We start from the raw sequence: 54,531 nt of genomic DNA on the forward strand, positions 1-54,531 counted from the left end.
CGAAAGTTCGGCGAACAGCCAGGGCCGGCCCAGGCAGCCACGGCCGATGACGACGCCGTCGCAACCGGTCTCGGCCATCATGCGCAGCGCGTCGTCGGCGTCGAAGATGTCGCCGTTACCGAGCACCGGGATGCCGGTGACGTGCGCTTTCAACGCGGCGATCTGGTCCCAGTCGGCGGTGCCGGAGTAACGCTGAGCGGCGGTGCGCGCATGCAGCGCGACGGCTGCCGCACCTTCCTCGGCGGCGATCCGGCCGGCATCGAGATGGGTGTGGTGGGCGTCGTCGATCCCGACCCGGAACTTCACGGTGACGGGGATGTCGGTGCCTTCGGTCGCGCGCACGGCGGCTGCCACGATCTGGCCGAACAGCTTGCGTTTGTAGGGCAGGGCCGAACCGCCGCCGCGGCGCGTGACCTTGGGCACCGGGCAGCCGAAGTTCATGTCGATGTGGTCGGCCATGTTCTCGTCGACGATCATCTTGGCCGCAGCGTACGTGGTGGCCGGGTCGACGGTATAGAGCTGCAGCGAGCGGGGCGATTCCTCGGGCGCGAAAGTCGTCATGTGCATCGTGGCGGCGTTGCGCTCGACGAGGGCCCGCGCGGTGACCATCTCGCAGACGTACAGGCCACTCACGGTGCCCACGCGGGCCAGCTCCTGCTCGCGGCAGAGAGTCCGGAACGCGACGTTCGTCACACCCGCCATGGGAGCGAGCACGACCGGGGAGCGCAACGAGATCGGCCCGATCTGGAGAGATCGGGCCGTCTGCGTGGCGTCTCGTTCCGGAGTTACGACGCTGATGTCGACACCAAAAGGTTCTTCATCGCCTTCTTCTCGGCGACCTTGCGCTCGCGCTCCTGGCGGCGTTGCTTGGCCACCTCGAACTTCTCGCAGGCGTCCTCGAGCTCGCCGATCAGGCGGCCCAGGTCGTCGCGCAGGCGTGCGCCCTCGCCGGTGAAGTCCTCGCGCTCGAAGATGCGCCACTTCTTCAGCACCGGCATGACCACGTCGTCGAGGTGGATGCGCGGGTCGTAGACGCCACCGACGGCGATGACGACGGCCTTGCGGCGGAAGTCGGGCACGGTGTAGCCGGGCATCCGGAAGTTCTCGAGCACGCGGTGCAGCGACGCCATCGCCTGGTTGGGATTGATGTCCAGGCCGGCGGCGGAGACGTCGCGGTAGAAGATCATGTGCAGGTTCTCGTCACCCGAGATGCGCTGCAGCAGCTGGTCGGCGACGGGGTCGTTGCAGGCCTTGCCGGTGTTGCGGTGCGAGACGCGGGTCGCGAGCTCCTGGAACGACACGTAGATGACCGAATCGAACAGGCTCTCGGCGAACAGGTCGCCCTGCATGTTCTGGCCGGGCGAGAAGCCGCGGGTGACCTGCTCGACGCGCAGTTCCTCGAGCTGGACCGGATCGCAGTTACGGGTGACGACGAGGTAGTCGCGCAGGGCGATGCCGTGGCGGTTCTCTTCGGCGGTCCACCGGTTCACCCAGTAGCCCCAGGCGCCGTCCATGCCCATGTTCATCGCGATCTCGCGGTGGTAGGACGGCAGGTTGTCCTCGGTCAGCAGGTTCTGGACCATGGCGGTCTGGGCGACCTCGGAGAGCTTGGCCTGATCCGGATCCCAGTCCTGGCCACCGAGGGCGTAGTAGTTCTTGCCCTCTTTCCAGGGGATGTAGTCGTGCGGGTTCCAGTCTTTCCGCATGCTCATGTGGCGGTCGACGAGCGTCTCGACGACCGGCTCCAGCTCGTGGAGGAGCTGCAGGTCGGTGTAGTCGGCTGTCATGGCGCCTCCCGGTGCGATCTATCTGTACCTCTTGGTAGCAGTCAGAGTATCTGTGTCGGGTAGTGACATCAAGTTGCTGTGACGCATGTCTGATTGGTGATTCTGAACTGTGATGTCGCGGCTTTGTACGTGTTACCGGGGTGACGGCACCCGGCTCATCAGCATGTCGACGCAGTAATCGACGAACTGCTCGCGGGTGACGGGCAGCTTGCCGCCCAGATATGCGGTGAACAGCGCCGTGAGGCCGCCGATCAGGCTGGTCGCCTCGAGGGCCCGCCGGGCGGGGTCGCCGCCGGGGAACATCTTGTGCTGCAGCAATTCGATGAAGCTCGGCATCCAGTCGGCGCCCGACCGGGTGAGTACCGGTTCCTGGGCCGGGGCGATCAGCAGGACGCGGCCGCGCGTCGGGTCGTCGACCATCATGGTGACGAACCGTTCGACGGCGTCCCGAGGGCTCTGCGATGTGGTCAGCGCCGCCATGGCCGTCGTGCACACCTCGTCGTACACGGCGCGGACGAAATCCTCACGGTCGGTGAAGCTTTCGTAGAAATACCGTTCGGTCAGGCCGGCGGTGCGGCACACCGTCCGGACGGTCGCCGCCGGACCGTCGGAATGTCCGAGGGCGGCGATGCCGGCCTCGATGAGCGCCTCGCGGCGCCGCGTCGGACGGTCCGCCAGTGGGACGCTGGACCAGCGGCCCTGTCGTTGACCGGAAGGCACGTGACTCCTAAGCTGTGGCTGACAACGCGTGTAGTCAGGATACCCGCTGACATCCAGGAAAGAATGCCGGTGACTCAAAATACTTCCGACACATGCCCCATGACCAGCGACTCTGCGCCGGTGGCCGCCGGCTGTCCGGTCGCTCCCGGTGGCTATGACGCGGTGCCGCTGGGCCCTGACTCGCTGACGTGGAAGTACTTCGGCCAATGGACCGGGCTGTTCCAGGGCACCTGGGCCGGCTCGATGCAGAACATGCATCCGCAGCTGGGGGCAGCGGTGGAGGAGCACTCCATCTTCTTCATGGAGCGCATTCCGCGCCTGCTCCGATCGATCTACCCGATCGGCGGTGTGGTCTTCGACGGAGATCGCGCTCCCCAAACCGGCGCCGAGGTGCGTGACTACCACATCGGGATCAAGGGCGTCGACAAGCAGGGACGCCGTTACAGCGCGTTGAACCCCGACGTCTTCTACTGGGCGCACTCGACTTTCTTCAAATCCACCCTGTTGGCCGCCGAGAAATTCGGTGGCGGTATCTCCGAGGCCGACAAGCGACAGCTGTTCGACGAGCATGTCGCCTGGTATCGCATGTACGGCATGAGCATGCGGCCCGTGCCGAAGAGCTGGGAGGACTTCGAGGTCTACTGGGATCACATGTGCCGCAACGTGCTGGAGAACAACTACGCTGCGCGCGAGGTCATGGATTTGTCCACCATGCCCAAACATCCCTCGCTGCAATGGATTCCGGATTGGTTGTGGGCCCAGAACCTCAAGGTGATGCAGCGCTTCCTGACCTTCATGACGGTGGCCCTCTACGACCCGCCGGTGCGGGAACTGATGGGGTACTCGTGGTCGGCCCGGCAGCAATGGGTGCATGACCGGCTGTGCCAGGTGATCACGCTGGTCTCGAAATACGGCCCGAAGCGCAGGCTGATGCATCCGCGCAAGCGCTCGGCGATGGACCGGGCGTCCGGTCGGCTGCCCATCGATTCGCCGCTGGTGGAGACGCCCGCGCGCAACCTGCCACCGGTCGAGTACCGGGGCCAGCCGCAGTTCTACTGCCCAAAGGTGGACTGAGCCAGGCATTTTGCGGTACTCGCAGCATTCGAGGGGTCTGTGAGATCGATTTAGTCGCCGGGTCACCGTCGAGCAATGGATAGGCAACACGGCCGGTGTTGGCTCGGTACATGACGAGCATCTATGAGCAGATCGGAGGAGCCGAAGCGCTCGAACAGGTGGTGGCGGACTTCTACGAGCGCGTGCTGGCCGATGCCGAACTCGCCGGCTTTTTCGCCGGTGCCAACATGTCACGGCTCAAAGGCCGGCAGGTGGAGTTCTTCGCCGCTGCACTGGGCGGGCCGGATCCGTATACCGGCGCATCGATGTGGGACATCCACCGCGGGCGCGGAATCACGAAACGGCACTTCAATCTGGTTGCCGGGTATCTGAGCGAAAGCCTGGCTGCGGCAGGCGTTCCGGCGCGGACGGTGCAGCGGATCATGGCCGCGATCGCGCCACTTGCCGACGACATCGCCACGGCAAAGAGCGCCTGAGCGCCGACGGCACCGACGATCCCTGGGCCCGCGGGGTGGCATCAGGACTAGCGTTGGGTACATGCCAGTCCCGGGTGTCCTCGCCGACCGCTATCAGTTGCGGGGGACGCTGGGGCATGGAGGCATGGCCGAGGTCCGGGATGCCTGGGACACCCAGTTGCAGCGTCCGGTGGCCATCAAGCTGCTGCACCCGCAGCTCAGCGGCCAACCTGATTTCCGGCGCCGCTTCGAGGTCGAGGCCCGTGCCGCCGCTGGGCTGAACCATCCGCATGTCGTCGCGGTACACGACTACGGCGAACAGGACGGCACGCCCTACATCGTCATGGAGCGGCTGCCGGGCCGTACGTTGGCGGACGCGATGGCCACCGGTCCGCTGTCACTGGAGCAGGTTCGGTCCGTGCTCGACGACGTGCTCTCGGCGCTGGCGGTGGCGCATGCGGCCGGCATCCTGCACCGGGACATCAAGCCCGGGAACATCCTGTTGGCTGATTCGGGATCGGCGAAGCTCGCCGACTTTGGTATCGCCAAGAGCGCCGAATCGAACCACACCATCGCCGGTCAGATCGTGGGGACGATGGGTTATCTGAGCGCCGAGCGGTTGTCCGGGCGGCCGGCGACCGTCGCGGACGATCTCTACGCCGTCGGCGTCGTCGCGTACCAGGCGCTCACCGGCCGCCCGCCCTTTCCTCAGGACAACCTGGTCGCCCTGGCCCGCGCGGTCAGCGAGGAACATCCCGTGCCTGTTGACGTGCTTCGGCCCGATACTGACCCGGCCCTGGTGGGTGTCGTCGAACGTGCGATGGCTCGCGATCAGCGCTGGCGGTTCACCAGCGCTGACGAGATGCGTGCGGCGCTGTCCGGAGCTGTTCTCGCGCGTCGGCCGCCGACGATGGTGCTCAACCAGCCGCTACCTGATCCGGTGACGACGCCGTTGCTGGTGGCCGCTCCGCGGCGCAGGTCGCGAGTCCTGCTGTGGGTGGGGGCGGCCCTGGTGGCCGCGGTGACGGTCATCGCCGTCATCGTCGACGCCGCATCCGGGCCGTCGACGCCGGCCCCGGTCGGGACCAGCACGCCCGAGTCGACCCCGACCTCCACGTCGGCCCCGCCACCGACCTCCACACCCACGCCCATCGACGACCGTCCCGCGCCCAACGGTCCGGGCAACGGACACGGTAAGGGCCCCAAGAACAAGCATCACGACTGAGCCGCAATCACGAACAGTCTGTACATCATTTTCTGGATACAGAATCTAATGTATCGTTAGCCCATGACCACGGCCCAGCACACCGATGCCCTGGCGCGGTTCGGTCATGCGCTGTCGGACCCGACGCGTACACGAATCCTGTTGAGCCTGAACCGGACTCCCGGCTATCCATCGGAGCTCGCCGACCAGCTCGGCGTCTCCCGGCAGATCCTCTCCAATCACCTGACCTGCCTGCGGGGCTGTGGTCTGGTAGTGGCGGTGCCGGAAGGCCGTCGGATGCGATATGAACTGGCGGACGGTCGCATCGGTCGGGCACTGGACGACCTCATGGGGCTGGTCCTCGCCGTCGATCCCGACTGCGTATGCGTCGGCGCCGACGGCGAGCCGTGCGGGTGCGCCTGATGACACTCACGGACGTGCGCCGCGGCCAGTTGGCGCGACGCATCAGGTGGCTGGTGGCGGCGACCATCTCCTACAACGTGATCGAGGCCGTCGTGGCGCTGTCGGAAGGGACGCGGGTGTCGTCGGCGGCGTTGGTCGGCTTCGGCCTGGATTCGGTGATCGAGGTGTCCTCGGCGGCCGCGGTGGCTTGGCAGTTCGCCGGTGCCGACCCGGAAGCGCGGGAGAAGACCGCACTGCGGATCATCGCGATCTCCTTCTTCGCGCTGGCCGCGTACGTGACGGTCGACGCGGTCCGTGTCCTGCTCGGTTTGGGTGAGGCCCAGCACTCGACCATCGGGATCGGGCTTGCCGCGCTGAGCCTGCTCGTCATGCCGGTGCTGTCGTACGCGCAGCGCCGGGCCGGCCGGGAGCTCGGATCACGCTCGGCGGTCGCCGATTCCAGGCAGACCCTGCTGTGCACCTACCTATCGGCCGTGCTGTTGGTCGGCCTGCTGGTGAACGCCGTCCTCGGCTGGTCCTGGGCTGATCCGATCGCCGCACTGGTGATCGCCGGCGTCGCGGTGAAAGAAGGCGTCGAGGCGTGGCGGGGCGACGCCTGTTGCGCGTCGTGCGGGTGACGCTCAGTCCGTCGGGTTGGTGAGGTCCCGCTTGAGCACCTTGCCGGTGGGGTTGCGTGGCAGCTCGTCGAGGAACACCACCTCGCGCGGCACCTTGTAGCGGGCCAGGTTGTCCTTGACGAACTGCTTGACCTCCGCCTCTGACACCTCGGTTCCCGAGGCGGTAACCACGAAGGCGCGCAGGCGTTTTCCGAACTCCTCGTCGTCGACGCCGACGGCGGAGGCCTCCACGATGGCGGGGTGCGTCACGAGAAGTTCCTCGACCTCGACGGGGAACACGTTCTCGCCGCCGGAGACGATCATGTCGTCGTCCCGGCCGTCGACGTACAGCCGCCCCTTGTCGTCGAAGTGCCCGACGTCGCCGCTGGCCATCATGTCGTCGATGAACTCCTTGGTGCCGCCACCGGTGTAGCCTTCGAATTGCGTTGCCGCGCCGACGAATATCCGTCCGATACCGGGAGCGGGCACCTCGTGACCGTTGTCGTCGAAGATCTTGATCCGGCAGCCGAGCATCGGCTTGCCGACCGAGGTCGGTGCCTCGCGGACGTCGGTCGGTGTGGCCATGGTCGCCAGTGCGACTTCCGTTGAGCCGTAGAGGTTGTAGACCACCTCGCCGAGCAGGTCCTGCGCCGCGGTCGCGACGGCGGCCGGCAACTGCGAGCCGGCGCAGAAGAGGGCGCGCAGGCTCGAGGTGTCGTAGCTCCGGACGGTGTTGTCGCCGAGCCCAAGCACCCGCTGCAGCATGACCGGCACGACGCACACCGTGGTCGCGCTGTGCTTCTCGATGTCCGCCACGAGCTGTTCTGCTTCAAACTTGCGGCGCAGCACCAACTTCGAACCCAGGGCGATCGTCATGATGGCGATCAGCAGCCCGGTGCCGTGGAAGAGTGGCGGCCCGATGATGGTGGCTTCCCGGGCGCGCATCGGCAGCCGCTCCAACAGACCGCCCGGCAGGATGAAGCTGCGCGGCTCGGCGCGCGGCGCGCCCTTGGGGGTGCCCGTTGTCCCACTCGTCAGCAGGATGATCTTTCCCGGCTTGGCCGGTGCCGGCGGCGCCTTTGGCGACGCGTCGGCCGCAAGAGCGTCGAGCTCGTCACTGGCACTGTCGATGTCGGTGACGAACGTGCCGTGCCGGGCCTCGATGTCGGCGACCAGGTCGGCGAATTCGACGTCGTGCACCAGCAGATCGACACCTTCGCGGTTGGCGACCTCCGCCGCCTGCCGGGCCGAGAACGCCGTGTTGAGCCAGACCGCGTTGACCCCGGCACGCGACGCGGCGAACGCCACGATCAACGGCCCGCGGTGGTTGCGACAGAGGATGCCGACGGTGTCGCCGGGGGCCAGCCGAGCGCGGAATGCGTTGGCAATCCGGTCAACTGCCTCGTCGAATTCGGTGTAGGTCAGTTCGCCGCGTTCGTCGGCGATCGCCGGATACGAGCTGTGCCGGATCGCCGCGATACGGGGCGCGGCGCCGAACGGACCGTACGTGGCAAGCGCCTGCAGGACCTGCACCAACCGGTGCGGCAGGTCGACGCCGATGGCGCCGGCCCGCAGCAGTGCCACGAGGGCGCGGGTTTCGAGGCCGGCCCGCCGGGCCGGCTCGGCAACCAGTGTGTTCAGGTCCATGGCGACGTTCCTTTTCTATTCGGCCGCAACGGGTTCGGCTGCCTCTTCGGTTGCTGCGTGCGCAGCGGTCGAATCGCCGAACATCGAGTAGACCTTGTTCCGCACCAGGTCGAACGGGCGCGGGCTGAGTGCGTCGGTGAGCGCCGTCAGCTGTCCGGACGGCGGGCTCAGGCGGCGCGGCCGGTGCATGATCGCGTCGCACAGTGTGGCCGCGGCCTGCTCGGGCGTCAGGGTGGGGAAGCGGTCGTACATCTTGGTCGGGGCGATCATCGCGGTCCGCACCAACGGCATGTGCACCGTGGTGAAGGTGACGTTGTTCGACACCGTCTCACCTTGCAACGTGTCGCACAGTCCGTCCAGTGCCGACTTGCTGGCGATGTAGGCGCCGAAGCGCGGCAGCTTGGTCTGCACGCCGATCGAGGACACGTTGATGATGTGCCCGAAGCCGCGCTCCCGCATGCCTGGCGTGAACTTGAGGATCAGCTGGACCGGGGCGAAGTAGTTCAGCTGCATGGTCCGCTGGTAGTCGTGCATCCGGTCATGCGACAGCTCCAGCGAGCGCCGGATGGAGCGGCCGGCGTTGTTGATGAGGATGTCGACGTGGCCGAGGTCGGCCAGCACCTGGTCGGCCATGGCGCCGATGGCGTCGAGGTCGCTCAGGTCGCACGGGTAGACGTGCGCGGTGCCGCCGTCGGCGCGGATGTCGTCGGCGACGCGTTCCAGGTTCTCCCGGGTGCGGGCCACCAGGACGACCTCGCCGCCGGCAGCGCCGATGCGGCGGGCAGTGGTTTCACCGATGCCCGCCGAGGCGCCGGTGATCACGACGACCTTGCCCGCGACGGCGTCTTCGAGGGTGTAGCCGGTGAGGGCGTCGATCACGGTCTGGAGGTAGATCGGGCGGGTCTTGATGGGCGTGTTCATGACGCTGGCGAAGACGGCGAGCGGCTTGGCGCTGACGGCGGCGACGGGCTTGGTCGCCAGTGCGGTGATGTCGGTGAGGTTCATGGCAGAGGTCCCTTCTTGAGTGTCGGGTGGTTTCAGCCCAGGGCCCGGCGGGCCAGGCGCAGGGCGGGCAGCAGCAGGGCGTGGGGAGTGATGGCGCCGGTGATGGCCATGAGCTTGACGACGGTGCCAGGGATCACCTGGCGGGCGCCGGCCTGCATGCCGTCGACAGCCTGGGCCGCGACGTCCGCGGGGGAGACCTGGGCCGGGCGCAGGCTGAATTCGTGGGCCGATGCGATCTCGGCCCATTCGGTGGGGACCGGTCCGGGGCACAGCGAGGTGCAGGAGACGCCGGTGCCGCGCAGCTCCTCGTGGACGGCCTCGGAGAACGAGTTGACGAACGCCTTCGACGCGCCGTATGTCGCCATGGACGGCATGGGCTGGAAGGCGACGACGGAGGCGACGTTGAGGACGGCGCCCGCGCCCCGCTTCACCATGCCGGGCAGAACGGCGTGGGTGAGTTCTTGCACCGCAACGACATTGAGCTCGACCTGCTCGCGCTCGCGGTCCATCGGCAGGGTGTGGAAGGCGCCGCTGGTGCCGAAACCCGCGTTGTTGATGAGGCCGGCGACCGGCCGGGTGCGCAGCTCTTCGATCAGGCTCTGGCGCTGGGCGGCGTCGGCCAGATCGCACGGCCGTACCGTCACGCCGACGCCGTGCTCGGCGTGCAGCTCGTCGGCCAGGGCGTCGAGCCGGTCCTGGCGGCGGGCGACCAGAAAGAGGCTGTAGCCGCGCGTGGCGAGCACCCGGGCCAGTTCGGTTCCGATTCCGGACGAGGCACCAGTGATGACGACCTCGGTGGTGCTGCCAGTGGGCTTCGGCAGGGTCATGTGGCTCTCATTTCATATCGACGTGTGACTGTGCCAGTAACACTGGCACAGTGTGAATGTTGGTGTCTATACTTCGTGGAATGACAGATGTCACAGTCGAGGAATTCACCATCGACGAACTCGCCGCGCGCACCGGCACCACGGTGCGAACCATCCGCTTCTACAATGAGAGCGGCCTACTGCCGCCGGCTGAGCGGCGCGGCCGTCTCGCGTATTACGGTGCGCCGCACCGCATTCGGCTCGAGTTGGTGCAGCAGCTGCAGCAGCACGGCTACACCCTCGCGGCGATCACCAAGGTGTTGGCGCGGCTGCCCGAAGGCGCGACGGCCCACGACCTTGCCGTGCGTGCGGCACTTCTCACACCGTGGAGCCCGGCGGAGGACGAGACCGTCGACCTACGTGAACTCGAACAACGCGCCGGGCTGTCGTTGGACGAGCGGGCGCTGCAGACACTCGAAGCGTTGGGGGCCATCCGGCGCCTAGACGACGGCACGTTCAGCGTCCGGCAGTCGGTGCTCGGCGCGGCGATGAACCTGCGCGACACCAGCGTGCCGGCGGAGGATGTCCGGCGCCTGGCCGGCGTCGTCGACAAGCACATCGATGCCCTCGCCAACGAGGTGACGGACGTCGTCTTCAGCCGGATTCGGGAGGCCGAGGACCCCAACGTGTACCTCGGGCGGATCGCCAAGGTGGTGCCGAACCTGCGGCCACTCGCGGCGCAGATGATGGCGGACCGGTTCACCGCCGCCATCAGTCAGGCGGTGCAGGAACGCGTGGCGGAACTGGAGATTCCGGCCAAGTAGGCGCGCCGGCGGTTACTTCCGGCGGAGCTGGCAGGTCGCCTTGGTGGTGGCGACGACGGTGCCGTCGGCGTCGGTCACGACTGCCTCGACGGTGTACTCCGACTTGCCGTTCTGCGCGGCCTCGGCCTCGATCCGGGCGATATCCTCGTCGCTCAGCTCGGCTTGCGCCCGCACGTCGGATTTGGCCGGCGCCTTGTACTGGATCGACATGTCCTTCACCAGCGGGAAGAACTTGCTCTGGTCGAACGCGGTGATGGCGAGAATCCCGCCGAGCACCTCGGCGACGGTGAACAGCACGCCGGCGTACATCACGCCAAAGTGATTGCCATTGCCTGCGATTGGGGCCGTCGTGGCAGCGAAGCCGGGACGGACCTCGACGACTCTGACGCCCAGGCCGTGGGCGGACGGGATGGTGGTCGCAAACATCGAGTTCATGAACTCGAGCTGGGCGTCGTTGGCGGTGTTCGTCACGTCGTTCAGGCTATCCAACGCGGTTAGTCCGGCTACTGAACTCGCGGACTTGTGGTGCCCCCACCAGGGCTCGAACCTGGAGCTTGCGGATTTGCAGGCGCGGTTCTGTCGCGCAACCGGCTATGCCTCGTCGATCGTTTGAGAACGCGTTTCGAGTAGCCCTCTACTCATGCTCGTGGGTCGGATCTGGGTGAGTCTTACGTTCAAGCCCGAGCTCCTGCAGAGAGGCGCCGACATGTCCGAGCTCCTTGATGAACTTTCGACGACGTGCCAGCTTTGTCGCCGGTTGCACATCGACTGCGATACCTGCCCTTGCGTTCAGCGCCTTGGGCATTGGGTCATCGAGGGATGCGATCACTGCAGAACCCGAGACGACACGTCAGGGGCCGACTCCGCGATGGCGACCGGTTGAGAGACGAGTGAGCGCCCGGCCGAGCGCCTCAAGGATCAGGATTCTTGAGCACCTACCGCGCAAGACGTATATAGGGGCCGCGGGATGGTGCACCCGCAGGTTGCGGCGGTGCTGGACCGCGCGATTTCCCAACGAATTAACGTCGACTTAGTTGACACTTTGGTGCCCCCACCAGGGCTCGAACCTGGGACCTGCGGATTAAAAGTCCGTAGCTCTACCGACTGAGCTATAGGGGCGTGGGACACAGGATACTGCGTCCCACGCGGCTGCTTCGCAGGGCAGGTAGTTGTGCGGCGGCCGGTGGTCTGAAGTGCCGATTTGGGCCGTGAGGCGGTCGTGCCCTAAGCTATCGAAGCTCCCAACGGAAACGTTGAGAGTGCCCCCGAAGAGATTCGGATTGGCCCCCATCGTTTAGTGGCCTAGGACGCCGCCCTTTCACGGCGGTAGCACGGGTTCGAATCCCGTTGGGGGTACGCAACGCGAAAGCGAAGCACGCAGTATGTAAGGCCCTGTGGCGCAGTTGGTTAGCGCGCCGCCCTGTCACGGCGGAGGTCGCGGGTTCGAGTCCCGTCAGGGTCGCCAGAACGGCGAGGCAACTTGCCCTTCCGGCCAGGTAGCTCAGTTGGTACGAGCGTCCGCCTGAAAAGCGGAAGGTCGCCGGTTCGATCCCGGCCCTGGCCACTTCAAGAACCACCCGATGACGGGTGGTTTTTCTCGTATCTGGGGCGGTTTAATGCCCGATCGGGGCACCTGGCGACCGACCGAAAACTCAGTCTTGTCGCGCGCGTCTGGCCGTATTCTCGTGCGCGTGGGTAACCCGGATGTCAACGCTTCCAACGAAGGCGATCCCGCTGCCGCCAGCGCTTTCCTGACACTCGGCCACGTGCTCGCAGCGGTGGGTGCCGAGCACGATCCGCCAATCAGCTTGGGCGATATCCGCGTGATCCGGCACAGCTTCAACACCCGCGAAGAGTTGGGTTTGCGGGGGCCAGAGGATTTGACCGAGGACAAGGTCCGGGAATACACACGGTTCCAAGGCATCTCGCCCCGGCAGTTCCCTGCCGAACCGGAGCGATACTGGGTGGTTCTCGTCGCCGACGGTCAACGACGGTCCCGGTTGTGGGGCGCGTTCGAGAACCGCGGCGAGATCACCGCCGAGCGCACGGCGGAAGTCCGATTCTTCGACCTGCACCGCAGCGACTTCCTGAAGCCGCTCATAAACCGACTCGTCGTGGAGTGGGACACTCCGCGGGTCTGGCACCGCCGCGCCGTCAGTGCAGCGGCCATGCCTGTCCTCGAGATCGCCGACCGCGACCAGGTGCCGTTCCCGGGTTTCGACAAGGTGCTGCTCACGTTCCATGAGCTCGGCGAGATGGTGTCGGATCGCCGCTACGCCGACTGGCAGGTCGCGCTGTCGCAGGTGCAGGGCATCTACCTGATCACCGACTCATCCAACGGAAACCAATACGTCGGGAAAGCGGATGGTGCCGAAAGGATTCTGCAGCGCTGGAGGTCGTACGCGCAGGACGGCCACGGCGGCAACCACGCGCTGAAGGAACTCGCCAAGATCAGCATCGGAGCCGGCGGCGGAAAGACCGACCACGCCCGGCATTTCAGGTTCAGCATTCTTCGGGTGTTCGGTCCCAGCACATCGCCATCGGAGGTCGACGACGCCGAGTCCCACTACAAGCGGGCGCTGATGACGCGCGAGTTCGGCCTCAACCGAAACTGAGCTCTGGCGCGGGTGCAGACTACTTCCCGCGTGCCAGATCGATATGTCGTCTACGTACGCGTCGACTTGTGATGCCTCGTAGTCGTTGAACTCTCTTCGGTCGCGTCGTCCGGTTCGAGCTCGATCTCGAGCAACACTCCCGCCTCGACTAGAACCCCCGGGATCCAGCTTGAGTCGGCATACTCCGCACTCGAACCGATGGGCAGAGCCCGCTCGCTCGATGTATGCCGTACCGGCGGGTTGCCCGTACTCCTCGCAGCCGGGGTCCGTCAGACGGCGGGAACTGGACCAGGAACCGGGTAGTGAACGGATCGAGCAGCTGCCAAAGGGGCCGACACGATGCCCAGACATGAAAAAACGCCTCCATGTGAAAACATGAAGACGCTTTCTCTGTCTTTGACCCTGGGGGCCGCTTCGTGGTTAACGGTACGCGGCAGGTTGCGGCCACGCAACCTGCCTCACCCGCTCGTGCTCGGCACAGCCGACTCCTCGACCGCCTCAGCGGTGAGCGTGTCGCACCGTATTCGAAGATCGCCGGCGGACACGGCCGCAACACACTGGCGCACTACCACTGGAACACGCAACTCGCCGCGGCGTACCTGGAACTGTTGTCAGTCGCCGAGGTCGTCCTGCGCAATGCACTCGACGAACAGTTGCGAGAGTGGTGCCGCCTCCGAACAGGTGAGGTCGTGTGGCTCACCTCCGACGAAGACCTTCCGTTCCCGTTGGACAAGCTGTTCACCTCGGTGCGGCAGGGAGCGATGGCGCGAGCCATGGACGCGAAGACAGTGCGGGACGCCACCCCGGGCCACGACCGCAAAGGCTGCACACTCACCGAGGGAGATCTGCTCGCCCAGATCACCTTCGGGCAGTGGCATGGGCTGTTCCCGTACACACACGGGCGCGCCACCGACCCCACCACCGACGGCTATCGAACCCAGATGTGGAACGAAGCTCTCCACAAGGCGTTCCCACCGGGGGTGAACCCCGACGACGTGCGGTGGCTGCTGTTCCGGTTGACGTACTTCCGCAATCGGGTCGCGCATCACGAGTGCATCATCTCGGCGCCGCTGCCGCCGAACCGTAGGCACCCGCTGCGAGCGCGTCTGCGTGACATCCACGCCCTGCTCCGCTGGCTGGACCCCGACGTACACGAGTGGGCATCGGGGTCGAACCGGGTGACCGGACTGCTCAACACTGGAGCCGCCGCCCGCTGAGTTCGGGTCCGTACCTGTCGTGGTCGGGGCCGGAGGTGGGGTCGGCGGGCCTGCTCCATGCACCGAAGCGGTCGCGGTAGGTCGGCCCCGTGTGCTGATGCGTGCCAGTCACGCGCATGCGAGTTGGCGATGAGGGTGCGGAGCTCGTCGAAGGTCATGGGTTCTCCCGTGGCGTCGAAGTGCCGCCACGATGCGGCTGAATCCACGGTAGCCAGCGGGTCCGACAGGTCTAGACGGTGAACGGGTTGGCGGCCTCGACGGACTCCCACCGCTTCCAGGCGCTGGCCGGGTACGACCGCAGCACCACGCCGAGATAGATAATCTCGACTGCGCCCTCGTTCTCTTCACCGTGGAGTCGCTCCACGTCGAGGTAGCGAGTGCCGGCGATGTGCTCCACGTCGCCCGAGCTGAGCCACACCGTGACTGCGCCCCGGTCGGCCATCAGGCACTCCCGGCAATAGCGCGAGTCGCACTCCATCACCGACGTCGCCATCGGTCCCGACGCAGCGTAGAACAGCTCGACTGCTGTCACTTCACTGCTGTTGTTCACCATGCCGGTGATGCTATGGCGGAGGGGTGCACGGTCCCCGCAACGAGATCGGCACTGTAACCGGCGCGAGTTCGTGCATGAGGGGTTGGGGGACACATCCGTGTCTCTCAAAACGTCGAGAACTAGGAGAGCCACATCATGGCGATCTGTGGATACTGCAACCATCCCGGCTACCACGCTCAGTTCATCCCGCCGGGAGCTGACCCGTCGAAGCGGTGCGGTGACTGCCCGCGCTGTCGGCAGGAACATGACCAGCGGGCAGCACGGCGCCGGTAGCCGAACGGCGGGGCCCGGGGCTGGTCGATCCGGTCCCGGGGCCCGGCCGATGGAATTCGGCTAGGTCTGCACGCCCTCCGCGTACCTTCCGCCTCATGAATAAGAACGTAAGGAACCAGACCTCTGCGCGGCCCGACCTCAAGACTGCGTTCCCTGAGGTGGACCAGGCTGCACGAACCCTGATGTACTGGCTCGCTTCAGCGCTTGTCTCCGACATCGATGAGGCAAGGCGGCTGGGCTTCACGGACCTGCTGCTGATGACCACGAATGTCGTGTCCCGCAGAGCGAGCGACTAACGCCACGCTACGAACTGAACAACTCCGTCGACCACGCCGCGATCGTCGGCTCGAACCGCTCGGGGACGTAGGAACTTTCCGGCCTGGCGCCGCCGGGCGCCCTGGATGCCGCCTCGAACAGGCACACCGCGGACTCGGCCATGTTCAGCGTTACCGCCAGGGCGTCGGCGATCAGCGGGAACACTGTTCCGCTGCGGCTGTACTCGGTCATCCACTTGTAGCCGTGGATGAAGCTGGACCCGTAGGAGTAGAACTGCCGGGCGCTGCTCTCCAGGCCGTTGTTCGCGATTTCGCCACTGTCATGCGCCGGCACGTGAGTATCGACCCACTGAGCCGACTCGCGGATCATCCTCGTGAACGACGGAGTCTTCTCGAAGGTGTAAGCCGACTTCGCCGCGTCGAGCATCGCGTTGTACTTGCGGCGGTGCTCCGCGTTCTCCACGAGCATCTGCGGCGGGAATCGGGAGGGGCGGGCGGTCTCGTCCTGCTCACCGATCACTAGGTACCGGCGCCGCTGTTCCAACTGTTCCATCTCCTCGGCCATGCACCGGTCCCTGCGCACGTCGCGGTCGAGATCGCCGAGCAACCAGATGGTCAAGGCGGCGCACTCCATCGCGACACGGCACAGTTGCAGGATCTCCGTGATGTGGGGTTGGCGGTCTGACTTGCGGCGGGCGACCAGAATCGCGACCGTGTGCAGACTCTCCGTCGCGCTCATCGCGGGGAACAGTGCGTGTTCAGTCACGGCCTGTGGGCCAGCCAGCGTCAGCGGATACGCGGCGGCGAAGGCGGCGTCGTCGCCGGCGAGCGGGCTGGTCGGTTCTGCGGTACGCGGGTGCAGACCCCACTGGAACAGTTCACCGGCGCGCTTCCCGCGCTGGTCGATCCGCGTCAGGACGCCGTTGTTCGTGAGGTTGAACAGCGCCTCGGCTTGTTCGGCGGTGACGCCACCCAGGTTCGGGATGCTCATGCAGCAACGGTAGGCGGCTGGTACGACAAACTCCGCTGCCGGTCCGGCCCGCGCGGCTAAGCTCCCGGCATGTCGCAGCTGCCTGGGCTGCCCGGACAGACAGGCTCGGCAAGTTGTGAGGCGGAGCCTGGCGGCGCACTCAGCGAACAGTCACACCTGCGGCCATGCGAACAGTGACCGGTAGAACAGCTCCCGCTCGCCAGGCTGAGGCTCGGCCTCGCCCGGCGGCGTCTGTACGCAGCCGAGGATCGCATGCGGGGCCGATGCCGCCATCGGCTTGTTTCGCAGGATCAGCTCGGTGAACGCCTCGATCAGTCCAGTACCGGCACTCAACAGTGTGACGGCTGCCGTCGCCAAATCGGCGACAGTGTGCCGGGCACCGAACACCGTCGCGGGGTCCGCGCGCCAGACGCCGAGACTGTCGTAGTGGTCCTGCGTCAGCTTCGGGTTGGCACCGGGAAGCAGCTCCGGCATCGCGTCGAGGTTCAGGGCGATGTTCTTCGCACTGCCGTAGCCGCGTCCCGGATGCTGGTCGACGGGCAAGATACCGTCGTGGATGTGGTTGCGGAGCACCTTGCACACTCCGGCGTAGGTGTGCAGCCGTTCGACCTCGGCGAGTGCATCAGCTGGGTACTCGCGCGCCAAGTGTTCGGTGACGTAACCGCCGGCGTCGAGGGAGAGCCGGTATCTCTTCGGATCTCGGGTGGGATCGATCATCAGCAGGAAGCGGCGGCCGTAGATGTCGAAGGCAGCGGCGAGGTAGAGCAGCTGCCGGTCGAAAGCCTCCGCGGCGGCTTCCACGATGTCGGCGCTCCGGTTGCCGCTGATCGGGTTCGACAGGGCGGCGAGAAGTTGGTCGAGGGCGCGGGTGGCGCGACAGAGGCGGACGCGCATCGAGTTGACTGCGGCAACGACCTCGGGGCCACCTGTCACGGGCGCGATGATCAGGTGCAGGCAGTCGAAGTAGGGCATCCGCGCTCCGACGCCCCAGTCGTAGAAATTCTCGATCGTCGCCGTGGACTCTGTCTGTTCCCATGACCCGCCGCCGGCGAGCCCGCCGCGAAGCACCTGAACGACGGGGTTGCTGGTCATCCGCAGGTGATGCCCAATCAGGGCTACCGCGTCATCGGGCGTGACGCTTGCGACGATGTCGTTGTCCGCGACGTCGCAGCGGCCGACGGTCGGCGCCGTGGTAACGATCGCGTCGATGCCGACCGATGAGGCGGCAGCCGCGTACGCCGCCGCCCGGTTCCGCTGCTCAAGGGTGACGGGTTCCTCGCCGGGGGTGGCGAGTTGCTCATCGAGCTGTTGGTACACGGGAAAGAAGTGTGCGATTGTCCAACCCCACTGCTCTTCGCTCTCGGTCGTCACTCGGAACTCCACCGTGTCCAGATGGCGAGACGCCTCTGCCACAGTCGTGAACCCAATCTGCCGGACGGCTGCCTCAGGGAGGGCCTGTACCCACGCTTTCGGTACCTCGGTGCCCTTCGGCACCAGCAGCTGGATGTCGAGCTCGTCGCGGTCGAGGAAAGTGGAGAAGGTCCTGTCCGGCGGCTCGGGGATCGCGACCACGTCGATTCCCAGACGCAGCGGGCGGGTCGCCGGCCGCAGTGGGTAGAGCGGCGGGTGGTTGTCGTCCTCCTTGATGGGAGGTCGCACGTACCGCATGAAGCGATGGTTGGGTTGCCCCTCTGGGAGGCTGATCGGGTCGGCGGCGTCGGGCATGTGCGGAAGCCTAAGAGCGCGTGCCGACAGTTCCGGGGAAGCGCATAGAGCACCGTGCACTCACCCGGAGTGGGGAGGGGCACGGTGCAGGCCGGTGTATCATCCACGCGTTTCGAAAATCAGCTTCCGCATCTCCTCGTTCTCCGTTACGCACGCCATCCAGTCCGCCACCCCCATTCCTTCCCGTGACGCGTCGGGGTGGCACGGTGGTGGTCTCGGTCTCGCTGTGCTTGGACATTTGGTTGGCCAGTCGTCGGGTGGGTTCTGCGTGGCCCACCTGAGTGAGGTTCGGCGTGACATCCGCGACGGCTACGTCATTCGGCCCGAGTCGGGCGAGGCGCCCACACCCGGCTCCAAACTTCACGAATCGCGATGCCGACAAGCACCAGCGCGAACACCATCAGCAGGTTCAACTTGAGCCCACCGCCGAATCCGGTCCCGTAGTAGAGCGCAGTGAGGATGATGGCCGCGCCGGCAATCGGCGCGAGAATCGTGGCAATGCCCGCCGGCCATCTCGCGACGGATATCGCTTCGACCACGGCGGCAATCGCGGTGATGGCCAGTGCCACGACCGCGACGCTCGCGATGACGTTCTCGATGAAGAACACATCGTTCAGCGGCGAGGGTGGGTGGTTGGTCAGCGGTTCGTACGCGGTCCAGCCGAAGTCGTTGTGTCCCAACCCGACCCCGAAGATCGACGCGTCGTAGTCGGCGTACCGCCGTGGCAGGCCGGAGTTCAATGCCGCTGAATGCATCTCCGCCATAAGACGCGCGACGACGAACACCCACCACGACGCGGCCCCGGTGACGCGAGCGATCCGCGCCGTGAAGAAGCGCCTACCGTGAAGCTCAACGCAGCTCATCCGAATACCGGCGCGCCGTTCGGACCGATCTGTGGCGCCGGCATGAAGCACGGCGGGATCCCCGGCGCGTACGGGGGCACGCAGGGCTGCGGGAAGCACGGCTGCCCGTTCCAGTACGTCGATTGGTTCGGCGGACACACCGTCATCGGTTCGGCGGTGGACTCGGGGACAGACGGCAGCGCGACAGCTCCGGCAATCGAAACAACGATCGCTGCAGCTGCGGACCAACGAGTCATGACTCGTCGTCTTCGTCTTCAAGCTGCGGGCGTGGCTTGCGCATCACCACCACGGCCCAGATCACGCCGCCGATCAGCGCCGCGACAATCGCCAAGAAGACCAGCTGTCCCGCCAGGTAGTCCATCGCATCCCCCTGCCCCCGAAATCCAAGGATAAGGGGACTGCAGGCATGGTTCCCGCGGAGATTTGCGTGTACCTCTAACAATCGGTACAGGGCTATGTTGGCCAGTGAACGGGTGAAAGCGTGGCGACGATGGCCGGTCTTCTTCGGATGGGCGCGTACCTGGCAGCATGCGGGGCGCTGGCAATTGGCCTTTCGCCGTCCGCGGCGGCTGACGCCGCGGCTTTCGATCCAACCGGCAACAGATCAGGTGGGCCGGTGCCGACCATGAACGGTGTGCCATGTGTCGGCGGCGGCCTGGGTGCTTGCCTGAGTATGAGGCAGAACGGTCCGCCCACGTCGGTGCCGCAGTCCGGCGTGGGGCACAGTCCGACGGTGCGCCGCTGAGCGGCGGGCTGCCCGAACTCACAACCCGCGGCCGATGAGTCCCGCTGGGTAAGGTGCTGGCAATGACCAATTTCCCGGAGCCGGCCGACAGCCTCGAGCCGCAGCTCGAACCGGTCGCCGCCCGGCTCCTCGATGCGCAGGTGGCATTCGCCATGCAGCAACTACGGGGCGAGAACTACCACAGCCTGGTGCTCGACGAGATCGAGCACGCGCTGTCGGAGGCGTCGGACATCACGCTGTCCGACGCGGTGACGCCCACGATGATCAAGAACGTTGCCGCGAAGTACGCCGTGCAGGTGCCGGTGGAGGGCGGCATCGCGGAACTGGTCAGTGAGATTGCCACCCGGCTGTTCCGGCTCACCGCGTCCTCGGACACCCGTTTCGGCGACGTCATCGATGGGCGGCGATTCAGTGAACTCAGCGCGATGGTGGTCGAGATGGGCGTCACCCAGCGGCTGCTGGAGCGGATCCTGAGCAGCGAGGCGTTCACCGAATTCTGCGTGACGCTGGTGCAGCACTCGCTCGCCGAATCCGTGACGCAGGGCGGCAGGTCGCTGGCCCGTGGCCGGCTGGGCCGCGTGTTCGGCGCAGTCGGTGCCCGGATGCCGCAGGGCCCGGTCGAACGGTTGGAGGTGCGGGCCGAGGACCTCGCGCGCCGCGGTGCCCGCTTTTTGTTCGCCCACACGCATGCCGACGACGATGTGCTCGCCGAGGCGCTGAACCAACTGTGGCGCAGCAACCTCAACAGCCCGCTGTCGTCGGCGATTTCAGTGATTTCGGCCGACGACGTCGAGGACGCGGTCGTGCCGATCTACGAGTTCTGGCGCACCTTTCGAGACACCGACTACTTCCGCACGCTCCTCGATGAGGGCATCGACCACGTCTTCGAAAAGTACGGCGATGTCAGCCTTTACGATCTGCTGCTCGATCTCGGCGTGGGTCGTGAGGACATGATCGAGGAAGCTCTACGGTTCGGCCCTCCGGTGATCGCCTTGCTCGACGAGCGGGGCTACCTCGAGTCGGTACTGCGGCGTCGCCTCATCCCGTTCTACGTCTCGGATCAGTTCCGGGAGGCGTTGGCGGGAGGCTGATCCGGCAGGGAGGTTCGTCGGTGCCACCGCGAGCACGATGAGCGCCATGGCGATGGCGCCGAATCCGATCCAGCCGGTCGGGGCGAGGCGCTCCCCGACGATGGCCACCGCCAGAACGGCCGCGACGGCCGGTTCGGCGAGGGTGATCGTCGTGGCCGTGCTGGCGGGCACGTGGCTGAGCCCGTAGCCGAACAAGAGGTACCCGAGAAACATCGGTATCAATGCCATGTACGCGGCGACCAGGAATGCGTCGGTCGTGGCGACCAGCGGTGCGCCCGTGAGGGCGAGTATCGGCATGAGTAGCGCTCCGCCCGCTCCGAAGACGGCGCCCATCGCCGCGGCGCGATCGATATCCCGACGCATCAGCCGTTGAGCGGTCCAGGAGTATGTCGCGTACGACGCGCCGGCCACCAGCCCGAGCAGTACCCCGATCGCGGTGTGGCCTGAATCATCCGTCGGTTCAACGATTTTGGACGAGCACAGCAGGGCGCTGCCCACGATGCCGAGCGCGGCGGCGGCCAGCCACCACCGGCTCAACGGGCGGCGTTCGACGGTCCACTCGAGCAGTCCGGAGGCGAGCGGCGCCGAGGCCAGAGAGACGACCGATCCGATCGCGACGCCCGCCAGATGCATGGCGCTGTAGAACGCGAGTGGATACACGGCAACCGCCGCGGCGCCGACAGCGACGACGCCACGGTGGATGCGCAGGCCGGCCCGCGCCCGACGTAGGGCGGGGAGGGCGATGGCGGCCTGCAGTAGACCACCGATGCCGAGTGCCGCCGCGCCGATCGCCAGTGGGCCGGCGTGGGGAGCGAAGGTCGCTGCCGTTCCGGTTGTCCCCCAGAGCACCGACGTCACCGCGATCGCCGTGATGCCGGTGGTCCGGCCCTTGGTCATGCGGCGTCCAGCACGGCGGCCGCGATCCGGCGGGCATGGAGAAGGCGGTCCGAGGATGCTTCCAATCCGGCGCGGCTCATGGCCCCTTCGAGCAAGAAGACCAGGTGCTCGGCGGTACCGGGGACGTCGTCGACCCCGGCGGCCTGCAGATGCCCGGCCACGATCTCCTCGACCTCTTCCTTGTGGCGCCGTACCGCCTCACGGCCGGGAGTTCCGACCGGAAGCTCGGCGGCAGCGTTGAGCAGCCCGCAGCCTCGGAAGCCGTGCGTGTATGCAGCCTCGGCGTGATCGAGGTAGGCATCGAAGACGGCGAGCACCGCATCACGTGGAGTGGGGGCGGCGCCCAGGCGCGCGCGATAGAGGGCCAGCCATTCCTCGTGGCGGGCCTCGATATAGGCCAGGACCAGCTCGTCTTTGGACGCGAAGTTGTTGTACAGCGTCATCTTCGCCACCCCGGCCTCTGCCGTGATGGTGTCGATGCCCGTCGCTGAAATCCCGTCAGCGTAGAAGCGTTCTGCGGCGGCGTTCAGCAGCCGCTGGCGGGCCGCGCCGCGGGCTGTCCTGGCCTTGCCGGGCTCCATACTAGGTAGACTAGTCTACCTAGTAGCGATTGGGAAAGGTTCCGTCCAGGAGCCGAACTCGGTTTTGTGCTGCAGTCGTCGGGTAATCACCCGCCATGGCTTCCGACAGACAGCCGAACCAGGCACCACCGGACCCGGATCCGACTTTGACACCGGGCCTGGCACCTGGCGGCGGCATCGAACCCGGTGACACGCCGCCTGATTCCGGGCAGGAATCGGCGACGAGCAATCCCGATCCGACCCCGCCGGCCGGCGGCCCACGCAGGGTCATCGCGCCGACGGTGGTGATCGCGCTCTACGTCATCGTCTTCCTCACCATCGCGATCCTGTTCATCCTGAAGATCGTCGGCGTCCTGAACTGACTACTTGTACGGCGGATACGGCGCCGAGTGCAGCACCCGGGCCAGGTGTGCGGCGTTGCGGGCGGCGGCGGCGGTGGCCGACGCGACGGCTTCGGGCACCTCGTCGAGGTCGTTGTAGTCCGTCGACTCCATCGCCGCGCCATTCCAGTAGGTGCATCCCTGAGCGGGGATGTTGAAGCCAATGTCGTTGAGCCCCTGGAAGATATCGGCGACGGTCTTGTGGGCGCCGTCCTCGTTGCCGACGACGCTGACGATCGCCACTTTCTGTGACACGGCCGGCCGGCCCTGATCGTCTTTGTTGGAGAGCTCCGCGTCGAGGCGCTCGAGAACCCGCTGCGCGATCGACGACGGGTGGCCCAGCCAGATGGGCGTGCTGATCAGCAGGATGTCGGAGTCGAGGACCTGGGCCCGGATCTGTGGCCACTGATCGCCTTCGCCCATGTCGGCTTCGACGCCGGGTGCGATGTTGAAGTCGACGCACCGGACTGTTTCGCACGCGACATTCTGTTCGCGCAGTACCGCCAGGACGTGTTCGGCGATCAACTCGCTGCTCGACGGTGACGGGCCCGGCTTGAGGGTGCAGATCAGTGCGGTCGCGCGGAGGGGCGGGGTCGATTCGGTCATGAGGGGCGGGTACCCGAGCCTGCCGCAGTCAAACGGGACCAGCCCTGCGGTGTCAGCGGCTCTCCAGCTCCGCCACCCGAGCCGTGAGCGCGGCGATCTCGGCCTGCAACTCGGCCTCTCGCCCGTCGAACTTGGCTTGATACGCCTCGCCGAGTTCGCGCAGGTACTCGCGGTCGAAGCGGGGAATGATGGAGCGCGAGCAGTTCCAGTCGAAGGCCTCGACGGCGATCTCGATCTCGCGCTGTGGCCCGTCCTCGATGACCGTCCCGCGGCCGAAGACCTTGAGTCGGGTGCGTCGCGGGTAGTCGACGAAGAACATCGCCAGCCGGTCGTCGGCGGCCAGATTGCCGAGGGTGACGAACTGGTTGTTGCCGGGCAGGTCGACGAATCGCAGTCGGTCGGTCTCGGGCAGGTGCCGGACGAATCCGGCTGGGCCGCTGCGGTATTGGAGGTAGGGCCAGCCGTTCGGCGTGACGGTGGCCAGGCAGAACTGATCCGCGCGCCGGATCATCAACAGCTCGCGGTCGTCCAGGCGCTGTGGGCCGTCGTCGGCGCGTTCGGTGTGCCGTCCGTAGGCCAGATAGCTGCCGTTGCGCTGCTGGCGATTCAGCGCATCCGGGCCGAATGCCAGGTGGTGATAGTGGTTGTTCGGCTCGCTCGACACAACGGTCACGCTACGCCGGCCGCGCGTCAGGGTGCGGCGGTCACCACGACCTTGACGACGCCCGTATCGGTGTCCGACGCGATCACGAGCGTCGGCGCGTTCGCGGCGGAGACCACATGCCCGCCCGTGACGGTGACGGCGTACCCGTTCGGGTACGCGACGGTGGGCACCGCGATGGCGCTCTGCGAACCGGCGGCGAAACTGCCCGAGCCGTCCGCCTTGGCCGTCGAGTAGCTGAAGGTGAAGGCGCCGTTCGTATTTGAGAGTTTGAGCGGCGTTCCGGATACCGCCTGTGGATACGGCGAGGCCAGCACCTGCAGGCTGCCGGTGTTGACGTTGTCGCCGGTCGGCGGCAGGGCCGGTTTGTAGACGACCGACTCGCCGTCGGTGCTGCCGCTGGTGGTGATGTCGCCGATACCGGAGTAGGCCCATTCCGACCAGCTCATCAGGTACTGGTCGGCGGCGTTCATCTCGGCTCTCAGATCGGATGGCAGGTTGGAGGCGCCGAACTCGTCCATGAACACCGGGATGTCATGGGCCTTCCCGTACGCGTGCGCGGTGCCGGCCTGCTGCTTGGCCAGCCATCCGCAGATGCTGCTGGTGGCCGACCCGGCACAGTAATCATGAAACGCCAGAACAACATTCGCGTCGTCGATCGTGCCCAGCTGGATAGGTAGGCCGAGGATCGCGGGTATTTCGGAAACCGCGGGATTGGCGGGCTCGACGAACAGCGCGGTATCCGGATCCACGGCGCGGATGGCAGCTGCCACCTGGTTGTACATCGGGGTCAGCTGTTGATAGGCATAGAACGGGCTGCCCAGCAGCGTCGGCAACCATGAGGTGCCCGGGAACGGCTCGTTCATGATGTCGTAGCCGATGACGCTGCTGTTGCCGGCCACCGCTGCGGCCACAGTTTCCCAGGCCTTGGCGTAGTTGTCCTCGAGCCCGATTCCGTTGGCGGCGTTGGAATTGTTCCAGAAGCCGTCCCACGCCGCGGTCTCGGCAGGGTTCAGGTAGTAGCTGCCGGGGAAGCCGAAGCTCTTGTTGGGGAGCCCTCCGGTCTTGGTGGCCCACTCCGGGGCGCCCTCACCGCCGAGCGAGGCGCTGTACAGGTCCTGGTGCATGTCGATGATCGTGTAGATGCCGTGCGCGGCAAGCATGTTCACGGTCTGCTGGATCGACTGGAGGTACGCGGCGTTGTACACCCCGGGTTGGGGCTCGACCCCGGCCCAGATGACGCCGAGCCGCACGACGTTGAAGCCGTTGGCCGCCAGGAATGCGGCATCGTCCTCGCTGAACCCGCTGGCCGACGGTTCGTACGGCGCGAGCTTGTACACCTCGTTGAACCCATGCAGCAGTACAACTTGCCCGTCGCTGTTGGTCAGCCAGACGCCGGTCGGCGTGACGGACAACATGGAATTGTTCGCGCCGGTCTGGATGAGGGTGGCGCCGGTACCGGATTTACCGACCGCGCCGTGATTGCCCAGCAGGCCGGCATTGCCGCCGGCTCCGCCGAGTGCCGGCAGTGTCGTGGATATACCGCCGACGCCGCTCTTTCCGGCATCGCCGCCGGGGCCGCCGATGCCCAGGAGGAACGCGCCGGAACCGCCGTTTCCGCCACGGCCACCGTCGGCCCCGTCGCCGCCCTGGCCACCACGACCGCCGGCCCCGAACAGCAGACCCTTGCCCGAACCACCTCGGCCGCCGGGCCCGCCGGTGCCCCCGGGGTTCGGCCCGCCGTTTCCGCCGCGTCCGCCGACACCCATCAAGAATCCGCCTGCGCCTCCCGAGCCGCCGGATGCGCCTGCGCCGCCGCGTCCACCCGGCCCTCCGTTGCCGACCATTCCCGCTCTGCCGCCGTTGCCTCCGGGGAGCCCGTCCTGGGTGCTGTCCCAACCGGCTCCGCCGTCACCGAGCAGCCATCCGCCGGCCGTGCCGTTCGGCGCGGTGGCGATGCCGGTGCGGCCGTTCCCGATCACGTAGGTACCGGCCAGCCTGTTGATGACGCCGTCGACGCCCTGCCCGAGTGGACTGTTGATCCAGCCTTCGATTCCGGTGTGCAGCGGGTTGTAGAGCAGCGCTTGGAACCACGCCGCCGGGTTGCTGGGCGTGGACGCCGCGGTGGTCGGTGCCGCCGGGGTCAGGATCGAGGGGACCGCCGCGACGGCGGCGGCCGGGCTTGTGCCGGTGGTTTGCGTGGCGACATGGTTGGCGGCCGCGGTCTGCGGCGCCGAAGCAGCTGCCGGCGCGGTGGCTGGTTTCGGTTTCGCGACAACGGGATTCGGCAGGTGGCGGTTCGGGCGGCCGGCTGCCGAACCATGGGTGGCCGCGGCTTTGGCGGCCGGCGTCGCCGGCCGGTCGGGCCGTTTGGTCGAGCTGTCGTTTCCGGCGTGCGGTGCGGCACTGGCGGTCGAACCTTTTGGAGTGCCGGCCGCATCGTGGCCGGCACCGCTGTCGGCCCAGGCGACGGCGGTTCCACTGGTCAGCGCTGCCCAGATGCCGAAGGCCCCCGCCAATCCGCCGACGCCGCACAGGCCGGCGCTTACCGTCATAGCTTGTGTATACGGCACCGCTGGGCGCGGTGCGGCCGAAATGACGTGCCTGGGTGAATGTCAGAGGGCCCGGACTAGCGGGGCGTCGAGGCCGGCCGGTCACGAATACGAGTTGGGCCCGTCAACCGGAGTTGACGGGCCCAAATCGCATATTCAGTTGGCGGGCGCCGGCGGCGGAACCGGAGCCCCGGGCGGGAGCGGTGCCGGAGCGGGCTCCGGCGGCACGTAGTACTGCCCCAGACCCGGCGGGATGTTGGTCCCGGGCGGCGGTGCGGTGCCGGGCAGCGACTCGCCCAGCTGCTGCTGCGGGTACTGGCCGAGCGCTCCACCCCGCAGGCGGCCGTCGTGGTACATGTCGATGTACCGGTTGAGCCACTCGTGCGGGCTGCTGTCTGCGCGTTCCTGGCCCGGGTCGACCCCGAACTGCTCGCACTTGCCCGGCGCCGACGGCTTGAGGCACTGCCCCACGCCGTAACTGTTGTTGAAGGCGTTCAGGCTCGGCGGGGTGCCGGCGCCCGAGCCCGGCCCGGACGGCACCGCGTTCTGGCCCAGCACGGTGTCCGCGGTCAGCCCGGGCGTGCCCAGCGGCATACCCAGCGGGCCGGCCGCGGGAGCGGGCGCCGCCGGGTCGGCGTTGGCGGGGCGCTGCCCGAGGACGTTCAATCCCTGGGCGCCCAGCGGCGCGCCCAGGACCGGCATCTGGGCATCCGCCATGGGAGCGGGACCCAGAGCCGCGGCCGCCTGTGCGGCGATCGCGTCCTGCTGGTCATCGTGACCGGGCGTCGGAATCGGCGAATTCCAGTCGGCGGAGGCTGCTCCGGCAAAGGCGATGGACGCCGCGGCGGCAATCACGCCCGCCGCCGCAGCCTTGCCCATCTTTTTGCTGCTGATCATTACACCGACTTGGTGATGCCGTAGTAGGCCACGATGTCGTCAGTGTCGGTGGTGGAGCTGGTCAGCGTCGCGTAGGAGCGGATGAAGGACTGACCGACGCAGCCGTCGACCTTGATGTGGGTGTCCTTGAGGGTGACGCGCGCCGGCGCGGACTTGAAGGACTTCTTGTCGACCGGAACCTGGGTCACGGTGCCCGGCTTCGGGTGGATTTCCAGCGTGCCCGACAGCGGGAACGTGACACCGGTCGGAATGGCGCCGGTGAAGAGGTTCGCGTTGGCGGTGGTGGCGCCGACCTGGCCGATCAGACGGATCTGGCCGAGCTCGATGCCGCAACCGATCTGGTAGCCGGCTTCCAGCGTGCCGCCGGTCAGCTTGGTCTTGCCGCTGCCGGTGACGGTGCCGGTGAACGTGCCGCCGACGAGGTACTCGCGAGAGGAGGTGGCGGTGGTCAGCGGCGCGACCGGCAACTGGGACTCGTTGGTGGCGGCGACCGTCAGGACCCAGCCATCAGGCGAGGTGACGGTGGCGGGCTCGTCCGAGGCGACGACGCCGGTGTCCACCGGCGGGCCGTCGGGGTCTGCCATCGCGACAGGTGCAGCGATTGGCGGCAGCAGCATGCACGCTGCGGCGAAAACAGCGGAGGGTTTCAACATGGTGGTGGCAAGCCCTTCATGATTTCAGATTTGGTGGGGGGGTCAGTTGGACTGCAACGAGCTACTTAGACGGACTTGGTCACGCCGAGGTAGGTGACGATGTCGTCGGTGTTGTCCGTGGAGCTCGTCAGCGTCGCGTACGAGCGGATGAAGGACTGGCCGGCGCACTGGTCGGTCTTGATGCGCACACCGGTGATGCTCACGCGGGTCGAGGTGCCCTTGAACGACTTCTTGTCGATCGCCACGGTCGTCACGGTGCCGGGCTTGAGGTACACCTTGCCCTGCAAGCTGATACCGGCCTGCCACGTCGGGCCCGCCAGGGAGATACCCGGGGTGAAGGAGGCACCGGGGTTGATCTCGGCTTCATCGGAGATGATGCCGCAACCGATCTGCTCGCCGGCCTCCAGCGTGCCGCCGGTCAGCTTGGTCTTGCCGCCACCGGTGATGGAGCCGGTGAAGGTGCCCGCGACCCAGTACTCTCGCGAGGAGATCGCGGTGGTCAGCGGGGCAACAGGAAGCTGGGTCTCGTTGGTGCCGACGACCTGCAGGTGCCAGCCGTCGGGGGTGTCCAGCACACCGGCCGGGCCGGACGGCACAGCGCCCTCGGGAGGCAGCGGTGCATTGACTGGCTGGATTGCGGGGCCATCGGCAGGATCCGCAATCGCCAGCGGCGCGGCGCCGACCGGGAGCACCACGCAAAGGGCTGCCAACATGGCAAAACGGTTCGACATGGTGATGAACGCGCCTCTCGTCATTGGGTACTACGGCGTTTTCTGTGAGTGCCGTAGTTGCTGAATTTGTGTCGCTGCGGAGCATCTAATGGGCGGGTTGCCGGACGGTTAACGGACCGCAAAAACTTGCCCCTCCGTTATCAACCAGTGGGCTACTTGGGAATACGCGTGTATTGGTGGAGTTATTTGCCGTGGTCGCTGAGCCCCGAATGCGCTGCTCGGTGAGTGTGATCTAGGTCATTCGACGAATGCCGAAATGCAACCGACGGAGATTGGAAATCGCCGGTTTGACTTGCGTTAACCAACTGGCCATCTGCACGCCCGACCGTGGGACGGTCGAACGCCGAGCGTCCGTCATAGCCAGGTGGGCACAAATGCCTCCCGGTGGACGCGGCGCGAATGACTTGGAGGAAACGGTGAAGTCTTCACAGACCTTGGTGCGATTCGTGGCAGCGTCTGCCATTGTCTTGGGCGCCGGTGTATTTGGGCAGCCCTCGGCGGAGGCTGACCCGGAAGCTCCCGCCCCTGCCCCGGTGGACGCCGGTGCCTCGGTTCAGGCGTCCGGCGTCACCTCTGCGAACGCCGACCCGGCCGCGGTCGCGGCCTGCTCACAGTTCGCGTCCGCGCTCGACACCGCTGCGGATGGATATGGTGCCTTCGCGGACGATCTCGAGAACAACGACCCGTACATCGGCCAGAGCAACGCGGCGGGCCGCTCCAGCCTGCAGGCGTCGGCCAAGGCCGCCATGGACGCCTCCAACACCCCGGGCCTGTCGCCGGAGATCGCCAGCCCCATGCGGTCCTGGTCGGTCGGCGCCGCCAAGTTGTTCGTGAAGATGGGCATCGGGATGACCGGCGGCAGCCTCGACAACACAGCCACCGAGGTCAACACCAACGCCGAAACCGTCCAGCGTGAGTGCGCTGCGGCCGGTACCCACGCCTGAGCGCGCACCGGTATATAAGGAACCCGTGAAGCGACACGCCTTCGGCGTCGCCCTGCTGTGCCTGGCCCTGGCGGCTTGCGGCGGCAAGACCGGCACGCCGACACCTGCCACCCCGACGGCCGTTGCCGAGTCGAGCATCAACGACCTGTTGCTGACCCCGGACGAGCTGAACAAGACGATGGGCACGACCGGTCTGGTGGGACAGCCGCCGAAGGACGGGATGGATGACCACCGCAACCTGTTGCCGAACCTGAACTGCCTCGGTGTCTGGCAGATCGACGAGTCCGTCGTCTACTCGAAGGACGGCAAGGATCTCAAGAGCGGGCAGGACTGGAAGGCCATGCGGCAGCAGACGCTGAAGACGCCCGACAGCGACCAGTGGAACTACCTGGCCGCGCAGTCGGTGGTCTACTACCCGACATCCGACGCGGCGCGTAACTTCTTCAACCTGTCGGCCGAGCGGTGGGCCAAGTGCACCAACCACCACGTCAACATCAGGCTCAACGACAAGCCGCTGCCCAAGTGGCTTTCGGGCGATCTCGAGCGCACCGACACCAAACTGGCGATGCCCATCACGCGTGGCACCGGACCCGAAACCCGTTGGTGCCAACACGTTCTGCAATTGGTCGCCAACCTGATCATCGACGTCGAGGCGTGCACTCCGAAGGCACCGGTGACGGCGGCCGCTGACATTGCCACGAAGATCCAGGCGGGAATCCGCTAGGCGCAGCGTCCCGCTTGTTGCACCATCCCGACTACGGCGCCCGGCCCCGTGGTCTATGGTCGCGCCATGGCAGTCAGCGCGTCGCATGAAGTGACCATCGAGGCAACCCCCGAAGAGATCATGGATGTCATCGCAGACCTTGCGCAGACACCCGTGTGGTCGCCGCAGTACACCAAGGCCGAAGTCCTGGACACCTACGACAACGGCCGGCCGAAGCAGGCCAAGATGACCATCAAGGCCGCCGGCATGGCCGACGACCAGATTCTCGAGTACACCTGGACCGACCTGACGGGCAGCTGGGTGCTGATCAGATCGTCGTCACTCAAGAAGCAGGAAGCGCGCTACACGCTGACCCCGGCCGGCAACAGAACCAAGGTGAAGTTCGAGATCACCGTCGACCCGGTGGTGCCGATCCCCGGATTCCTGTTGAAGCGCAGCGTCAGCGGCGGCGCCGAGACCGCCACCGAGGGGCTGAAGAAGTTCATGGCCAAGAACAGGAAGGCCTGACGCGCACCGGGATTCAGGCTCACCGACCCATGGGCTAACGTCGCGGGATGACGAATGCGGGGCCACTGGCCGGAGTCAAGGTAATCGAACTCGGCGGGATCGGCCCCGGGCCGCACACCGCCATGATGCTGGCCGACCTCGGCGCCGACGTGGTGCGGGTCCGTCGTCCGGGCGGCCTGACGATGCCTGCCGAGAACGTCGACCTGCTGCACCGCGGCAAGCGGATCGTCGACCTGGACGTCAAGTCCGACCCGGCCGCGTTGCTCGCGCTGGCCGCGAAAGCCGATGTGCTGCTTGACTGTTTCCGTCCCGGCACCTGCGAGCGCCTCGGTATCGGGCCGGCCGAATGCGAAGCCGTCAACCCGCGGCTGATCTTCGCCCGGATCACCGGCTGGGGACAGGACGGGCCGCTGGCGCAGACCGCGGGCCACGACATCAACTACCTGTCCCAGACCGGCGCGCTCTCGGCCATCGGCTACCGCGACCGGCCGCCGGTGGCACCCCTGAACCTGGTCGCCGATTTCGGCGGCGGCTCGATGCTGACGCTGATCGGCATCGTGACGGCGCTGTACGAACGCGAACAGTCCGGCCGCGGTCAGGTCGTCGACGCGGCGATGGTCGACGGCGTCAGCATGCTCGCCCAGATGATGTGGACCATGAAGTCCACCGGCGTGATGAAGGACCAGCGCGAATCGTTCCTCCTGGATGGCGGCGCCCCGTACTACCGCGTCTACGAGACGTCCGACGGCGGCTACATGGCGGTCGGCTCCATCGAGCCGCAGTTCTTCGCTCAGCTACTTGTGGGCCTCGGTCTCGATCCCGCCGAGGTGCCCAACCAGTTCGACCTCGCGCGTTACGACGAGATGCGTGACATCTTTGCTGCCCGGTTCGCGAGCCGAACCCGTGCCGAGTGGACCGAGGCGTTCGCCGGGACCGATGCCTGCGTCACTCCCGTGCTGAACTGGACCGAGGCCGCCGCCGGCGATCACCTCCGGGCCAGGTCGACCATCGTCACCGTCGACGGTGTCGATCAGGCCGCCCCGGCGCCGCGCTTCTCCCGCACCCCATCGGGCCCGGTCGGCGCCCCGCCGCAGCAGACCACGCCGATCGGCGACGTCGGTTGGTAACGGTTTGAGAAGTTAGCTGGCGCATTCTCTACCCGAGGCCGGTGGAGAGGACTAAATTTGCCCTTATGGCAGTTATGGCGTCCCGAGAGCTGATGATCGACGCCTCGCCCGAAGCCATCATGGATGCGCTGGCCGATATGGACGAGGCGTCGCAATGGCGCAGCTTGCACCGGGAATTACAGGTAGTAGATCGGTATCCCGACGGTCGTCCCCACCACGTCAAGGCGACCGTCAAGATCATGGGTATCACCGACAAGGAGCTCCTGGAGTACCACTGGGGTGATGACTGGATGGTGTGGGACGCGGCCGACACCTTCCAACAACGTGGGCAGCATGCCGAGTACAAATTGACCCGTGAGGGCGACCGGACGCGGGTGCGGTTCGACATCATCGTGGACCTCGTCGCCCCCATTCCCGAGTTCTTGTTGCGCCGAGCCCGCAAACTGGTGCTCGATGCTGCAGTCGACCGGCTGCGGGCCCGGGTGACTCGTCTCTACGGCTAGACGGGGAGCTCGGATGACCGACCGCCCACCTTCTCCGCTGCTGGAGAAGCTGGTGGTTGCGCGGAACGGCGGGCCGCAGCAGACCGTGGTGACGGAGCTGCGCCGGGTGATCCTGCGCGGTGACGCGCCGCCCGGGACCCCGGTGCCGCTGACCGAGGTCGCCGAGCTGTTCGGCGTGAGCCACATTCCGGTCCGGGAGGCGCTCAAGACGCTCATCGGCGAGGGCCTGGTGACCCACCGGCCCAACGGCGGGTACGCCGTCGCCCGGATGACGAAACAGGAACTGCACGAGATGTACGTGGTGCGCGCGGCGCTGGAGGGCGCGGCGCTCGCGATTGCCGCGGAATCGGCCACCGACCGCGAGCGGGCTGTTGCGGTCGAGGCCAATGAGCGCATGGCGCAAGCGATTCGGGACTCCGACGGCGCGGCGTTCCAGCGCGAGAGCCGCAACTTCCATATGGCCCTGGTGCGGCCGTCGGGCATGCATCGACTGCTGCACATTCTCGAGATGTCCTGGAACATGATCGAACCCGTGCAGGCGATGATGCACGTGACGCCGGACGACCGGGCCAAGCTCAACGGCGATCACGAGGAGATGCTCGAGGCGTTCCTGGCCCGGGATACCGGGCGGCTCAGCGCGGTGGCGCAGCGACACAACGACAGCGTCGACGCCGCGATCGCGACCCTGCCCACCGATACCGGGCTCCTTACCTGCGAGTGATTTGTGCACGATTTTCCGCGGTGAGCGCGGATTTTCGTGCACAAATCACAGGGTGCGCAGGCGGCTGATCGCCTCGTCGAGGGTGTCGTCGCGCTTGCAGAAGGCGAAGCGCACCAGGTGATTCCAGCCCGCGGAATCCGGGGAGGCCGGATCCAGGAAAGCTGACATCGGGATCGCCGCGACGCCGACCCGCTCCGGCAGCTGCGCGCAGAACGCGGTGCTGTCGTCGTAACCGAGGGGCCGGGGGTCGGCGCACAGGAAGTAGGTGCCGAAGCTGTCGTGGACGTCGAAGCCGATGTCGGTGAGAGCGCCGGCCAACCGGTCCCGCTTGCCGCGGTAGGACTTTCGCAGGGCCGCGACCCAGGCGTCCTCGTGGTCGAGTGCGTGCGCGACAGCCGGCTGGAAGGGCGCGCCGCCGACATAGGTCAGGTACTGCTTGGCGGCGCGCACCCCGGCGATGAGTTCGGCGGGCCCACAGGCCCAGCCGATCTTCCAGCCGGTGCAGTTGAACATCTTCGCGGCGCTGGAGATGGTGACGGTGCGCTCGGCCATACCGGGATAACCGGCGAGCGGCCGGTGCTGATGACCGTCGAACGTCAGCTGCTCGTAGACCTCGTCGGTGATCACCAGCAGGTCGTGCTCGACGGCGAGGGCGGCGATGGCCGTCAGCTCCTCATGGCTGGCGACCATGCCGGTCGGGTTGTGCGGTGAGTTGAGGATCAGTGCGCGCGTGGCCGGCGTGATCGCGGCGCGGAGCCGGTCGACGTCGATGGCGAAGCCGTGGTGGCGGGCCACCGATGGGCCGTGGTGGTCCGGTGCGAGGGGGACGACGACCCGCCGGCAGCCGGCCATGGCGATCACCGGGGAGTAGGAGTCGTAGAACGGCGCGATGATCAGCACTTCGCTTGGAGATGACGGGGTGCCGGGCTCAACTAATCCCAACACCGCTGCGGCGATGGCCTCGGTGCCGCCGACGGTGACCAGCACCTCGGTGTCCGGGTCGTATTTGATGCCGTAGTGCCGGTCGCGCTGGGCGGCGATGGCCTGGCGCAGCTGGGGGATGCCGGGGCCGGGCGGGTACTGGTTGACGCCATCCGCGATGGCCTGTTGCGCCACCGCGAGCATCTGCGCCGGGCCGTCTTCGTCGGGAAATCCCTGGCCGAGGTTCACGGCGCCGACCCGCGCGGCCAGTGCCGACATCTCGGCGAAGATCGTGGAGGCGTAGGGCCGCAGGCGCGCGGCCATCCCCGGTGGCGTCACCCCTGGATTGTCGCAGAACTCCTGACGTGGTCGACGGTGCGCTCGTGCCGCTGCTGCCGCGCGATGACGGCGAAGTAGAACGCGAGCGCGAATGCGCAACTGGTGAACAGACTGCTGACGAAGAACAGCCAGGGGTGCCGGATGCCGCGCCGGAGGCCGTCGGCGATGGTGAAGAGCGGCAGCAGGATGACGTTGATGATGGTGTAGTCCTGGCCGGCCGACGACGCCGCCGGGTTGACGAACATCAGGCGGATGTAGTCCGACCAGCTGCCGGGCCCGGTGATCGGATTGCCGTCGGGCGGTTGGTAATCCATGACGAACTTGGTGTTGAAGTAGTAGCCCAGCGCGATCGAGGCGATGCCGATCACGTAGTAGGCCGACTCGAGTGCCGAGAACGCGGGCCCGTCGGCAGGCTTGCGGAAGACGGCGGGATTGAGCTTGACGATGAACGCGATGGTGATCAGTCCGAGGAGGGCGTGGACGATGAGCGAGACCATGTCAGCGGAGTCTGCTCGCCCCGGAATGTTTTGTCAATCATGACAAAACATTCTGCGGTACCGTACTGGGATGCCCCGGCCGCCGCAGACCGTACGTAGTGAGCGCACGCGCGAGGCGTTGCAACAGGCCGCGTTGGTCCGTTTTCTGGCGCAAGGCGTCGAGGGCACCACGGCCGAGGAGATCGCCGCGGATGCGGGTGTCTCGCTGCGCACGTTCTACCGGCATTTCACCTCCAAGCACGAGCTGCTGTTCGCCGACTACGACGCCGGCCTGCACTGGTTTCGGACCGCACTGGCCGGCCGGCCGGCAGATGAGCCGGTGCTGGCGGCTGTACAGGCCGCGATCTTTGCCTTCCCGTACGACTTTGGTGCCGTCACCAAGATCGCCTCGCTGCGCGAACAGGAACTCGACGCCGACCGGATCGTCAGCCACATCCGGCAGGTCGAGGCCGACTTCGCCGACGCCATCGCCGAGCACCTGGCGAGGCGTGGTGGATCGCATGACCGGCTGCGTATCGCGGTGACCTCGCGGACCATTGCCGCCGCCGTCTTCGGCGCGATGGAGGTATGGATGCTCGGCGCCGATCGGTCATTGGCCGATCTGGCGCGCATGTGTCACCAGGCGTTGGATCAACTGGCGGCCGGTCCGGTCTGACTTCTTCGCCAAGTTTTGTCACTATTGACAAAACTATGTACGAGTGCGACTCTGCGGAAATGGCGCAATTCGACGCGATCGTGGTGGGAGCAGGGCACAACGGGCTGGCTTCGGCCGTGATGCTCCAAAAAGCCGGCCTGCGCACGCTCTGTCTGGAATCCAAGCTGTACTCCGGTGGCATGGCCTCGACGGTCGAGCTGTTCGACGGCTTCAAGTTCGAGATCGCCGGGTCCGAACAGTTCCCGACGTCGCTCAAGGTGAGTCAGGAGCTGGGCCTCGACGAGGTGCCGAGCGTCGAGCAGGAAGTCATGTCGGTCAACATGCGGGGGATCGGCGACGAGCCGTTCCTCTTCTACTCGGACCCCATGAAGCTCCTGACCCACATGAACGAGCTGCACGGCGCCGAGGCCGTCAACGGCATGGCCGGCCTGATGGCCTGGAGCATGGCGCCCGCCCGGGCGCTCGGCCGATTCGACGCGGGGCTGCCGCCCAAGACTTACGACGAGATGTACGCCTGCGCCACAAACGAATTCGAACGGTCGGCCATCACCGACATGCTCTTCGGCTCGGTGACCGACGTCCTCGACCGCTACCTGCCGGACAAGGACAAGCACGGTGCGATCCGCGGCATGCTGTCGGTACTGGCGTGCAACACCACCTACCGGGGCCCGGCCACGCCCGGCAGCGCCGCCGCGCTGGCCTTCGGGCTTGCGGTGCCCACCGACGGCGCGTCACTGATGCGCAAACTCAAGGGCGGTATCGGGGCGCTGGCGCGTCACCTCGAGGACACGTTCGTCGCGCGCGGCGGCGAGGTCCGGCTGCGCAGCGCGGTCGCGGCCGTCACCGTCGCCGACGGCCGGGTCACGGGCGTCCGGCTCGACGATGGCACCGAAATCACTGCACCAGTGGTGGTTTCGTCGATCGCGCCGTCGGTGACCGTGGACCGGCTGCTCGGCGGAGCCGTCCCCGACGACGTGCGGGCCCGCTACGCGCGCGTCGACCACCGCGGCAGCTACCTGCAGATGCACTTCGCGCTCGACGGCGCCCCGGAATTCACCGAGCCCTACGAAATCCTGAACAACCCCGAATTACAGGGCACCATCGGCCTTTTCAGTACTCCCGAAGAACTGCAGCAGCAGTGGGAGGCCAGCCGGCGGGGGATCGTGCCGGCCGATCCGTCCATCGCCTGGCAGATCCCGTCGGTCCTCGATCCCGAGTTGGCGCCGCCCGGCAAGCATGCGTCGTCGGCGTTCGCGCTGTGGTTCCCCATCGAGGGTGGTGGCGACTACGGATCGATGAAACGCGAGATGGGACAACGGGTTATCGACAAGATCACCCGCGTGGCACCCAACTTCGAGAAGCTGATCCTGCGGCACACGACGTTCACGCCGCGGCACATGGACCGGATGTTCGGCGCCCCCGGCGGCGACTACTGCCATGGCCTGATCCACCCCGAACAGATGGGGCCCAACCGCCCCGGTCCGCGCGGCTACCTCGACCAGGAGCTGCCGGTCGAGGGGATCTACCTGGGCGGCGCCGGCTGCCACGGCGGCCCGGCCGTCAACTTCATCCCGGGCTACAACGCCGCCCACGCCATCCTGACCAAGTGACCGCGAACGGCACGGCAATGGCTGCACCGCCGGGCCACTGTGGGTCCGGCGGGGTGCGGCCATAGCCCACCAGGTCACGTGGGTAGCTCACGCGAGTTCCCCGAACAGCCGCAATCGGGCCAGCCCGCCATCCGGATAGATGTCCAGGCGTGCCTCGGACACCACGTCGCCAGCGTCGATGAGGAAACGGTGCCGGGTATCAGGCAGCAGGTCGGTGCGGGGCAGCAGATCGATCCACTGCCCGTCGGCGCGCAGTCCGGTCAGCGCTGCGGCCCCGGGGCTGTTCCCGATGAAGTAGGACGTGTCGATCTCGGCGAGCCGCACCCGGCCCGGTCCGGCCAACCGGATGCGTACCCAGTCGTTGGCGTCGTCGCGACGGCGGGCCGTTTCCCAGCCATCGCCCATCACCTGTGCTTGCCCGGGGAAGATCAGATTCTGGGGCGAGCTGTAGAAGCGATTCGAGGCGTCGAGCACCAGACCGCCGTTCTCCAGTGCCGCCAGGTCCACGGGGCCGACACCGAGGAACCGCTTGTCCGGGCGGCCTTCGCCGTGCACCCGTAGTCGCGCCACCCCGCCGTCGGGATAGATGTTGAGCCGCACATGCGTCCAGCGCTGTTCCGAGGCGACCTCGAAGTTGTTGCGCGTGTCCCCGTACACGCGCGAACGCTCGATGAGCGGAACCCAGCCGGGGTCGACGGCCAGCTGGTCGGCTGTCGGGTACCCGTCGACCTCGATGGCATCGACGGAGACGGCCGGCGGATAGTTGCCCTTGAACCACGCGGTGTCCACGACCACACCACGGATGACACCCGGCACGCCGAGCCGCACGATTGCCGTGTCGTGGCCGGCGTCGCGGCGCCGCCGGGTCTCCCACCCGTCGTAGACCTGCCCTTTGTGCCCGAACGACGCCGGCCGATATACCGAGGGCCCGGGGGAGACGAGATTTTCCTTCTCGGCGAACAGTTCGTCGTTCGCCCAGATCACCGCCCCGCCGAGGCTGCGTAGCGCGAGATCGGGCAGCCAGGTGAAGTCCGGCAGTGATTCAGTCATGACAGCTTTCGGTTCTTGAGGTTTCGGAGCACTTCCACGGTGGCGCCGGGCGCGACCGCGAGGACGTCGTCGGCGCCGAATGCGCCGCAGTCCAGCCCGCGCAGCACTACCGCCGCCAACGCTTCGGCGGTCGCGGGCTCGTCGACGATCGGGCCGCCGGTGCGGTTCAGGTAGGCCTGCAGCCGTGGCGCCGCGGCGGCCATGGCGGCCCGGAAGAAGGTGAAGGTGGCCAGCCACCGGGTCACCAGGTGACCGGGGTGCATGTCCCAACCCTGGTAGAAACCGCGCTCGAGGGACCGGGTGACGAGCCCATGGTGGCGCCGGATCGCCTGCACCACTTGCTCTTCGGTGCCGGTCGGGGCCACCTGTGTCGAGCCGTCGGCGACCCAGACCCCGGTTTGCGCGGCGGCGGTCTGCATCACCGCTTTGGCGTGGTCGGCCACCGGGTGGTCGAGCGCCTGATGTTGCGGTGCGATCCCGCAGGCGGCGCTGTAATCGTATGTGCCGTAATGTAATCCGCTGCACCGGTGCTCGGCCAGTTGGATGGCGCGGGCGAGCGTCGCGGTCCCGTCGGGGCCGAGTACCGCCTGCGGGCTCTCGATCTGCAGCTCGAAGCGCAGCGTGTGCTCCGCCAGACCGTGGGCGGTCTCCAATGCTTCGCACAGCCAGACTGCGGCGGTGACCTGTTCGGCCGCACGCAGTTTCGGCACAGTGAAGACGAAACCGTCGACGACGCCGGCGTCGAGCACCAACTCGAGGGTGCGCAGGGCCCGACGGCGCTCTGCGGTGGTCAGCCCCTTGATGCGAATCCCGCTGTGGCGCAACCCGAGTGCGGGGAGGGTCACCGCAGCCCGTGCCGCGTCACGATCCTCCACGTCGTCTCCGCGGTGGCCGTAGCCGTCCTCGAAATCCAGCCGCAAATCGGCAATCGGCGCTTCGGCGAGCTGATCGCGCACCAGCGTCACCGTGGTCTGGTCGCAGAGTTCGGCGAAGACCTCCGCGTGCCGGTCCAGCAGTTCGAGCGCGGCCCGGCCCCACTGCGCAGGAGTATCGGGAGTCGCATCGGCCGCGCTGACATAGACGGTATGGATCGGCTGGATGGCAGCGCCCTCCCCCGGAAACCGCGCCGCTAGGTCGGCGTCGACGCGCGACAGCAGGGCGTCGATGCGCTGGAGCGCATCTGCCGGGACGCGATGGAGGGGGGCCGACACCCGCCTATCGTGCCGCGTTGCCGCGATCTCAGCACGTCGAGCCGGTGCTGGGGGAGCTGATCTAGTATCCTGAGTCGTTAATTCGTCTGCAGTAGTTGGCGATGGATTCGATGATTTGGTCGGCGGTCTTGGTCCACACGTAGGGGCGGGGGTTGTCGTTCCAGGTGTCGATCCAGGCACGGATGTCGGTGTTGAGCTGACGTACTGAGGTGTGGGTGCCGCGGCGCAGTTTCTTGGTGGTCAGTTCGGCGAACCAGCGCTCGACGAGGTTGAGCCATGAGGAGCTGGTCGGGGTGAAGTGCAGCGTGAAACGTGGATGGGCCAGCAGCCAGCGTTTGACGGCCGGGGTTTTGTGGGTCGAGGCGTTGTCGAGCACGACGTGACAATCGAGGTCTGCCGGGACATTGGCATCGATCTTTTTCAGGAACGCCAGAAACTCCTGGGACCGGTGCCGGGCATGTAAGGACCCAATGACCTTGCCCGAGGCCAGATCTAGTGCCGCATACAGGCTTGAGGTGCCGTGGCGGACGTAATCGTGGCTGGCTCGCGCTGGGGTTCCCGGCAGCATCGGGAACACCGGCTGGGTGCGGTTGAGGGCTTGGATCTGGGTTTTCTCATCCACGCACAGCACCACCGCCCGTTCGGGCGGATCCAGGTACAGGCCCACCACGTCACGGACCTTTTCCACGAACAGCGGGTCCTTGGACAGCTTCCACGAGTCCTGCTTGTGCGGCGCCAGCCCGAATGCCCGCCACACCCGCGAGACCATCGATTGCGACAGTCCGAGATGCTCGGCCATCGACCGGGTCGACCAGTGCGTGGCCTGCGGCGGAGTGGTCTCCAGGGTCGTGGTGATCAACTCCTTGATCTGCTCGTCACCGACCACCCGTGGCCGACCTGGCCGGGGCTCATCGAGCAGCCCGTCCAAGCGCAGCTCGACAAACCTGTTGCGCCACTTACGGATCGTGCCCCGATCGAGCTCTAGGCGATCAGCCAACTCCACATTGGTGCCGCCGTCGGCAGCGGCCAGCACAATCCTGGCCCGAAGCGCCAGACCCGCGGCACTGGTGCGCCGACGCGTCCAGCCCACCAACTCCGCACGCTCGTCATCGGTCAACACAATCTCGACAGCGTGGGGCGAGGGCATGACCCACCCTAACAAGAGAAGGTGAATTAACGACTCAGGACACTAGTCTCGGCACAGCAATGTCGCAAAGGAGGCCCTATGACCAGCGCCGAACGGATCGAGGATCCTGCCGAGAGTGCGGTGCCGGAACCCGCCGCATATGCGGGCCCGGAATGGATGGGCAAGGCCAACTGGCATTCCGTCGCCGAGACCTACCTGCTCAGGGCTGTGAAGCCGCTTCTCTTCGTGCTGACCAAGATCATGCTGGCCATCAACAAGCGGTTCCCGCAGGCCCTGCTGGACCGCGCCTACGACGGTTCCGAGCGGGTCACGAACTGGATGCCTGGCGTGCGAGGGTCGCGTACCGAAAAGGTCGAACTGCCGAACTGCCCGGCGGAATGGGTCTGGAACGAGACCACCCCGCCGGTCGACGGCCGCGTCATCATCTACTTCCACGGGTCGGCGTTCATCGCGCTCGGCATCAACAGCCACCGCCCGCTGGTCAGCCACATTGCGCGCGACAGCCACGCGCGTGCCTTGAGTGTGGGGTACCGGCTCTGCCCGAGGAACCTGGTCGAAGACGCGGTGGAGGACGGCGTCGACGCCTACCGATATGTGCTGGCTCAGGGCGTGAAGCCGGAGAACATCGTGCTGGCCGGTGATTCGGCCGGCGGCTTCATCGCGGCCATGACCGCCGTGGCGGTACGTGATCTGGGACTGGCGCCGCCCGCCGGCTGTGCGCTCCTCTCAGCTGCGACCGACAGCGACATGATGCCGAAATACGAAGCAGCGCAGCGTATTCCGGATGCCATGTTCCCGGTCGAATTTCTCCGGATGATCAACGAGGTTTTCCTACTGCGTAACGGAGGACGCGAAGCGACACCGTCTCCGGTCGACGCCGACCTGCGCGGCCTGGGCCCGTTCCTGCTGCAGGTGGGTTCGGAAGAGGCGCTGCGCCCGGATTCGGAGCTGCTGGCCGAGCGGCTCGCGGCGGCCGGCGTGGCCGTGCGATTGCAGATCTTCGACCGCGCCGTCCACGTCTTCCAGGCCTTCGCCTTCTCGAACCCCGACGCCCGTCGTGCCGTCGGCGAGATCGCGGAGTTCGTCAAGGCCGTCGCCTGACTCAGGCCTTGCTGCCGACGTTGACTCAGGGCGCCGTGTACTCGCAAAAGTTCGCCGTGGTTTCAGGGTGAACCGATTTGCGGTCGTGGGTGGCGTTGACCCTGCAGTGTGGGCGCGACCTTCTCACACAACTACACCGTGGTTTCAGGATGAGCTGGTGCCGCGGCCGCCGCTCGCGCAAGGGCTGGATCTGGTGCGGGCGGACCGGTCGATGCCCGCCGAAACGGACGAAATGGCCGGTGTACGCACCCTCGCGGCCCGTGAGCGTGCGCGTTCTGCACGCCGTTTGCGGCGTGTTGCCGTACAGACACGGACGCTCGCGGGTGATGGGCGGCACTCTCCCAACCACCTGGTTGGGAGGGCCTGTTACGCTTCCGGGCAGGGGACCGTCCGCCCGCGGGTAGACGCACCCACAACCCCATCTCAATAGGACCTGGAGCAAACACATGTCCGAAGAAGCCTTCATCTATGAGGCCATTCGCACGCCCCGTGGCAAGCAGCGCAACGGTGCACTGAACGAGGTCAAGCCGGTCAACCTGATCGTCGGCCTGATCGACGAGATGCGTCGCCGCAATCCTGACCTCGACGAGAACCTGATCAGCGACGTCATCATGGGCGTCGTCTCGCCCGTCGGCGACCAGGGCGGCGACATCGCCCGTACCGCCGCTCTCGTGGCCAAGCTGCCCGAGACCACCGGTGGTTTCCAGCTCAACCGCTTCTGCGCCTCCGGCCTGGAGGCCGTGAACCTGGCCGCCCAGAAGGTCCGCTCCGGCTGGGACGACCTGGTGTACGCCGGTGGTGTCGAGTCCATGAGCCGCGTCCCGATGGGTTCGGACGGCGGCGCGTGGGCCGGTGACCCCGAGACCAACTACCGCATCGGCTTCGTCCCGCAGGGCATCGGCGCCGACCTGATCGCCACCATCGAGGGCTTCTCGCGCGAAGACGTCGACGCCTACGCCGTGCGCTCGCAGGAGAAGGCCGCCGCAGCGTGGTCGGGCGGCTACTTCGCCAAGTCGGTCATCCCGGTCAAGGACCAGAACGGTCTGACCATCCTGGACCACGATGAGCACATGCGTCCGGGCACCACCCTGGAGAGCCTGGGCAAGCTCAACTCCGCGTTCGCGGGTCTGGGCGCCATGGGCGGCTTCGACGACGTGGCGCTGCAGAAGTACCACTACGTCGAGAAGATCGACCACGTCCACCACGGCGGTAACAGCTCGGGCATCGTCGACGGCGCCGCGCTGGTGCTCATCGGCTCGGAAGCTGCCGGCAAGTCGCAGGGCCTGACCCCGCGCGCCCGCATCGTGGCCACCGCCACCAGCGGTGCCGACCCCGTCATCATGCTGACCGGCCCCACCCCGGCCACCAAGAAGGTTCTGGACCGTGCCGGCCTGACCGTCGATGACATCGACCTGTTCGAGATCAACGAGGCCTTCGCCTCGGTCGTCCTGAAGTTCCAGAAGGACCTGAACATCCCGGACGAGAAGCTGAACGTCAACGGTGGCGCCATCGCGATGGGCCACCCGCTGGGCGCCACCGGCGCCATGATCACCGGAACCATGGTCGACGAGCTCGAGCGCCGCGGTGCCAAGCGTGCGCTTGTCACGCTGTGTATCGGCGGCGGCATGGGCGTGGCCACCATCATCGAGCGCGTCTAGGGAGATTGAAAAACAATGGCTGAGAAGACAATTCAGTGGGACAAGGATGCCGACGGCATCGTCACCCTGACGATGGACGACCCCACGGGTTCGGCCAACGTGATGAACGAGCACTACAAGGAGTCGATGCACTACGCGGTGCAGAGCCTGGTAGCCGAGAAGGACTCCATCACCGGTGTGGTCATCACCAGCGCGAAGAAGACCTTCTTCGCCGGCGGTGACCTCAAGGGCATGATGCAGATCGGCCCCGACGACGCCGGCGAGGCGTTCGCCATGGTCGAGGACATCAAGGCCGACCTGCGCGCCCTGGAGACCCTGGGCAAGCCCGTCGTCGCCGCCATCAACGGCGCCGCCCTCGGCGGCGGCCTGGAGATCGCCCTCGCGTGCCACCACCGCATCGCGGCGGACGTCCGCGGCAGCCAGATCGGCCTGCCCGAGGTCACCCTGGGCCTGCTGCCCGGCGGTGGCGGCGTCGCCCGCACCGTGCGCATGTTCGGTATCCAGAAGGCCTTCATGGAGGTCCTGAGCCAGGGCACCCGGTTCACCCCGGCCAAAGCGCAGGCTGTCGGCCTGGTCAACGAACTCGTCGACACCGTCGAGGAACTGATCCCCGCCGCCAAAGCATGGATCAAGGCGAACCCTGAGGGCGGCGTGCAGCCGTGGGACGTCAAGGGCTACAAGATGCCCGGTGGCACCCCCTCGAGCCCGGGCCTGGCCGGCATCCTGCCGTCGTTCCCGGCGCTGCTGAAGAAGCAGCTCAAGGGTGCTCCGATGCCCGCGCCGCGCGCCATCCTGGATGCCGCCGTCGAGGGTGCGCAGGTCGACTTCGACACCGCGTCGCGCATCGAGAGCCGCTACTTCACCACCCTGGTCACCGGCCAGACCGCGAAGAACATGATCCAGGCGTTCTTCCTGGACCTGCAGGCCATCAACGGGGGTGCCTCGCGTCCGCAGGGCATCGCCAAGCAGGACATCAAGAAGATCGGTGTGCTGGGCGCGGGCATGATGGGCGCCGGTATCGCCTACGTGTCGGCCAAGGCCGGCTACGAGGTCGTCCTCAAGGACGTCACGCAGGAAGCCGCCGACAAGGGCAAGAACTACTCCGAGAAGATCGAGGCCAAGGCTCTCGAGCGTGGCAAGACCTCGCAGGAGAAGTCCGACGCGCTGCTGGCCCGGATCACCCCGACCGCCGATCCGCAGGATCTCAAGGGCGTCGACTTCGTCATCGAGGCCGTGTTCGAGAACCAGGAACTCAAGCACAAGGTGTTCCAGGAGATCGAGGACATCGTCGAGCCCAACGCGCTGCTCGGTTCGAACACCTCCACCCTGCCGATCACCGGTCTGGCGACCGGCGTGAAGCGCCAGGAGGACTTCATCGGTATCCACTTCTTCTCGCCTGTCGACAAGATGCCGCTGGTGGAGATCATCAAGGGCGAGAAGACCTCTGACGAGGCGCTGGCCCGGGTGTTCGACTACACCCTCGCCATCAAGAAGACCCCGATCGTCGTCAACGACAGCCGCGGCTTCTTCACCTCGCGCGTGATCGGCACCTTCGTCAACGAGGCGCTGGCCATGCTGGGCGAGGGCGTCGCGCCCGCGTCCATCGAGCAGGCCGGTTCGCAGGCCGGCTACCCGGCCGCGCCGCTGCAGCTTTCGGATGAGCTCAACCTGGAGCTCATGCACAAGATCGCCGTGGCCTCCAAGGAGGGCGTCGAGGCCGAGGGCGGCACCTACGTGCAGCACCCGGCCGAGGTTGTCGTCGAGAAGATGATCGAGCTCGGTCGTCCGTCGCGTCTGAAGGGTGCCGGCTTCTACGAGTACGTCGACGGCAAGCGGACGCAGCTGTGGCCGGGTCTGAAGGACGCCTTCAACTCGGGTTCGGTCGAACTGCCGCTGCAGGACATGATCGACCGCATGCTCTTCGCCGAGGCACTGGAGACCCAGAAGTGCATCGACGAGGGCGTGCTCACCACGACCGCTGACGCGAACATCGGCTCGATCATGGGTATCGGCTTCCCGCCGTACACCGGTGGTTCGGCGCAGTTCATCGTCGGCTACCAGGGCGAGCTCGGTGTCGGCAAGGAGGCCTTCGTGGCCCGCGCCAAGCAACTGGCCGAGCGTTACGGCGACCGCTTCCTGCCGCCAGCTTCGCTGGAAAGCTAAGCAGCTCAACGTCAAAAGCCCCCCGGCGCAAGTCGGGGGGCTTTTGCGTGCCCTTAGCGTGCGGGGTTCGAGTACACCCGGGTCGGGGTGATCAGCACGGCGGCACGGCCCTCTTCGCGCATGACGCGGTCATAGGTGTCCCAGTCGTCGTGCGTCCCGCCGGCGGCTTGAAAGACGTTGCGCAGCAACACCCGCAGGGTCTCGGCGTCGGTGTCGTCGGGGCCGATTACCTCGGCGGTGCCCTCGACCGTCAGCCACTGCCAGCCCGCATGCGCGACAACCGAGGTGCGTGGGTCGGCACGCAGATTGCGCAGCTTGCGGGTCGAACCGATCGCAACGAGCGCGACGACCGGCGCGCCGGTTTTCGGATGCGGCATCACGCCGGCATTGACGACCGAGGACTGGACGCTGCCGTCCCCGCGCAGGGTGTTCAGCACAACCAGTCCGTGATCTCGGGCGGACAACTCGGCGAATGCGGGAAGGTCGCTCATGGTGTCCTCAGTCCGCCACGTCGAACGCGGCAATGACTTTGGTCGGGTTGACCCGTACCACGAGTTCGCCCGGCACAGCGTTGCGCTTGCCGAATTCCTCGGCGCGGTCGGCGCCCATGTAGCGGCCGCCGGTGCGGGTGGCGATGTCGAGCAGCTCGGCCGGCTCCTCGCTGAGTGCCGCGACCCCCTGAATTTGCACGAAGGCGTAGGGCGGGGTGGTGTCGTCGACGCACAGCACCACGCGGGGGTCCCGGGCCAGGGCCCGTCCCTTGGCGGTGTCCTTGCCGGTGTTGAACACCAGCGCGCCGTCATCGACCACGAACCACACGGGCGCGGCGAGCGGCCGGCCGTCGGCGGCAGTCCAGCCGAGCACCGCGGTGCGCGTGCCTTCGGACAGAAATGCGATCACATTGTCGGAAAGTTCGGCCATGGGGCCACGCTACGCGCGGCGGCGTGGACCTTGCCCGCCATTGACCCTGCGGCTATGCACGCGTGCACTCGGGTTTTGTGTGCGTAGCCGCACGATCAATGTGCGGCCCGCGTTGACTGTGCACCCACGCACTTGTCTACTTGCACTTTGTCTGCGTAGACGCAATGTCAACGCGCACAAGGTGATTGCTTGTCACGTGCCCAGCAGATGAGCACCGCGAGCAGGCACAGAACTGTCGCCCTCGGCCGAAAACGACAGTTTTACGTCTGCTCGGCAGGCTCAGGTGCGGCGACGGCTCAGGTGCGCCGCCGCGCGAAGAGGTAGTAGCGCGCCGGGTTTTTGCCGTTATGGTCCAGCCCTGGTTCGTCACCGCTGGCGAGCAGCGTCCAGCCGAGCGCGAAGCGTCGCTCCACTTCCGTCGGATCGATGCCGGGTACCCCGAACGAAGCATCCGGGACGAACGCGACGATCAGCAGGCGTGCGTCGGGGGCCGCTATCGCCGTCACCTCGCCCACGTACGCGTCGCGGTCGTCGGCGCTCATGCCGTGTAGGCACCCGCTGTCGACGATCAGGGTGAAATCCGCGCCGATGCCCTGGCCGGTGAGCCGGGTGGCGTCGGCCTGGTCGAACCGTACCGAGCCCGGCGCCGAGGCGTCCCGCTCGGCGGCTTTGGCGCGCGCCTTCTCGATCGCCTTCGCGACGTAGTCGATTCCGGTGACGTCCCAGCCCCGCTCGGCGAGATACAACGCGTTGTCGCCGGTGCCGCAACCGATGTCGAGTGCGGTGCCCGGCGGCAGGGCGGTTTCGCCCTCGACCAGCTCACGCAGGCTGGTCGCTAGCGGATGACCGTCCCACGGAGTGAATCCGAGTCGATAGAAGACCCGGAACAGACGCTGTCGGGACGACATGGCATCACAGCGCCCCTAGGTCGGCCGACAGCCAGTGCTTCGGGTCGACGGTGACCGTCACGCTCGGGCCGTGCTCGCGGCGGGCCATCTCGAGGTACGCCGGTGCCTTCTCCTTGCCGAGGTACCGCTCGGCCATCTCGACGAGCTGCTCGTCGGTGCCCGTCTCGATGCTGAGCACCGGGCCGTCGACGGCGACGTAGCGGACCGACGGCTCCAGACGCTCGGCCATCAGCGACAGGTGCCCGGCCGCCTCGATCAGCTTGTGCTTACGGGAGCCGAGGCCGGTGAGCAGCCAGAGCTTGCCGCCGGGGGCGTACTGGTACCAGATCGGCACCGTCAGGGGACCGCGGTCCGCGCCGGCATTGACCGACAGCGCACCGATGTGTGGTTCGGCCAGAAATTGTTCGCGTTCATCTTTGGAAAGGGCCATGAATCCAACGTAGCGAACATGGGTGACACCGCAGCGGCTTCGGCCACACGCGAACGCGTCAGTCCGGCAGCGGCATGGTGTCGTACAGGCGGACGCCCTTCGTGTTGAGCCGGGCCAGCCGCCCGGTCAGGCTGCGCGGCAATACCGAGACAGTCCGTCCGATGCCGAGGAGTAGCCGTGCGCCCCAATCAGATCCGGGCACGATGGTCTTGGCATTGACCCGCGCCATGGTGCGGCTGCCGGCCACGGGCGCGGCCATGGTCCGTTCGTAGGCGCTGAACGCGGCGGTGTGATCGCCGCGGTGCGCGGTCAAGGCATGTGCCAGGACGTACGCGCCGTACACCGCCAGGCTGGTGCTGCCGCCGACCCCCGGCCCGGGGCAGTACCCGGCGTCGCCGACCAGCGTGACCCGTCCACGCGACCACGTGCTCATTTCCAGTTGGGTGATGGCGTCGAAGTAGAACGCCGGGGTGCGATCCAGCTCCCGCAGCCAGTGGTCGATTTCGGGGACCAGGCCGGTGAACGCCGTCTGCAAGTGGCGCTGCTGAGCGGCGATATCGCGGTGGTGGTAATCCAGCGGCTGATCGGTCCGGAACATGAACACCGCTCGCGCGTCCTCGAGGTGGTCGGCGGTGTAGACCATGGCGATCTTCCGCGGGGCCAGGTAACCGCTCATCTCACCCTTGGGCGCAAGCGTTTTCGGTACCGAGACCACCGCCAGATAACCGCCGAGAAACCGTTCCCGGGCCTGATCGCCGAAGGTCAGTTGACGGACCCCGGAGTGCAGGCCGTCGGCGCCGATCACCAGGTCGTACCGCTCGGGATCGCCGTGCTCGAAGGTCACCTCACCGGCGTCGGTGATGGACGTGATCTGGTCGCCGAACCTGAACTCGGCGTCGTCGCGGACGGCGTCGTAGTAGGCCTGGCTGAGGTCGTCCCGCATGATCTCGACGTGCCGGTCGGACATCGCCGCGATGAGCTTGACGTAGTCGATGTGCGTCCACCTGGTGCTGGGTGGACGGTTGAGGGTGAGGGCGGTCGTCCCGGTGGCGCGGGCCTTGATGCGGTCCAGCACGCCCATCCGTTCGGAGATTTCCATCGCCGGCCGGAACAGGTCGACGGCGTGGCCACCACTCTTGCGCAGGGCCGGCGCGCGTTCGACCACCGTCACGTCGAATCCGTTTCGGGACAACCAGTAGGTCAGGACGGGGCCGGCGACGCTGGCACCGGAGATGAGCACTTTCATGATTCCTCCGCATTTACTTAACGGTCGGTAAGTGGATTGCGGTCAGCTTACCGCCCGTTAAGTAAGTTAGGGTGTCTACGTGGTGAGAACCCCGTCCGAGACCCGCGCGCGCATCCAGGATGTGGCGCGCGAGCTATTCAGCCAGAAGGGTGTGCAGCGGACCAGCCTGCAGGACATCGCCGATCAGCTCGGCATCAGTAAACCCGCGCTCTACTACCACTTCAGCTCGCGTGAAGACCTCGTGCGCAGCATCCTGCAGCCGCTGGTCGACGAGGGCGAGGAATTCGTGGCCGCCCACGAACGCCTGCGCGGCTCGGCCCGGGCGACCCCGCGTGAGCTGTTGCAGGGCTACTTCGACTTCCACTACCGGCACCGAGCCGACCTGTTGCTGATCGTCACCGAGCTGACCACGCTGGCCGACCTGGGGCTGATCGACAGCATGCTGGCGTGGCGCGAGCGGCTGGGCAAGCTGGTCTTCGGGCGCCGGCCCACCCTCGAACAGTCCACCCGGGCCGTCATCGCGTTCGGCGGTCTGCAGGACTGCTGCCTGCAGTTCCCGGACGTGCCGGTCGACCAGCTGAGACGGGCGACGGTCGACGGCGCGATGGCCGCGCTCGGGCTGCCGGACTGACGGGCCGCTCGGGTCGGGAACCAGCCGCGTCCGGCGCCGGCCAATCGTTCGCGTCGGTACGATTGCCCCATATCGGTCTGAGCGATCGACGCCGAACGCAACGGAGAGTGCCTGTTGGAGATCCCCTTTATCGGGCCACTGACGCTGTCCGGGTTCTCCAGCGGTTGGTTCTTCCTCTATCTGATTGCCGTTGTCGGCGCCGTCGCGATCTACCTGCTGCTGCGCAAGGCCCGACGCAAGCGCGTCCTGCGGTTCGCGAACACCGAACTCCTGGAGCAGGTCGTCGCGGCGCGTCCGAAGACGCGGTCGCGTTGGCGTCACCTGCCGGCGGTGCTGCTGGTGGTGTCGCTGGTGCTGCTCACCACCGCCATGGCCGGACCCACCCACGACATCCGGATTCCGCGTAACCGCGCCGTCGTCATGCTCGTCATCGACGTCTCCGAATCGATGATCGCCACCGACGTCAAGCCCAGCCGTATCGAGGCGGCGAAGAGTGCGGGCAAGACGTTCGTCAAGGGCCTCACCAACGGGATCAGCGTCGGCCTGGTCCAATTCTCGTCCAGCGCAACCATGCTGGTGGCGCCGACCAGCGATCACGACGTCGTGGCGCGGACCATCGACACCCTGGAACCGTCACCGCGCACCGCGACCGGTGAAGGCATCTTCACGGCGTTGCAGGCCATCGCGACCCTCGATGCCGTGATGGGTGGCGGTGACGGTCCGCCGCCGGCGCACATCGTGCTGATGTCGGACGGTAAAGAGACCGTGCCGGCGGACCCGAACGACCCCCGCGGTGCGCTGACGGCGGCACGGGCCGCCAAGGATCAGGACGTCGTGATCTCGACCATCTCGTTCGGTACGCCATCGGGCGTCATCACCTACGAGGGCCAGGAAGTGCCGGTCCCGACCGACGACCTGTCGCTGCAGAAGATCGCCAAGGTGACCGGCGGCGAGTCGTTCCGCGCCGAGACCCTCGACCAGCTGACCCGCGTTTACGCCAACCTGCAGGAGCAGATCGGCTACCAGACCATCCGGGGCGACGCGAGCGGCAGCTGGACGCGCGTCGGGTTCTTCGTGCTGGTCCTCGCGCTGTTCGCGGGCCTGAAGATCAACAACCGCCTGCCGGGTTGATCAGCGGCCCGGCATGGTCTTGCCGATGGCGCTGCCCGCCGAGCTGTCGGTGTTCGTGTAATTGGTCGCCGCGGTGCGCAGTGAATCGGCGAAGCCCGTGAGCGCCTTACCGAGGTTCTGACAGTCGGTGTTCAGCGGCGGGCCGACGCGCTGGCAGGCGGCGCCGGTAGCCAGCCCGGACATGCCCGCTGCGGCTGAATTCAGGGGTTCGCCCGGCTTGAGATCACCAATGGCGGAGCCGCACGACGTCACGGCGCTCGCCGCGGCAGTCAGGACCTGCGGGTCGACGTGCAAATCGGGTGCCATGTTCTTGAGCCTAAGACCGCGACGCGGTGGTTCCCGACGCCGTTTGGTGGAACGCCAGGGTTCGGGAGCGCGTGCGGCCAAGGCGTCCTAAAGTCGGGACCATGCGCTTCGGACTGTTCATCCCGCAAGGTTGGCGTCTCGATCTCGTGGGTATCGCCCCGCAGGACCAGTGGCAGGTGATGCGCGACCTCGCCGCATCCGCCGACGCCGGCCCCTGGGATTCGCTGTGGGTCTACGACCACTTCCACACCGTGCCGATGCCGACCGCGGAGGCCACGCACGAGGCGTGGACGCTGATGGCGGCGTATGCGGCGACGACCTCCCGGATCAAGCTGGGCCAGATGTGTACGGCGATCAGCTACCGCAACCCGGCGTATCTGGCGAAGGTCGCGGCGACCACCGACATCATCTCCGGTGGCCGGGTCCAGATGGGCATCGGCGGCGGCTGGTACGAACACGAATGGCGCGCTTACGGTTACGGCTTCCCGTCGGCCGGTGTGCGGTTGGCCCGGCTCGACGAAGGTGTGCAGATCATGCGGGCGGCCTGGCGTGACGGTGTGGTGAGTTTCGACGGCAAGCACTACCAGGTCGACGGCGCCATCGTGCAACCAAAACCGTTGCAGAAGGACGGTATTCCACTGTGGATCGCAGGCGGCGGTGAGAAGGTGACGCTCAAGATCGCGGCAAAGTATGCGCAGTACACCAACTTCACCTCCGAGCCCGACGGCTTCGCGCACAAATCAGAAGTGCTGCAACAGCATTGCCGCGACGTGGGCACCGACTACGACGGCATCGTCCGCTCCGCCAACTTCAATGTGGTGATCGGGGACTCCGACGCCGATGTCGCCGCGCGTATCGCGCGCATTCGGGACCGTCAGATCACCGTCGCGCACGAAGCCGCGGTCGACGCGATGCTGGCGAGCATGACGTCAGCCGAGTCGGACTGCGGCACAGCCGAACAGGTCGTGGAGCGGCTCCGGAAGGTGAAGGACCTCGGCTGCGAGTACGCGATCGTGTACTTCCCCGAAGCCGCGTACGACAGGTCGAGCATCGAGGCTTTCGAGCGCGAGGTCATTCCCGCGCTCAGTGACTAGCCACCATGGACGGATTTCTGGTCGACGCACCGCCGCTGCGGCAGCCGGCGTGGGTCGAGCAGTTCTGGGGTGACCTCACGTTCCTGCACTGGCCCGTCGACCCGGCGAGCGTCGCGCCCCTGTTTCCGCCGGACACCGCGCCGGACGTCTTCACCGACGGGCTGACGTATGTCGGCCTGGTGCCGTTCGTCATGCACCGGTCGGCGGTGGCCGGCCGAGTGCCGTTGCCGTACTTCGGTGCCTTCGCGGAAACGAACGTGCGGCTGTACTCGGTCGACGGCGCCGGCCGGCACGGCGTGCTGTTCCGGTCGCTGGAGACGACGCGGCTCGCGGTCGTCGGGCTGACGAGACTCGGCATGGGCGTGCCGTACACCTGGGCCAAACTGCGCGTCGCCCGCAGCGGTGACCGGATCACCTACGCGGGCACGCGCCGCTGGCCCGAGCGGGGCCTGCGGACCCTGGCCGAGGTGGCGATCGGTGAGCCCGTCGACCCGACGCCCTTGGAGGTATGGCTGACGGCCCGATGGGGCGCGCACACGCGCAAGGCCGGCCGGACATGGTGGGTGCCCAACGAACATCCGGCATGGCCGCTCCGGCAGGCCGAGCTGGTCGAGCTGACCGACGATCTGGTGCCCGCCAGCGGTGTGGTGCCGGTGGGGCCGCCGTTGCGGGCGCTGTTCTCTCCGGGGGTGCGGGCGCGATTCGGGCGGCCCACCGCGCTACGTAGCTGAGGCGAGGCGGGCTGACCAAACACCTCACGCGGCTTGTGAAGGTGTTGTGAGTAGGTCCTTACCCGGCGGATACGGCTGGGAAACGGGATCGGGCGACCGTCTTGCAATCGTCTTGCATCAATAGATCGACGTGGTCGATGCCAACGGATATACCCATACTCCACGCTCGCTGTGTAGTTGCTGAAGAACGGCAGCTGCACCGAAATGCCGGGCCATTGAATATGAAAGGCGTCTCTACTTTGTCGAACCGTTTTGCCATGTTGGCAGCCCTTTGCGTGGTGCTCCCGGTCGGCGCCGCGCCGCTGGCGATTGCGGATCCTGCCGATGGCCCCGCAATCCAGCCAGTCAATGCACCGCTGCCTCCCGAGGGCGCTGTGCCGTCCGGCCCGGCCGGTGTGCTGGACACCCCCGACGGCTGGCACCTGCAGGTCGTCGGCACCAACGAGACCCAGCTTCCTGTTGCCCCGCTGACCACCGCGATCTCCTCGCGAGAGTACTGGGTCGCGGGCACCTTCACCGGCTCCATCACCGGTGGCGGCAAGACCAAGCTGACCGGCGGCACGCTGGAGGCCGGCGAGCAGATCGGTTGCGGCATCATCTCCGATGAGGCCGAGATCAACCCCGGTGCCTCGTTCACTCCGGGTATCTCCCTGGCGGGTCCGACGTGGCAGGCCGGTATCAGCTTGCAGGGCAAGGTGTACCTCAAGCCCGGCACCGTGACGACCGTGGCGATCGACAAGAAGTCGTTCAAGGGCACCTCGACCCGCGTGAGCATCACCGGTGTGCGCATCAAGACCGACCAGTGCGCCGGCCAGTCCTTCATCCGCTCGTACGCGACGCTGACGAGCTCCACGGACAACACCGACGACATCGTCACCTACCTCGGCGTGACCAAGTCCGTGTAGGTCAGGCCTGTGTCGTATTGCGGCACAGCGTTTTTCATCACTTTCTTGTCCCGAATTCGCGAGAGGCGTTGTATCCCATGTTGAAACGCATTGTCAGCACGACTGCTGTCGCAGGCGTGCTGCTGTCGACAATCGCTGCGCCCGTTGCGATCGCAGACCCCGAGGGCCCGCCGGTCGATACCGGTGTCGTGGCGTCCGAGGAACCCGCTACGGTGACCACCCCCGACGGCTGGACGCTGACCGTGGCGGCGAAGGACGAGAGCGAACTGCCCGTCGCGCCGCTGACCACGGCTGTCAGCTCGCGTGAGTACCTGGTGGGCGGCACGTTCACGGGCACGGTGACCGGTAAGGGCAAGGGCACCCTGACCGGCGGCACGCTGGAGGCCGGCTACCAGATCGGTTGCGGCATCGAGCTCGGTCAGATCAAGTTGATCGGTTCGGTCGGTGCCACCACAAACAATGCGAACCTCTTCACCGGTGCCATCCCCACCGGTGTCACGTTC

The 54,531-nt window shown here is 66.8% G+C and carries 58 protein-coding genes, 4 tRNA genes and 1 pseudogene (2 of these 63 running past the window's edge); 30 read left to right on the plus strand and 33 right to left on the minus strand.

From position 1 onward, the window contains the following. From dusB to ACWW1C_RS02935, 3 genes are all read right to left on the minus strand, one after another. Positions 1-702, minus strand: the 5' portion of a protein-coding gene (dusB, locus tag ACWW1C_RS02925) for a tRNA dihydrouridine synthase DusB (RefSeq protein ID WP_455982043.1). 384 nt of this gene lie to the left of the window's left edge; 702 of the gene's 1,086 nt are visible here — the first part of the coding sequence; the start codon lies at positions 700-702; its stop codon lies off the left edge, out of view. 83 nt (positions 703-785) lie between these two features. Continuing rightward, a complete protein-coding gene (locus tag ACWW1C_RS02930; RefSeq protein WP_455982044.1) occupies positions 786-1,787 on the minus strand; it encodes an acyl-ACP desaturase in 1,002 nt (333 codons plus the stop codon). Positions 1,788-1,919: 132 nt separating this feature from the next. Continuing rightward, entirely contained in the window at positions 1,920-2,507 is a 588-nt protein-coding gene (locus tag ACWW1C_RS02935) for a TetR/AcrR family transcriptional regulator (protein ID WP_455982045.1), read from the minus strand. 99 nt (positions 2,508-2,606) lie between these two features. Here ACWW1C_RS02935 and ACWW1C_RS02940 point away from each other — a divergent pair, with 99 nt between their 5' ends. From ACWW1C_RS02940 to ACWW1C_RS02960, 5 genes are all read left to right on the plus strand, one after another. Continuing rightward, positions 2,607-3,581, plus strand: coding sequence for an oxygenase MpaB family protein (locus ACWW1C_RS02940; protein ID WP_455982046.1), 975 nt, complete (start codon positions 2,607-2,609; stop codon positions 3,579-3,581). A gap of 110 nt (positions 3,582-3,691) precedes the next feature. Continuing rightward, on the plus strand, positions 3,692-4,057 hold the full coding sequence (locus ACWW1C_RS02945) for a group I truncated hemoglobin (protein WP_455982047.1): 366 nt from the start codon (positions 3,692-3,694) through the stop codon (positions 4,055-4,057). A 61-nt stretch (positions 4,058-4,118) separates the two neighbouring features. Next, a complete protein-coding gene (locus ACWW1C_RS02950; protein ID WP_455982048.1) occupies positions 4,119-5,261 on the plus strand; it encodes a serine/threonine-protein kinase in 1,143 nt (380 codons plus the stop codon). 63 nt (positions 5,262-5,324) lie between these two features. Next, the gene (locus tag ACWW1C_RS02955; protein WP_455982049.1) at positions 5,325-5,663 is read left to right on the plus strand and encodes an ArsR/SmtB family transcription factor; all 339 of its coding nucleotides are present in this window, start codon (positions 5,325-5,327) and stop codon (positions 5,661-5,663) included. Beyond that, positions 5,663-6,280 (plus strand): cation transporter, encoded by a 618-nt coding sequence (locus ACWW1C_RS02960; protein ID WP_455982050.1) that lies wholly within the window; start codon positions 5,663-5,665, stop codon positions 6,278-6,280. The genes ACWW1C_RS02955 and ACWW1C_RS02960 overlap by 1 nt, the downstream gene beginning before the upstream one ends. A 3-nt stretch (positions 6,281-6,283) precedes the next feature. On the opposite strand, the gene ACWW1C_RS02965 is transcribed toward ACWW1C_RS02960, so the two are convergent. The 3 genes from ACWW1C_RS02965 to ACWW1C_RS02975 are packed head-to-tail and all read right to left on the minus strand — an operon-like array spanning position 6,284 to position 9,738. After that, positions 6,284-7,906, minus strand: a complete 1,623-nt coding sequence (locus ACWW1C_RS02965; RefSeq protein WP_455982051.1) for an AMP-binding protein — start codon at positions 7,904-7,906, stop codon at positions 6,284-6,286. A gap of 15 nt (positions 7,907-7,921) precedes the next feature. Next, complete coding sequence (locus tag ACWW1C_RS02970; protein WP_455982052.1) at positions 7,922-8,911, minus strand: SDR family NAD(P)-dependent oxidoreductase; 990 nt, start codon at positions 8,909-8,911, stop codon at positions 7,922-7,924. 32 nt (positions 8,912-8,943) lie between these two features. Further along, complete coding sequence (locus tag ACWW1C_RS02975; protein WP_455982053.1) at positions 8,944-9,738, minus strand: SDR family NAD(P)-dependent oxidoreductase; 795 nt, start codon at positions 9,736-9,738, stop codon at positions 8,944-8,946. 80 nt (positions 9,739-9,818) lie between these two features. On the opposite strand from ACWW1C_RS02975, the gene ACWW1C_RS02980 reads away from it, so the two are divergent. Beyond that, positions 9,819-10,541 carry a MerR family transcriptional regulator gene (locus ACWW1C_RS02980; RefSeq protein ID WP_455982054.1) on the plus strand — a complete coding sequence of 241 codons (723 nt, stop codon included), beginning with the start codon at positions 9,819-9,821 and terminating at the stop codon, positions 10,539-10,541. A 12-nt stretch (positions 10,542-10,553) separates the two neighbouring features. On the opposite strand, the gene ACWW1C_RS02985 is transcribed toward ACWW1C_RS02980, so the two are convergent. Beyond that, positions 10,554-11,012 (minus strand): PaaI family thioesterase, encoded by a 459-nt coding sequence (locus ACWW1C_RS02985; protein WP_455982055.1) that lies wholly within the window; start codon positions 11,010-11,012, stop codon positions 10,554-10,556. Between the two features lie 572 nt (positions 11,013-11,584). Further along, positions 11,585-11,660: transfer RNA gene (locus ACWW1C_RS02990), tRNA-Lys, on the minus strand. A gap of 164 nt (positions 11,661-11,824) precedes the next feature. Here ACWW1C_RS02990 and ACWW1C_RS02995 point away from each other — a divergent pair. From ACWW1C_RS02995 to ACWW1C_RS03015, 5 genes are all read left to right on the plus strand, one after another. Next, positions 11,825-11,897: transfer RNA gene (locus ACWW1C_RS02995), tRNA-Glu, on the plus strand. Positions 11,898-11,929: 32 nt separating this feature from the next. Next, positions 11,930-12,006, plus strand: a tRNA-Asp gene (locus ACWW1C_RS03000). Positions 12,007-12,031: 25 nt separating this feature from the next. Continuing rightward, a tRNA-Phe gene (locus ACWW1C_RS03005) sits at positions 12,032-12,105 on the plus strand. A 16-nt stretch (positions 12,106-12,121) separates the two neighbouring features. Continuing rightward, complete coding sequence (locus tag ACWW1C_RS03010) at positions 12,122-13,156, plus strand: GIY-YIG nuclease family protein (protein WP_455982056.1); 1,035 nt, start codon at positions 12,122-12,124, stop codon at positions 13,154-13,156. Positions 13,157-13,572: 416 nt separating this feature from the next. Then, on the plus strand, positions 13,573-14,373 hold the full coding sequence (locus ACWW1C_RS03015; RefSeq protein ID WP_455982057.1) for a hypothetical protein: 801 nt from the start codon (positions 13,573-13,575) through the stop codon (positions 14,371-14,373). A 229-nt stretch (positions 14,374-14,602) separates the two neighbouring features. On the opposite strand, the gene ACWW1C_RS03020 is transcribed toward ACWW1C_RS03015, so the two are convergent. Further along, entirely contained in the window at positions 14,603-14,926 is a 324-nt protein-coding gene (locus tag ACWW1C_RS03020; RefSeq protein ID WP_455982058.1) for a hypothetical protein, read from the minus strand. 368 nt (positions 14,927-15,294) lie between these two features. Between ACWW1C_RS03020 and ACWW1C_RS03025 the strand changes: the two genes are divergently transcribed. After that, complete coding sequence (locus ACWW1C_RS03025; protein WP_455982059.1) at positions 15,295-15,495, plus strand: hypothetical protein; 201 nt, start codon at positions 15,295-15,297, stop codon at positions 15,493-15,495. A 7-nt stretch (positions 15,496-15,502) separates the two neighbouring features. Here the strand turns inward: ACWW1C_RS03025 and ACWW1C_RS03030 are convergent, their stop codons facing one another. The 6 genes from ACWW1C_RS03030 to ACWW1C_RS03055 form a co-directional block, all read right to left on the minus strand. Beyond that, positions 15,503-16,465: a hypothetical protein gene (locus ACWW1C_RS03030; RefSeq protein ID WP_455982060.1), complete on the minus strand. Its 963-nt coding sequence runs from the start codon at positions 16,463-16,465 to the stop codon at positions 15,503-15,505. Between the two features lie 150 nt (positions 16,466-16,615). Further along, on the minus strand, positions 16,616-18,190 hold the full coding sequence (locus tag ACWW1C_RS03035; protein ID WP_455982061.1) for a hypothetical protein: 1,575 nt from the start codon (positions 18,188-18,190) through the stop codon (positions 16,616-16,618). 314 nt (positions 18,191-18,504) lie between these two features. Further along, positions 18,505-19,191, minus strand: a complete 687-nt coding sequence (locus ACWW1C_RS03040; RefSeq protein ID WP_455982062.1) for a hypothetical protein — start codon at positions 19,189-19,191, stop codon at positions 18,505-18,507. Positions 19,192-19,285: 94 nt separating this feature from the next. Continuing rightward, positions 19,286-19,414, minus strand: a complete 129-nt coding sequence (locus tag ACWW1C_RS03045; protein WP_455982063.1) for a hypothetical protein — start codon at positions 19,412-19,414, stop codon at positions 19,286-19,288. A 1,349-nt stretch (positions 19,415-20,763) separates the two neighbouring features. Further along, positions 20,764-21,786: a DMT family transporter gene (locus ACWW1C_RS03050; protein WP_455982064.1), complete on the minus strand. Its 1,023-nt coding sequence runs from the start codon at positions 21,784-21,786 to the stop codon at positions 20,764-20,766. Next, complete coding sequence (locus ACWW1C_RS03055; protein WP_455982065.1) at positions 21,783-22,367, minus strand: TetR/AcrR family transcriptional regulator; 585 nt, start codon at positions 22,365-22,367, stop codon at positions 21,783-21,785. The genes ACWW1C_RS03050 and ACWW1C_RS03055 overlap by 4 nt, the downstream gene beginning before the upstream one ends. A gap of 95 nt (positions 22,368-22,462) precedes the next feature. Between ACWW1C_RS03055 and ACWW1C_RS03060 the strand changes: the two genes are divergently transcribed. Further along, entirely contained in the window at positions 22,463-22,729 is a 267-nt protein-coding gene (locus ACWW1C_RS03060) for a DUF6480 family protein (protein ID WP_455982066.1), read from the plus strand. Here ACWW1C_RS03060 and ACWW1C_RS03065 read toward each other — a convergent pair whose 3' ends face one another. The 6 genes from ACWW1C_RS03065 to ACWW1C_RS03090 all read right to left on the minus strand — a co-directional run bounded on the left by ACWW1C_RS03065 (position 22,730) and on the right by ACWW1C_RS03090 (position 28,847). Further along, on the minus strand, positions 22,730-23,353 hold the full coding sequence (locus ACWW1C_RS03065) for a flavodoxin family protein (protein WP_455982067.1): 624 nt from the start codon (positions 23,351-23,353) through the stop codon (positions 22,730-22,732). It abuts the gene before it with no gap. 52 nt (positions 23,354-23,405) lie between these two features. After that, positions 23,406-24,017, minus strand: coding sequence for a pyridoxamine 5'-phosphate oxidase family protein (locus ACWW1C_RS03070; RefSeq protein ID WP_455982068.1), 612 nt, complete (start codon positions 24,015-24,017; stop codon positions 23,406-23,408). 26 nt (positions 24,018-24,043) lie between these two features. After that, positions 24,044-26,569, minus strand: coding sequence for a cellulase family glycosylhydrolase (locus tag ACWW1C_RS03075; RefSeq protein WP_455982069.1), 2,526 nt, complete (start codon positions 26,567-26,569; stop codon positions 24,044-24,046). Between the two features lie 153 nt (positions 26,570-26,722). Next, on the minus strand, positions 26,723-27,463 hold the full coding sequence (locus ACWW1C_RS03080) for a hypothetical protein (protein ID WP_455982070.1): 741 nt from the start codon (positions 27,461-27,463) through the stop codon (positions 26,723-26,725). Beyond that, complete coding sequence (locus ACWW1C_RS03085; protein ID WP_455982071.1) at positions 27,463-28,116, minus strand: MspA family porin; 654 nt, start codon at positions 28,114-28,116, stop codon at positions 27,463-27,465. The genes ACWW1C_RS03080 and ACWW1C_RS03085 overlap by 1 nt, the downstream gene beginning before the upstream one ends. A gap of 65 nt (positions 28,117-28,181) precedes the next feature. Continuing rightward, positions 28,182-28,847, minus strand: a complete 666-nt coding sequence (locus ACWW1C_RS03090; protein ID WP_455982072.1) for an MspA family porin — start codon at positions 28,845-28,847, stop codon at positions 28,182-28,184. 416 nt (positions 28,848-29,263) lie between these two features. Here ACWW1C_RS03090 and ACWW1C_RS03095 point away from each other — a divergent pair, with 416 nt between their 5' ends. The 6 genes from ACWW1C_RS03095 (at position 29,264) to ACWW1C_RS03120 (ending at position 33,373) form a co-directional block, all read left to right on the plus strand. Continuing rightward, positions 29,264-29,791: a hypothetical protein gene (locus tag ACWW1C_RS03095; RefSeq protein WP_455982073.1), complete on the plus strand. Its 528-nt coding sequence runs from the start codon at positions 29,264-29,266 to the stop codon at positions 29,789-29,791. Positions 29,792-29,816: 25 nt separating this feature from the next. Beyond that, positions 29,817-30,515 (plus strand): sensor domain-containing protein, encoded by a 699-nt coding sequence (locus tag ACWW1C_RS03100; RefSeq protein ID WP_455982074.1) that lies wholly within the window; start codon positions 29,817-29,819, stop codon positions 30,513-30,515. Between the two features lie 66 nt (positions 30,516-30,581). Then, positions 30,582-31,022, plus strand: coding sequence for an SRPBCC family protein (locus tag ACWW1C_RS03105; protein ID WP_455982075.1), 441 nt, complete (start codon positions 30,582-30,584; stop codon positions 31,020-31,022). Between the two features lie 47 nt (positions 31,023-31,069). Continuing rightward, positions 31,070-32,149 (plus strand): CaiB/BaiF CoA transferase family protein, encoded by a 1,080-nt coding sequence (locus ACWW1C_RS03110; protein WP_455982076.1) that lies wholly within the window; start codon positions 31,070-31,072, stop codon positions 32,147-32,149. A 65-nt stretch (positions 32,150-32,214) separates the two neighbouring features. After that, entirely contained in the window at positions 32,215-32,652 is a 438-nt protein-coding gene (locus tag ACWW1C_RS03115; RefSeq protein WP_455982077.1) for an SRPBCC family protein, read from the plus strand. Between the two features lie 13 nt (positions 32,653-32,665). Then, positions 32,666-33,373: a GntR family transcriptional regulator gene (locus ACWW1C_RS03120; protein WP_455982078.1), complete on the plus strand. Its 708-nt coding sequence runs from the start codon at positions 32,666-32,668 to the stop codon at positions 33,371-33,373. A 45-nt stretch (positions 33,374-33,418) separates the two neighbouring features. Here the strand turns inward: ACWW1C_RS03120 and ACWW1C_RS03125 are convergent, their stop codons facing one another. Both ACWW1C_RS03125 and ACWW1C_RS03130 read right to left on the minus strand, forming a co-directional pair. Then, entirely contained in the window at positions 33,419-34,618 is a 1,200-nt protein-coding gene (locus tag ACWW1C_RS03125; protein WP_455984121.1) for a pyridoxal phosphate-dependent aminotransferase, read from the minus strand. An 11-nt stretch (positions 34,619-34,629) separates the two neighbouring features. Next, on the minus strand, positions 34,630-35,130 hold the full coding sequence (locus tag ACWW1C_RS03130) for a DUF2834 domain-containing protein (protein WP_455982079.1): 501 nt from the start codon (positions 35,128-35,130) through the stop codon (positions 34,630-34,632). Between the two features lie 70 nt (positions 35,131-35,200). On the opposite strand from ACWW1C_RS03130, the gene ACWW1C_RS03135 reads away from it, so the two are divergent. Then, entirely contained in the window at positions 35,201-35,785 is a 585-nt protein-coding gene (locus ACWW1C_RS03135) for a TetR/AcrR family transcriptional regulator (protein ID WP_455982080.1), read from the plus strand. Positions 35,786-35,844: 59 nt separating this feature from the next. After that, entirely contained in the window at positions 35,845-37,395 is a 1,551-nt protein-coding gene (locus tag ACWW1C_RS03140) for a phytoene desaturase family protein (protein ID WP_455982081.1), read from the plus strand. On the opposite strand, the pseudogene ACWW1C_RS03145 reads toward ACWW1C_RS03140, so the two are convergent. The 4 genes and pseudogenes from ACWW1C_RS03145 to ACWW1C_RS03160 all read right to left on the minus strand — a co-directional run. Next, positions 37,388-37,486 (minus strand): annotated as a pseudogene (locus ACWW1C_RS03145) (allantoinase); the annotation flags it as partial. The gene ACWW1C_RS03140 and the pseudogene ACWW1C_RS03145 overlap by 8 nt on opposite strands. Beyond that, on the minus strand, positions 37,483-38,445 hold the full coding sequence (gene alc, locus ACWW1C_RS03150; protein ID WP_455982082.1) for an allantoicase: 963 nt from the start codon (positions 38,443-38,445) through the stop codon (positions 37,483-37,485). The gene alc and the pseudogene ACWW1C_RS03145, both read right to left, overlap by 4 nt. Continuing rightward, positions 38,442-39,656, minus strand: a complete 1,215-nt coding sequence (locus ACWW1C_RS03155) for a DUF6986 family protein (RefSeq protein ID WP_455982083.1) — start codon at positions 39,654-39,656, stop codon at positions 38,442-38,444. Before ACWW1C_RS03155 ends, alc begins: the two co-directional genes overlap by 4 nt. Before the next feature lie 61 nt (positions 39,657-39,717). Beyond that, positions 39,718-40,803, minus strand: coding sequence for an IS630 family transposase (locus ACWW1C_RS03160; RefSeq protein ID WP_455982084.1), 1,086 nt, complete (start codon positions 40,801-40,803; stop codon positions 39,718-39,720). 78 nt (positions 40,804-40,881) lie between these two features. Between ACWW1C_RS03160 and ACWW1C_RS03165 the strand changes: the two genes are divergently transcribed. From ACWW1C_RS03165 to ACWW1C_RS03175, 3 genes are all read left to right on the plus strand, one after another. Next, positions 40,882-41,904 carry an alpha/beta hydrolase gene (locus ACWW1C_RS03165; RefSeq protein WP_455982085.1) on the plus strand — a complete coding sequence of 341 codons (1,023 nt, stop codon included), beginning with the start codon at positions 40,882-40,884 and terminating at the stop codon, positions 41,902-41,904. Positions 41,905-42,350: 446 nt separating this feature from the next. After that, positions 42,351-43,562 carry an acetyl-CoA C-acetyltransferase gene (locus tag ACWW1C_RS03170; protein WP_064859744.1) on the plus strand — a complete coding sequence of 404 codons (1,212 nt, stop codon included), beginning with the start codon at positions 42,351-42,353 and terminating at the stop codon, positions 43,560-43,562. A 15-nt stretch (positions 43,563-43,577) separates the two neighbouring features. Further along, positions 43,578-45,725: a 3-hydroxyacyl-CoA dehydrogenase NAD-binding domain-containing protein gene (locus ACWW1C_RS03175; protein WP_455982086.1), complete on the plus strand. Its 2,148-nt coding sequence runs from the start codon at positions 43,578-43,580 to the stop codon at positions 45,723-45,725. Positions 45,726-45,778: 53 nt separating this feature from the next. Here the strand turns inward: ACWW1C_RS03175 and ACWW1C_RS03180 are convergent, their stop codons facing one another. From ACWW1C_RS03180 to ACWW1C_RS03200, 5 genes are all read right to left on the minus strand, one after another. After that, complete coding sequence (locus tag ACWW1C_RS03180; RefSeq protein ID WP_455982087.1) at positions 45,779-46,216, minus strand: TIGR03618 family F420-dependent PPOX class oxidoreductase; 438 nt, start codon at positions 46,214-46,216, stop codon at positions 45,779-45,781. Between the two features lie 7 nt (positions 46,217-46,223). Then, positions 46,224-46,646, minus strand: coding sequence for a PPOX class F420-dependent oxidoreductase (locus ACWW1C_RS03185; RefSeq protein ID WP_455982088.1), 423 nt, complete (start codon positions 46,644-46,646; stop codon positions 46,224-46,226). Between the two features lie 296 nt (positions 46,647-46,942). After that, on the minus strand, positions 46,943-47,554 hold the full coding sequence (locus ACWW1C_RS03190; protein WP_455982089.1) for a class I SAM-dependent methyltransferase: 612 nt from the start codon (positions 47,552-47,554) through the stop codon (positions 46,943-46,945). Between the two features lie 4 nt (positions 47,555-47,558). Beyond that, positions 47,559-47,984, minus strand: a complete 426-nt coding sequence (locus ACWW1C_RS03195) for a pyridoxamine 5'-phosphate oxidase family protein (protein ID WP_455982090.1) — start codon at positions 47,982-47,984, stop codon at positions 47,559-47,561. A gap of 58 nt (positions 47,985-48,042) precedes the next feature. Further along, on the minus strand, positions 48,043-49,230 hold the full coding sequence (locus tag ACWW1C_RS03200; RefSeq protein WP_455982091.1) for an FAD-dependent monooxygenase: 1,188 nt from the start codon (positions 49,228-49,230) through the stop codon (positions 48,043-48,045). Positions 49,231-49,309: 79 nt separating this feature from the next. Between ACWW1C_RS03200 and ACWW1C_RS03205 the strand changes: the two genes are divergently transcribed. Further along, on the plus strand, positions 49,310-49,861 hold the full coding sequence (locus ACWW1C_RS03205; protein WP_455982092.1) for a TetR/AcrR family transcriptional regulator: 552 nt from the start codon (positions 49,310-49,312) through the stop codon (positions 49,859-49,861). Positions 49,862-49,975: 114 nt separating this feature from the next. Then, positions 49,976-50,992, plus strand: coding sequence for a VWA domain-containing protein (locus ACWW1C_RS03210; RefSeq protein WP_455982093.1), 1,017 nt, complete (start codon positions 49,976-49,978; stop codon positions 50,990-50,992). Here the strand turns inward: ACWW1C_RS03210 and ACWW1C_RS03215 are convergent, their stop codons facing one another. Continuing rightward, positions 50,993-51,298 carry a type VII secretion target gene (locus ACWW1C_RS03215; protein ID WP_455982094.1) on the minus strand — a complete coding sequence of 102 codons (306 nt, stop codon included), beginning with the start codon at positions 51,296-51,298 and terminating at the stop codon, positions 50,993-50,995. It abuts the gene before it with no gap. Positions 51,299-51,399: 101 nt separating this feature from the next. On the opposite strand from ACWW1C_RS03215, the gene ACWW1C_RS03220 reads away from it, so the two are divergent. From ACWW1C_RS03220 to ACWW1C_RS03235, 4 genes are all read left to right on the plus strand, one after another. Then, positions 51,400-52,392 (plus strand): LLM class F420-dependent oxidoreductase, encoded by a 993-nt coding sequence (locus ACWW1C_RS03220; RefSeq protein ID WP_455982095.1) that lies wholly within the window; start codon positions 51,400-51,402, stop codon positions 52,390-52,392. Positions 52,393-52,397: 5 nt separating this feature from the next. Then, the gene (locus ACWW1C_RS03225) at positions 52,398-53,123 is read left to right on the plus strand and encodes a YqjF family protein (protein WP_455982096.1); all 726 of its coding nucleotides are present in this window, start codon (positions 52,398-52,400) and stop codon (positions 53,121-53,123) included. A gap of 257 nt (positions 53,124-53,380) precedes the next feature. Then, positions 53,381-54,028: an MspA family porin gene (locus tag ACWW1C_RS03230; RefSeq protein WP_455982097.1), complete on the plus strand. Its 648-nt coding sequence runs from the start codon at positions 53,381-53,383 to the stop codon at positions 54,026-54,028. 77 nt (positions 54,029-54,105) lie between these two features. Beyond that, positions 54,106-54,531: the 5' portion of an MspA family porin gene (locus ACWW1C_RS03235; RefSeq protein ID WP_455982098.1), read on the plus strand. Its footprint extends 231 nt past the window's final position; only the first 426 of its 657 coding nucleotides appear in the window; it begins with the start codon at positions 54,106-54,108; its stop codon lies off the right edge, out of view.

The organism is Mycobacterium sp. HM-7 (assembly GCF_053852335.1).

Excerpts from the sequence above, each read along its gene's own strand:
- ACWW1C_RS03185 (WP_455982088.1), bottom strand. The coding sequence starts at position 46,646 with ATGGCCGAACTTTCCGACAATGTGATCGCATTTCTGTCCGAAGGCACG.
- ACWW1C_RS03020 (WP_455982058.1), bottom strand. The coding sequence starts at position 14,926 with ATGGTGAACAACAGCAGTGAAGTGACAGCAGTCGAGCTGTTCTACGCT.
- ACWW1C_RS03030 (WP_455982060.1), bottom strand. The coding sequence starts at position 16,465 with ATGAGCATCCCGAACCTGGGTGGCGTCACCGCCGAACAAGCCGAGGCG.
- ACWW1C_RS03215 (WP_455982094.1), bottom strand. The coding sequence starts at position 51,298 with ATGGCACCCGATTTGCACGTCGACCCGCAGGTCCTGACTGCCGCGGCG.
- ACWW1C_RS03090 (WP_455982072.1), bottom strand. The coding sequence starts at position 28,847 with ATGTCGAACCGTTTTGCCATGTTGGCAGCCCTTTGCGTGGTGCTCCCG.
- ACWW1C_RS02950 (WP_455982048.1), top strand. The coding sequence starts at position 4,119 with ATGCCAGTCCCGGGTGTCCTCGCCGACCGCTATCAGTTGCGGGGGACG.
- ACWW1C_RS03225 (WP_455982096.1), top strand. The coding sequence starts at position 52,398 with ATGGACGGATTTCTGGTCGACGCACCGCCGCTGCGGCAGCCGGCGTGG.
- ACWW1C_RS03220 (WP_455982095.1), top strand. The coding sequence starts at position 51,400 with ATGCGCTTCGGACTGTTCATCCCGCAAGGTTGGCGTCTCGATCTCGTG.
- ACWW1C_RS03080 (WP_455982070.1), bottom strand. The coding sequence starts at position 27,463 with ATGATCAGCAGCAAAAAGATGGGCAAGGCTGCGGCGGCGGGCGTGATT.
- ACWW1C_RS03075 (WP_455982069.1), bottom strand. The coding sequence starts at position 26,569 with ATGACGGTAAGCGCCGGCCTGTGCGGCGTCGGCGGATTGGCGGGGGCC.
- ACWW1C_RS03060 (WP_455982066.1), top strand. The coding sequence starts at position 22,463 with ATGGCTTCCGACAGACAGCCGAACCAGGCACCACCGGACCCGGATCCG.
- ACWW1C_RS03180 (WP_455982087.1), bottom strand. The coding sequence starts at position 46,216 with ATGAGCGACCTTCCCGCATTCGCCGAGTTGTCCGCCCGAGATCACGGA.
- ACWW1C_RS02970 (WP_455982052.1), bottom strand. The coding sequence starts at position 8,911 with ATGAACCTCACCGACATCACCGCACTGGCGACCAAGCCCGTCGCCGCC.
- ACWW1C_RS03175 (WP_455982086.1), top strand. The coding sequence starts at position 43,578 with ATGGCTGAGAAGACAATTCAGTGGGACAAGGATGCCGACGGCATCGTC.
- ACWW1C_RS02975 (WP_455982053.1), bottom strand. The coding sequence starts at position 9,738 with ATGACCCTGCCGAAGCCCACTGGCAGCACCACCGAGGTCGTCATCACT.
- ACWW1C_RS03055 (WP_455982065.1), bottom strand. The coding sequence starts at position 22,367 with ATGGAGCCCGGCAAGGCCAGGACAGCCCGCGGCGCGGCCCGCCAGCGG.
- ACWW1C_RS03025 (WP_455982059.1), top strand. The coding sequence starts at position 15,295 with ATGAATAAGAACGTAAGGAACCAGACCTCTGCGCGGCCCGACCTCAAG.
- ACWW1C_RS03160 (WP_455982084.1), bottom strand. The coding sequence starts at position 40,803 with ATGCCCTCGCCCCACGCTGTCGAGATTGTGTTGACCGATGACGAGCGT.
- ACWW1C_RS03050 (WP_455982064.1), bottom strand. The coding sequence starts at position 21,786 with ATGACCAAGGGCCGGACCACCGGCATCACGGCGATCGCGGTGACGTCG.
- ACWW1C_RS02945 (WP_455982047.1), top strand. The coding sequence starts at position 3,692 with ATGACGAGCATCTATGAGCAGATCGGAGGAGCCGAAGCGCTCGAACAG.
- ACWW1C_RS02930 (WP_455982044.1), bottom strand. The coding sequence starts at position 1,787 with ATGACAGCCGACTACACCGACCTGCAGCTCCTCCACGAGCTGGAGCCG.
- ACWW1C_RS03085 (WP_455982071.1), bottom strand. The coding sequence starts at position 28,116 with ATGTTGAAACCCTCCGCTGTTTTCGCCGCAGCGTGCATGCTGCTGCCG.
- ACWW1C_RS03125 (WP_455984121.1), bottom strand. The coding sequence starts at position 34,618 with ATGGCCGCGCGCCTGCGGCCCTACGCCTCCACGATCTTCGCCGAGATG.
- ACWW1C_RS03165 (WP_455982085.1), top strand. The coding sequence starts at position 40,882 with ATGACCAGCGCCGAACGGATCGAGGATCCTGCCGAGAGTGCGGTGCCG.
- ACWW1C_RS03010 (WP_455982056.1), top strand. The coding sequence starts at position 12,122 with ATGACGGGTGGTTTTTCTCGTATCTGGGGCGGTTTAATGCCCGATCGG.
- ACWW1C_RS03130 (WP_455982079.1), bottom strand. The coding sequence starts at position 35,130 with ATGGTCTCGCTCATCGTCCACGCCCTCCTCGGACTGATCACCATCGCG.
- ACWW1C_RS02980 (WP_455982054.1), top strand. The coding sequence starts at position 9,819 with ATGACAGATGTCACAGTCGAGGAATTCACCATCGACGAACTCGCCGCG.
- ACWW1C_RS02965 (WP_455982051.1), bottom strand. The coding sequence starts at position 7,906 with ATGGACCTGAACACACTGGTTGCCGAGCCGGCCCGGCGGGCCGGCCTC.
- ACWW1C_RS03170 (WP_064859744.1), top strand. The coding sequence starts at position 42,351 with ATGTCCGAAGAAGCCTTCATCTATGAGGCCATTCGCACGCCCCGTGGC.
- ACWW1C_RS03035 (WP_455982061.1), bottom strand. The coding sequence starts at position 18,190 with ATGCCCGACGCCGCCGACCCGATCAGCCTCCCAGAGGGGCAACCCAAC.
- ACWW1C_RS03190 (WP_455982089.1), bottom strand. The coding sequence starts at position 47,554 with ATGTCGTCCCGACAGCGTCTGTTCCGGGTCTTCTATCGACTCGGATTC.
- ACWW1C_RS03045 (WP_455982063.1), bottom strand. The coding sequence starts at position 19,414 with ATGGACTACCTGGCGGGACAGCTGGTCTTCTTGGCGATTGTCGCGGCG.
- ACWW1C_RS03120 (WP_455982078.1), top strand. The coding sequence starts at position 32,666 with ATGACCGACCGCCCACCTTCTCCGCTGCTGGAGAAGCTGGTGGTTGCG.
- ACWW1C_RS03195 (WP_455982090.1), bottom strand. The coding sequence starts at position 47,984 with ATGGCCCTTTCCAAAGATGAACGCGAACAATTTCTGGCCGAACCACAC.
- ACWW1C_RS02940 (WP_455982046.1), top strand. The coding sequence starts at position 2,607 with ATGACCAGCGACTCTGCGCCGGTGGCCGCCGGCTGTCCGGTCGCTCCC.
- ACWW1C_RS03110 (WP_455982076.1), top strand. The coding sequence starts at position 31,070 with ATGACGAATGCGGGGCCACTGGCCGGAGTCAAGGTAATCGAACTCGGC.
- ACWW1C_RS03200 (WP_455982091.1), bottom strand. The coding sequence starts at position 49,230 with ATGAAAGTGCTCATCTCCGGTGCCAGCGTCGCCGGCCCCGTCCTGACC.
- ACWW1C_RS03135 (WP_455982080.1), top strand. The coding sequence starts at position 35,201 with ATGCCCCGGCCGCCGCAGACCGTACGTAGTGAGCGCACGCGCGAGGCG.
- ACWW1C_RS03065 (WP_455982067.1), bottom strand. The coding sequence starts at position 23,353 with ATGACCGAATCGACCCCGCCCCTCCGCGCGACCGCACTGATCTGCACC.
- ACWW1C_RS03115 (WP_455982077.1), top strand. The coding sequence starts at position 32,215 with ATGGCAGTTATGGCGTCCCGAGAGCTGATGATCGACGCCTCGCCCGAA.
- alc (WP_455982082.1), bottom strand. The coding sequence starts at position 38,445 with ATGACTGAATCACTGCCGGACTTCACCTGGCTGCCCGATCTCGCGCTA.
- ACWW1C_RS02960 (WP_455982050.1), top strand. The coding sequence starts at position 5,663 with ATGACACTCACGGACGTGCGCCGCGGCCAGTTGGCGCGACGCATCAGG.
- ACWW1C_RS03105 (WP_455982075.1), top strand. The coding sequence starts at position 30,582 with ATGGCAGTCAGCGCGTCGCATGAAGTGACCATCGAGGCAACCCCCGAA.
- ACWW1C_RS03230 (WP_455982097.1), top strand. The coding sequence starts at position 53,381 with ATGTTGGCAGCCCTTTGCGTGGTGCTCCCGGTCGGCGCCGCGCCGCTG.
- ACWW1C_RS02955 (WP_455982049.1), top strand. The coding sequence starts at position 5,325 with ATGACCACGGCCCAGCACACCGATGCCCTGGCGCGGTTCGGTCATGCG.
- ACWW1C_RS03140 (WP_455982081.1), top strand. The coding sequence starts at position 35,845 with ATGGCGCAATTCGACGCGATCGTGGTGGGAGCAGGGCACAACGGGCTG.